Raw genomic sequence first — 57671 nt, 5'->3', positions numbered from 1 at the left:
ACAGCAATTAGGTGGCGGTGTTGTTCGTGGCATCGCACTAGGTACTACTGACGGACTAAAACGTGGTCTTACAGTAGAGAACACCGGAAACCCAATCATGGTTCCAGTTGGTACGAAGACACTAGGTCGTATCATGGACGTATTGGGTAACCCAATCGACGAAGCGGGCCCAATTGGTGAAGAAGAGCGTATGTCTATTCACCGTGAAGCGCCTAGCTACGAAGATCAGTCTAGCTCGGTAGAACTACTAGAAACTGGTATCAAAGTAATCGACTTGGTTTGTCCATTCGCTAAGGGTGGTAAAGTTGGTCTATTCGGTGGTGCGGGTGTAGGTAAAACCGTAAACATGATGGAACTTATCCGTAACATCGCAATCGAGCACAGCGGTTTCTCAGTATTCGCTGGTGTTGGTGAGCGTACTCGTGAGGGTAACGATTTCTACCATGAAATGAACGAATCAAACGTACTTGATAAAGTATCGCTTGTATACGGTCAGATGAACGAGCCACCAGGCAACCGTCTACGTGTTGCACTTACTGGTCTAACAATGGCTGAGAAGTTCCGTGACGAAGGTCGTGACGTACTATTCTTCGTAGATAACATCTATCGTTATACCCTAGCAGGTACTGAGGTATCAGCACTTCTAGGTCGTATGCCATCTGCGGTAGGTTATCAGCCTACTCTTGCAGAAGAGATGGGTGTACTTCAGGAACGTATTACGTCAACGAAGACAGGTTCAATCACTTCAATCCAAGCGGTATACGTACCTGCGGATGACTTGACTGACCCATCTCCAGCGACAACCTTTGCTCACTTGGATGCAACGGTAGTACTTTCTCGTGATATCGCGTCTCTTGGTATCTACCCTGCGGTAGACCCACTAGATTCAACGTCTCGTCAGCTAGACCCACTAGTAATTGGTCAAGAGCACTATGACGTAGCACGTGGCGTACAGACTGTTCTTCAGCGCTATAAAGAGCTGAAAGACATCATCGCGATCCTAGGTATGGACGAACTATCTGAAGAAGACAAGCAAGTGGTATCACGTGCTCGTAAGATTCAGCGTTTCCTATCTCAGCCGTTCTTCGTAGCAGAAGTATTTACTGGTGCACCTGGTAAATATGTATCGCTTAAAGACACAATCAGTGGCTTTAAAGGCATCCTAGACGGTGAGTACGATCACCTTCCAGAGCAAGCCTTCTACATGGTTGGTTCTATCGAAGAAGCGTTAGAGAAAGCCAAGAAAGCATAATGAGACAGGGCTAGCAGTTGCTAGCCTAGCATCATGCTAACGTACCTAATCAGGAGGTTCACATGGCAATGACAGTACATTTGGACGTAGTAAGCGCGGAGAAAGCGATTTTCTCAGGTCGCGTTGAAGCGATTCAAGTGACAGGTAGCGAAGGTGAGCTGGGTATTCACCCAGGGCACGCGCCACTTATCTCTGCTATTAAACCTGGTATGGTGCGTTTGGTTAAACAGCACGGTGAAGAAGAAGTAATCTATGTTGCTGGTGGTGTACTAGAAGTACAACCTGGCAATGTTACCGTACTGGCTGATACCGCGGTTCGAGCTGAAGATCTTGACGAGCAGGCAGCACAAGAAGCCAAACGACGTGCAGAAGAGCACATCGCCAACCCAGGCGCTGACTTTAACTACGCTGAAGCAGCTCATGAGCTTGCTGAAGCTATTGCGCAACTTCGTCTTATTCAGAAGTTACGCAAGTAAAAAGCACAGCTTTGAAAAAACCCGCCAAATGGCGGGTTTTTTATTGCCAGCGTGATAAGTAGGCATTCACATTGTTTTACACTTATTTCTATTGCTATCAACAATGCTAATGACTTAAGGTGGGTGGGCTTAAGTTCTAGTGACGTTAAATGGTTTTGTGTAGTAGCCCATCAAGCTAGTACAGAAAAATAAAAATAATGAAGTTAAACCCCTACTCCAACACGCACAAAGGTGCCTCTATTGGATTTTTCCCGCTACTGGCAACGTTGTTGTTGCTAACTTTACATTACTTCTCTGGTGCCTTAGATTGGCCACAGCACGGCGATATACGCGCTCAACGTGACTTTAACTCTGCCATTGGTATGTCGGTTATAACAGGGTACTTTTGGTTTGCACTGCGCTTGATGCATCAAAACGTAGCAAGCACGCTAATTTCTCTTCTTGTTAAAACAAACCAATTAAGTCAGTTTTCATTTCATCGAAGCGCCCTATTCTTGCGCCTTAAGCATCAAAGTATGAACTGTATTATCGTGGCGCTAATGCTCACATTAGTATACGTGTTTGTAGAAGGGCTGCTGTTTAATAGCCCCGCCTTTCATCAGTACCTTTTGTCCGTTAATGGCACTATGTTTTGGTTCTTTTTTTGTTTGTTCTTGGCGCAAATATCATCAAATATCAATTATTTAAGAAACGAGATATTAGTAGAAACAGAGCATAAGCTGGATTTGTTAAATTCAATCTCAGCATTAATAAAATTAGGCTTTGTAAATGCCACAACAGCACTAGGTGCGTTTGCACTGTTCCCAATATTCTGGTTTGAGAAAGTGGTACCAATTATTGATATTATTGGTGCGAGTATTTTTGCACTCATTATTACCAGTTATCTTTTTTTGCCTATTGTGAAGTTAAGAAAGCAATGGTTTTTTGTGAAAAATGAAATGCAAGAAGAGTTATATACAAATCAAGAAAAGCTTTTTTGCGAGCAAAATGAAGATCTAATGAAACTTGATTACTTACAAAGCGAGCGCGAATTGCTTATCAAGATGGCAATGCTTAAAATAACCACGCAAGATAAAGTAAGACTCGGCGCGTGTATAACAACCGTATTGCTGTCTTGGTTTACCTTCGGGTTTTTCTCGTACGTTTAATTGTGGCAGTGATAAGAGGGTCTACATTGCTATCTCGTTTGCCGTTTCTTTCATATAGAATGATTGTGTACCCGTTTTGTCTTTCTATTGCGCTTATTCTTATCAATGTGATGGGCGGTTCTATTGATCTTCCGATTACTAACAACGATGCGCAAAGAGACTTTAATACTGCCTTAGGAACCTCCCTAATTAGCGGGTATTTTCTGCTAACCATCCGATTTGTACACCGTAATCTGGCCTCAAGCTTATACGCTATTTTGGTGATTAAAAATCAACAAGCGTTGTTTACGCACTACAACAATGAAATAGCACAATCATTTAAACGTCACGTTGTGTGGTGTGTTTCTATTGGCTTTATAATGCCCGTTGTATACATGGTTTCAGAGGGCGTGATTGAGAGAATTAACGAACCTGAGGTTATTGTTGTAGCCATTACAGCGATACCTTTTTGGTTCTTGATGTCGCTCTTCTTTATTGAAGTGTATGCCAGTAACAAGCTGCTTCGTAAGTTAACTAGCAGTTACGGGCTTAGCGCTTCAAGTCAGATAGAGTTAATCCGAAAGGTGTTAAACGTTGGCTTAACGTCGGCTACCATTATTCTATCTGGTACAGCTTTAATGCCCATTTTTTGGATTAACCAACCCATTCACTTTTTTGATCTATTGTTTATTTCTTGCCTTCTAGGCTTTGTTGCATTGTTTCTAATGTGGCCTTTATTTACGCTTATATTTAAATTGAATTCGCTATCTGAAAAAGTATTTGAAGAGAACGAAAACCTTATTAGAAACTACATTAAAAGTAACAACGCAAAAGTTGAGTCGAGCTTTATAGAGAAAAAAATCACAGAGCAAGAGCTCTATGCTCACGCTTTAACACCAAGTCACTATAAAAAACTCGTAACCTGCATTATTCCTTTGCCGTTTTCATGGTTGCTTTTTTTAGTAATTGAAAGCATCTTGATGGTTTAAGCGCTAAACAACTCGGCTAGGCCTTTAGGATTAACGTGAAAATATACGGTGATAAACGCTCTGGTAATTGCTACAAACTGGAATTACTGACGTCCATTCTTGAACTGCAATACGAATGGATTGATGTTGATATTTTAAAAGGTGAGACACGTTCTGCTTGGTTTTTAGAAAAATCACCTAACGGCAAAATTCCAATATTAGAGCTTGATGACGGACGCGTGTTGTCTGAATCAAATGCTATTATGCATTACCTAGCCGCTAACAGTTCGCTAATTCCTACCTCTCAATTTTCGTTTGCTTCGCTTTTGCAATGGCAATTCTTCGAGCAATACAGTCACGAGCCATATATTGCAGTAGCACGTTATATCAATATTTATCTTGGTATGCCCGAAGCGCGGCGTGCAGAGTTCGAGTCGAAGCAAGCGGGTGGGTATCGTGCTTTAGCTGTAATGGAAGCCCAGCTTAAAAATACACCTTTCTTATTGGGCGATACGTTGAGTCTTGCCGATATCTCACTTTTCGCTTACACCCATGTTGCTCATGAAGGCGGGTTCGATTTATCAGCGTACCCTGCTGTTCGAAACTGGATTAGTTTAATACAGTCGCAAAAGGGCTTTGTGAATATGCTTGCGTAGCGCGCTGTCTGCTATTTTCGCTGTTATTTTCTGTGATGCTGCGCTGGGCTTTTAAAATGTCGCTGCATCGCCACTTGCGCGCTGTATAAATTAGACACATCGGTATGGCAAAGGCATTCTACGCTGTAGGCAACGGCCTCGAGTGTTGATAACGCGTTGTTTACCGATGTATGACGAATTCTATAGCTAGACCTTGGCGCACTTTCGATGTGAAACATCGGTAATGCTTCCAGCCATGGGAAGCTTTTCACAATGCCATAGGCTTGCTTCCAACTACCGTCTATAAATAGTAGCGCTTGTAAGCGTGTTCTATCATCTTTTGAGGTCGATTCTAATGGAGTACTGTTGCTGTGCGGATAAATAAGCGCTGCGTTACTTTCGGTATAGCGCTGTGCCAACGCAGTCATTGCCTCTTCATCATCGGTAAAAGTAGTCACTGCGTTTTTTAGAACGAGAGATACCAAGCGAGCGGTATTTTTTGCGTGAGAGTGCTCTTTTCTATGCTGAATAACGACAATGTCTATGGGGCTTGTGCTAACGGTAATATCATCGCAAATACACGTTACTTCAGGATATTGGCATTGATTGCAGTATGGGCGCATTGATAGTGTTCGTTGTGTAGCTAAAACGTGGGTAATAGAACTAAAGAGTAACACAAAGCATGGTTAATGATGCAGTGCTGACACGTGTAGAGAATACCTTAGCAGTGATACCTGAAGGTGTTGTGGTTAGTTATGGACAGCTTGCCGACCTTAGCGGCTTGCCGGGGCGCGCTAGGCTGATGGGTAGGGCGTTGCGCGCACTTGATGGCGAGCACAACTGGCACAGAGTGGTACGTGCAGACGGGAAAATTGCCTTCCCAGATGGGTCGTCGCATGCCCACGAGCAAAGGCAGCGGTTAATTGAAGAGGGTGTGACAATAAAAAACAATCGTATTAATTTAAAAAAATACGGATGGAAACCCGATTTACACACTATACTTTCATCATTGCAGTACTAGCGTTTTGAAAAAGTTTTTACCGCTTGAAAGCAACATTTTCATTCGCGCAGTCACGCGCCTAAGTGCGTGTATCCTAAAAGAGTAAGCCACACCTAGTATGTTAAAAAAAATCACAATAGATCAGCTTGAGCCGGGTATGTTTGTTCATCAAATTGTTGAGCAAAAAGGAACGCTTTCAGTAAAGAGCCAAGGGCGCGTGACTTCTACTGCTATTGTGGCAACATTAAAAAAGCGCGGTGTAAAAGCGCTCACTATCGATACCAAAAAGGCGTTTAATCCAAATAGTGTATCTGATGCAGAATGTACAGCGCTTCAAGATCCGCAACTTGAAGCAGTAGATAATAAAAAAATTAAAAGAGTGGCGCTGGGGGCCGAGCTCTCGCGTGCTGCAAAGCTTCACGAACAAGGTAAAGCAATACAGCAATTATTGTTGCAGAGCGTGCAGAAAGAAACGCCTTTTGATGCCAGTATTCCCAAAGCGTTTTCTAACAAGCTGGTTGAGTCAGTTGACAGAAACCCTGACGCGTTACTCTGCTTAACAAAGATTCGAGAAAAAGATGATTATCTTCTTGAGCATTCATTGAATGTCGCGATTTTATTAGCGAACTTTGGCCAGTTTCTTGGAATGTCTGATGAAGAGGTACAAGATTTATCGTATGCCGGTTTCCTTCATGATTTGGGTAAAATAAAGATACCCGACGAAATTTTGCATAAGCCTGGTCGATTGACTGACAGCGAAATGGACATCATGAAAGAACACGTTCAACACGGTGTCGATTATTTGAAAGGTACTGATATTTCAGCGCCGCTTATTCAAGCCATTGGCGAGCACCACGAAAGACTGGATGGGCTTGGTTACCCAAAGGGTAAAAAAGATGCCGAAATTAGCCTTGCAGGGCGTATGCTAGCAATTGCTGATATGTACGATGCGTTGACCGCTAATCGCGTCTATAAAGCTGGTATGTCTAGTCAGAAAGCGTTTTCTATACTAATGAACGAAGCGCCCACAAGACTCGACATTTCGCTCGTACAGCAATTTATAAAATGTTTAGGTGTTTATCCTGTAGGTAGTCTAGTACTGCTCTCAAATGAGCGCCTTGCGATGGTAATAGAACAAAATGACTCACCATTAACTCCAGTGGTAAAAGTATTTTATTCGGTACGAAATAGTCATTACCTAACGCCCAAAGACATAGACTTATCTAGCGATAAAACAGTGAAGGTATCAAAGGCTGCCATTCCATCAGATTACAACATCGACATTAATGCCTTCTTTGAAAGATCAGTTGTGCTTGGGTAAATGTGTCGCAATTTACTAACACCTTGTAGCTTTTACACAGTGCCGTATTTTCAGGCGACAGTTCGTTAACCTTGTGTTCAGTTAAGCAGTACTACTATTTGACCCCGTGGTTAGCGTTAAATACAGAAGTAACTGTTGCGCAGCTATATAATTGTTCAAAGGGGAATTTACGTTAATTTTAGCGCAGCGAATTTATAAAAAAGCGGTTTATATTATTAGTTGTAAAACACAACGTTATGGCAGTGGAATGCATTTTGCTCGCATTGTTACTAGTAGCATATAAAACAGTTTTTTATTTTTTGATGTAACGGGCAAACGACAGATTAAGTGTAAAACATTTACTGGCGCCTTAATGCGTTACTAATATGGCTCGAAATTCGAGATAAGAGGATGACATGAAAAAGATCTTAACAGTAGGCTTAATTACCGCTTCACTTGCTGTAGCAGGCTGTGCAAACGATCCCAACAATACGCAAAAAGGAGCGGCCATTGGTGCAGTTGTAGGTGCACTTCTAGGTAAAGCTACCGGTGATAACGACAAAAGCCGTTATGCGTGGGGGGCAGCGGTAGGCGCAATTGCAGGTGGTGCTATTGGTAACTACATGGATAAGCAAGAAGAAGAACTACGTAATGAGTTATCTGATACAGGCGTTCAGGTAGTGCGTGAAGGTGATAATTTACGTTTAATCATGCCGGGCGACATTACGTTTGCAACAGACAGCTCAAGCATCAGCCCTAATTTTAACCCGGTATTGCAAGATGTTGCGAAGGTAGTGAATAACTACGAAAAAACCGTGCTAATGATTAAAGGGCATACCGATGACACAGGTGCCGAACAGTACAATCAAGCGCTGTCAGAACGTCGTGCAGGAGCGGTTAAAAACCTCTTAATTAATTATTCGGTAAATCCTACGCGTATTACTACTGTAGGCATGGGCGAGTACGCACCCAAAGTGCCTAACAGCAGTGCGGCAAACCGCTCGATGAACCGTCGTGTGGAAATGGAAATTCAGCCGCTTACCTAACAACGAAAGCTAGCTGTAAAAGTTTGCATAGAAGCCACCTTACGGTGGCTTTTTCTTTATTTATTGGCCTTTTAACGCTTTTATCTGAGCAGCAACGTCACTTGCAATGCTATTGGGTATGGGAATAGTGAGGTGATATTGCGATACCTTCCATGTATTATCTTTTTTTATTAATACGCCTGTACCACGCGTTTCTCCAAGCTTTTTGTTATCAAGTAATTCATCAAACCAAGCCACATCATTGTTTGACGATAAATAAATGTTTCGGTCTCTAGGGTAATATGTCCACCCAGTGCCTTTATCAAAATGCGGCTTCGCATACGCTTTAAACTCGTCTATCTGCCATACTTCGGAAGCGTCGGTACCAATAAATACTGCATCATTACTATAAAGGGCAAAATAACCGTGGAAGTCTGCATTAGATGCATTTTCGTGCAATGCATCTAATACATTATTTATATGGTCGATATCGCTTTTTGCATACGCGGTATTCATTGCGGTTGCTAGCATCATTAATAAGCTTAGAAGTGGGTATCTCATCTATTGTTCCTTTGTTTTAGTAAGTTGATACCGTGCCATAGTCATGTACCACCGGTGATAATGGGCCAGTGTCTTTGTTTTCTATGTCGTAAAAGTTCTGAAGGGCGTTCTTAACGAGATGATTTGCTATGTCATAGGTTGAAAACTCTAGCGTGGTTATATTAATTGGCTTTTGATTATTGACCTTATTCTCTACCTCGCCTGGCAGGCAAGCTGCTACTACGGAAACATCTTGAGGTACTCTAAAGCCCAATTCGTCTAATAATGCATGAGCCGATATTGCAAGCGCCTGACTAGTGCATATGAGTGCTGAAAAGGGTTTCTCGCTAGAGACGAGTTCAAGCACAGCATCATTGGCACATGGTGCTTGGCTAGCGAATGTGTAATCAGATGAAAGAGTGCTGGCTTGCATTGCATCTACATTGAATTGTCGATGAGTGATAAGGGCTATATCGCGATGATTGTGCTGTTTAAGGTAATCATACGCTGACAAGACAACCGTCTCTGCATTTGCCTTTATGGCTAACGGGTTATTTTCCTCTGCCGCCATATTAAAAATAAGACTGTTACGTGTTTTGTAGGGGGCCTTATCCAGCGTGGTTTGCTGAATAGAAAATACAATGATGCCATCACAGCCTTGAAGGTGAAGGTAATTAATAGTGTCTTCTTCACTTTTGTTTGAGTCGCTGGAAAAAGCAATTAAGCAACGCTTTTGATGTTTTCTAAAAAGTTGTTCGATTGAAAACAACAAATGTGCGTAAAACTGCATGTGTTGATTCGGAAGCACTATGCCTACCGTATTTGCATGCTTTGCAGCTAGAGAGCGCGCATTTTGATTGGGTTTATAGGCTAAAGCTTCCGCAGCTGCTTTTACTTTTTCAGTCATTTTTGCATTTACGGTGCCTTTGCCGTTTAACACTCTTGATACAGTAGAAAGCGAGACACCAGCTTTTTCTGCTACTTGATATATGGTTGCCATAGTTTGTAAGCACTTACTTTTGTAGATTTTATTTTAGCGTTAACGCACGTTTGCAATTCCCTTAGTATTTATCCAATTCAATTTTCAATAAATTTTTTATGCATTTACTGGACGAAATGGCAAACACCAACAACACTTTCACTACGAAACAGGGATACGTTAAAGGTATTCTAATAAGAGTCAACACATGGAGGTAAACAAGCCACGTAACACATGCAACAGAAGAGAGAATTCAATGCTTAAGCGAACACTTGCGTCCATTTTGCTTACATCCGCGGTTAGTGTTTCTGCATTTGCAGAAGTAGCCGTTATCGTTCACCCTGGTAATAGTGCAGCCATAGATGCTGACGCTGTTGAACGTATTTTCCTAGGCAAGAAAAGTCAGTTTCCAGACGGCGCAGAAGCATTGCCTATCAATATCGAGAGCGGCGGTGCGGTAGATGAATTTAACAACAAAGTACTCGGACGCAGTACTGCTCAGGTGAAAAGCTTTTGGTCTAAGCAAATTTTCACTGGAAAAGGCACGCCGCCAAAAGAGGTGGCGAGTGACGCTAGCGTCATTGACCTTATCAAAAACAACAAAAATGCCATTGGCTATGTTGACGCTGCCAACGTGACTGGCGACGTTAAAGTTGTATTTACTAAGTAGGAGCCAACATAGTGAAAGCGAATAAATTTAGCTTAGCAGTGCTATTAACTGCCTCGATCACCGCGTCTCAAGCATATGCTGTTGATAATGTTCGTATAAATGGTTTTGGCAATGTAGTAATGGGCGTGACGTCTTCGGACGACACCTTTTTGGGGTACGACGATAACCCCGATTTCAGCAACGAAAGCTTATTTGCCCTTCAGGTTTCAAGCGATATCTCTGACAAACTGTCGGCCACGGCGCAGGTGCTTGGGCGTGGTAGTGAAGACTTTGATGTGAACTTTGAGTGGGCATATTTAAGCTACAAAATCTCAGACTCGCTAACCTTAGTTGCAGGGCGTTCGCGTTTACCGTTATTCACTTATTCATCATCGCTTGATGTAGGCTATACCTATCACTGGATTACAGCACCTAGCGTGGTTTACAACGTACCATTTAATAACCTTGATGGGGTGAAACTATCTAAAACGGGTTATGCAGGTGGTTGGGACTACATGGTAGATGTAGCATTTGGTCAGTTTAAAGGTACAACCCTTGGTGCTGAAAACCGAGGTGAAAATACCGCACTGATATCAGGGCAAATCAGCAACGAAACGTTCACTTTTAGAAGTGTATATGGACGTACAACAAACACTATCGATTTGGCAAACTCTGAAGATGCGACAGCACAAGCGCTAGGTAATGGCTTTGACAGTCTCGAGGCTGCCGGTTTTGTTGATTTGGCAGACTCCCTTCGTATTGAACAAGACACCGGTGAATTCGTTGGTTTCAGTGTGATGTACGATAACTTTGACTATTTCATTGGTGCAGAACACACTGAGATTAAAACAACGAACACGTTTGCTAACGACGACGAAGCATATTATGTGACGGTTGGTGCCCGCTTTGGTAAATGGACTCCTGCTCTTACTTATGAAAATTTTGAGTCATCTGGTGATGTGAAATACACCGCCCAGATTGCGCAAATTGCCTCCTCTGGTCTTCCACCTGAGGCCGTAGCAGCATTGTCGGGTTTGGCTATCGGTAGTCAGCAGTCACAACTGTCTGACTATTCTATAGTAACCGCCTCACTTCGCTACGACGTTACGTCAGGAATGGCAATAAAGGCTGATATTTCGAAACGGTCAGATGACGTGGATGATAACCAAGATGCAACGCTCGCGCGTTTGGCAGTGAACTTTGTGTTCTAGGTAGAAAAGAAAAGCTCCGCTTACGGGCGGAGCTTTTTGGTGTTACTCAATATTCTGAATTTGTTCGCGCATTTGCTCAATAAGCACTTTAAGCTCTACGGCTGACTGCGTGATATCGGTGCTGATGGATTTAGAGCCCAGCGTATTAGACTCACGATTAAACTCTTGCATCATAAAGTCTAAACGACGGCCTACAGCGCCACCTTTTTTCAAAATGTTGCGGGTTTCTGCAACGTGCGCATTAAGGCGATCGAGTTCTTCGGCTACATCAACTTTCTGAGCAAGCATTATCATTTCTTGTTCGAAGCGTCCTGCGTCTAGTTCTACTTTCGCCTCTTCAAAACGTGCCTGCACTTTTTCGCGCTGCCACACCATAATTTCAGGCATACGCTCTGTTACTTTGCCTACTTCAACATCAATGGCATCAAGGCGTTGCGTAATCATGCCTTTAAGTGCCTCACCTTCGGTTGCACGTGCACCAATGAAGTCAGACAACGCTTGATCGAACGCTGCCATTACATCGGCATGAATGGTATCCATATCCGCTTCTTCGGCTGCTATTACACCAGGCCAGCGCAATACGTCTAATGGATTTACGCCCGTTGACTGTCCATGAGATTGAACCCAGTCGGCAGCGTTTAGTACTTGCTTGGCAAGTTCTTCGTTAAGGCTAAGCTTAGTGACCGCCGCGTCATTTGCCGTAAACCGCAGTGCACATTCTACTTTGCCTCGGGCTAGCTTTTTGCGAAAACGCTCGCGAAGCACAGGCTCTAGTGAACGAAATTGTTCAGGAAGGCGAAAGTAAGTTTCAAGAAAACGTTGGTTAACTGAACGAATTTCCCAAACCGCAGAGCCCCACTCTTTCTTGGTCTCTACGCGTGCAAACGCGGTCATGCTGTAAATCATAAATATCCCTTACACTAAAATGTGAAAGCCTGCAAAAACAACGCGACGTTTTTCGTGTTGTATAAGGTTCGTTTAAGGGCAGGTTTTCTTGTAACGTTAATAATAACCCACAAAAGCATATTTCTATACAAAGTTCGTTTTTAACGCTTGCGTGTATTGCGTTATACTTACGCTAATTCAACTTGCGCCACAGCGCCATTGGTTTTTGTACCATGCGCAAAACGGTCAAGTTTCTCATTTTTGCATTTACGTTGTGGAGAACACTATGCGTCCAAGCGGCAGAACCGCCAGTCAAATTCGCCCTGTTACAATTACTCGTCAATATACCTGCCATGCAGAAGGCTCTGTGCTTGTAGAGTTTGGTAACACCAAGGTGCTGTGTAATGCGACTGTGGAAGAAGGTGTACCACGCTTTATGAAGGGGCAAGGAAAAGGCTGGATTACAGCAGAATACAGCATGCTTCCACGTGCTACCCACACACGCAGTGGCCGAGAGGCAGCGCGAGGCAAGCAAGGTGGTCGTACGTTAGAAATTCAGCGTCTTATTGCTCGTTCTTTACGCGCCGCAGTTGACTTAAAACTGCTTGGTGAAAACACCATTACGTTAGACTGTGATGTTATTCAAGCCGACGGCGGCACCCGTACAGCCTCAATCACAGGCGCTTGCGTAGCATTGGTTGATGCGCTGACATACATGCGTAGCAAAGGCATCATTAAAACTAACCCACTTAAGCACATGATTGCAGCGCTGTCGGTTGGCATTTATGAAGGCACACCTATTGCTGATTTGGAGTATACAGAAGACTCTGAAGCGGAAACCGACATGAACATCGTTATGACTGAAACTGGTAAGCTTATTGAAGTTCAAGGCACCGCAGAAGGCGAACCGTTCTCGTTCGAAGAGCTTGATGAAATGCTGAACATTGCGAAACACGGCTTACGAGAGCTATTCGATATTCAAAAAGCAGCATTAGCGTAATAAGAGGTTGTCATGAAAGCGTTTCAGCGTGATTTTATTGAATTTGCCATAGAACGTGGCGTACTAAAATTTGGCGAGTTTACGTTAAAGTCGGGTCGTGCAAGCCCCTATTTCTTTAATGCTGGGCTGTTTAATAGTGGTGGCGATCTTGCCAAACTAGGCCGCTTTTACGCTGATGCGCTTACTGATGCTGGCGTCGACTTCGATGTGCTGTTTGGCCCTGCCTACAAAGGTATTCCCATCGCTACGACCACTGCAGTAGCACTGTTTGACAGCCACAACGTAGACGTGCCTTACTGTTTTAACCGCAAAGAAGCCAAAACCCACGGCGAAGGCGGCAACTTAGTAGGTAGCCCTCTTGAAGGCAAAGTGATGCTGGTGGATGACGTTATTACCGCAGGTACCGCAATTCGCGAGTCAATGATGTTAATCGAGCAGCAAAATGCTAGTTTATCTGGGGTGCTTATTGCGCTTGATAGACAAGAGCGTGGTAAAGGTGAGCTATCTGCCATTCAAGAGGTAGAGCGCGATTTTAACACCACCGTTATTTCAATAGTGTCGTTAGCCAATGTGGTGGAATACCTTACAGAAAAAGGTGGTCATGAAGACCAGATTGGCGCTATCAACGCATACCGTGAAAGCTATGGCATCTGATTTCGACACGGCATTTAACAGTGCGAATACGCATTTAGATGCGCTGGGTTTGCGTTGTCCTGAGCCCGTTATGATGGTGCGCCTTAATATTAGAAAATTGGCAGACGGAGAAACGCTTTCGGTTACCGCCGACGACCCGTCGACTGCCCGTGATATTCCCAGTTTCTGTCGGTTTATGGATCACACCCTTGTAGCATCTCAAACCGACGTTATGCCTTATCAATATGTTATTAAAAAGGGCGTGTAGCATTACCTGCACGTCTTTTTAACACCATTTGCGGCCAATACTTCAACACGCCGTTACACTTTTTCAATCGCCGCCTGCAACAACAGTTGCTGAATAATCTGTTTGCTTTGCGTGCAGTGGCAGTGAATATCAGTCATGTGTACGCTTTCTTTACTTAGCATTTGTTGTAGTACAGACGCTTTTAAACTGAGTGTGATGAATCCATCGTCATGAATAGTGTGATTAGTAGGCATGGTTTTTCTCCATCTACGATAATATTTTTACATTAATGTAAATGAGAATTATTATCAAATGTAAAATTGCAATTTATGATGGGTTTATCGCAATATATTGATTAACCCAATAAATTAGATAGCCACCACAACAGCAAAACCAGTAGCGTTATTGCGGCGACGGCTTTCATTCTATATCGCTTTATCAGTTTTTCGGCGTGATTTCCCGCAACGTAAACCACCATTGCTAAACCGAAATAGCGTACAGAACGGGCAATGACCGTTGCCAGCAAAAATAAGGGTAAAGAGAATTTTGTTGCGCCTGCAGCAAGCATGGCAACTTGAAAGGGAATGGGCGCAATCCCTAAAGTCATAACAAACCAAAAACCTTGCGCCTGCATTTTTTGTTGTACATCGTTAAATTGTTGTTCGTCGAAGAATGTGGTGATTAGCCAGTCACCAAACACATCGAACAAGTAATAACCCAAGGCGTACCCAAACAAAGCGCCAATTACACACCCAATGGTTGCCATTAGCGCTATTTTCCAAAGCAACTCACGCTTTGCCTGCATCAACGGTATTAACACCGTTTCAAGGGGAATAGGCACTATAGTTGACTCAAGAAAAGACGCTAATGTAATGCTTTTCAGCATATGTTTTGAGTCGATTAATTCTCTCGTCTTTCTCTGAACCTTTTTACTCAGTGCCATGTAATCCTAACTACTGCTGTTTGTATACTACGCCGTCTTTCATCACAAAAGAGATGCTTTCCATTAGCGAAATATCTTCTAATGGGTTGCCTGGTACTGCCACCATATCAGCAAGTTTTCCTTGCTCTAGCGTGCCAAGAATATCGCTAATTCCCAGTAAATTCGCGCTATTTACGGTTGCGCTAAGTAGTGCGTCCTCCGGTGTCATTCCTGCTTCCACCATCAGTGAAAACTCTTGCGCATTATCGCCATGCGCTGAAACACCACTGTCTGTACCAAAAGCAATTTTCACGCCCGCTTCATAGGCTTGTGCAAAGGTATTTTGAATAAGTGGGCCTATGGCCGCGGCTTTAGGGCGCACTAAAGCAGGAAAGTAGCCATCAATTTTTGCTTTGTCGGCAACAAACTTCCCGGCTAATATAGTAGGTACGTAATAGGTGCCGTTTTTCTTCATAAGGTCGCGAATTTCATCGTCCATGTACGTGCCGTGCTCAATAGAATCTACGCCCGCTTCAATAGCGCGTTTCATACCTTCACGGCCATGGGCATGAACCGCTACGGTCATACCATAGTCTTTTGCTGTATCAACAATCGCTTCAAGTTCATCGGTCATAAACTGCGGGTTTTGACCGCTTTTCGCTACACTTAGTACTCCACCTGTAGCGGTGATTTTTATTAAATCAGCGCCATCTTGATAACGAGAACGTACCGCCTCTCGGGCTTCCACTTCGCCGTTAACAACACCTTGTTCGGGGCCTACATTAGGGCGAAGCTGGTGAGAAATCCCGTTACTAGGGTCGGCATGTCCGCCTGTTGTGGCAATAGATTTTCCTACTGTATAAATACGTGGTCCTGTAGCATAACCATTAGAGATAGCATTTCGAAGCGCTACGGTTTCGTAAAAACCGTCACCCAAATTTCTAACGGTTGTAAAACCAGCATCTAGCGTTATACGCGCATAGTTAGCGGCACGCAGCGCATAGTCAGCTTCATTTAACGAAAATCGCTCTAGATAGGTCTGAGGGCCGCCGTGCTGCATAGACAAGTGCACGTGCATGTCCATTAACCCAGGCATTACCGTGGCATGTTTTAAATCAATAACGGTGTCGCCCTGCCCTGGCACTTTATAACCACGTTGAACCGATGAGATCTTGTTTCCATCAACAACAATGGTCACTTCTTGCTGTAAGGTTTTTGATGTGCCAGTAAAAACGTTGCCTGCGTGAATGAGTGTAGCGGCTTGTATGGCTGCTGATACTGTCATTAATGCGGCAGAAATGCTGATAGCGGTGAGGGCTTTTTTCATAGTAGGCTGCTTCTTGTTGATATTATCGACACAATTGAATGTAAAACAGCCGTGAGAGGAACGCAAAAAAAAGTGATGAGTAGTAATAAATTAGGGGAGTTATGTTGGCAGTGTCGTCACTGGGTTTTCTTCTACCATTACAACTGCCAATACTGAAATAAGAACTCGCAGCTAAATGCTTACTTCGCCAATAACAAACCTTGCGTTGTTAGAGCGGATAGTAAACTGTGTGCTAACTGCTCGCTGTTCTTCTGATGCTTGCTCTAACAGCTGGTAATACACATTTTGGTGCAGTCGCGCCCATAGGTTTCTTCGCACATTAATGTAAGGGATTTCAGTTGCATCGGCGTCTTTAAGTGCATCGGGCGGCGTGCGAAGTTGTAACTGTTCAGCGTTTGACAGTTCGATGTCATCACCTGTTTGCGTGGTAAATACAAAAACGTTGTTGCCAGTGTCTTTGTTAGTTGTTTTGCGCCATTGAGTAATTAAGAAAGGGGTGTCCTCAACGGTAATACCTACCTTTTCTACTGGCGTAACGAGAAAATAGCGGTCGTTTTCTTTCTTTAAAACAGAGGCAAACAATTGAACTAAGCTGGCGCGCCCTATTGGACTACCTTCGTAAAACCAGCGACCATCAAGTGCAATAGTCAGGTTTATGTCACCGCAAAAATCAGGGTCCCACTTTTCTACAGGAGGAATGGGACGCGACGTTGAAGTCGCGCCCTTGAGCTGGTTTTGGAATCTAGTTAGATCCACGCTCTTCTACCAGCGTTTTAATTTCACGCAGTTTTGCTTTTATACGACGCATGTTGTCAGGCCCTGTTCGAAGCAACTGCTTTTGCGGCTCGTTCAAGTTTTCTAGGCGTTCATCAGCATATTTATACGCTACTGAGTCGGTATACACTTCAACTGGAACCGGTACTTCTGGCGTATCAAGTAGTTGGTCGATGGCTTGTAACAATACTTGATTGAAATCTTTGTCAGGATCGCCAATTTCATCATATTTAGTCTGTATATCACCTTTGTATGTCGCATACACATTTAGCAAGGCTTCATTGTTGAAAGACTCAAGCATATCTACATACGGTGTATAGCGTTTATAACTTGCAGCATCAATCCATTGTTTACCAGCTTGAGAGTACACGCGGAAATTCTGCTCTGGTGGCGTTAATAGCTGATGGTTGGGCGCCATTTCATCGTTTGCTAAGTTAGTTACCGAAACCACAAAGCGCTGCAGTAAACCTTCATTTACCAACATGTGATTTACCGTGTCGTCGCTGGCGGTTGAGCTATCTAATAGTGATGATTTAACCGCAGGGTCACTTATATCTAATGGCTCTGGTTCAGTTTCTTCTACTTCAGGAAGTGGCTCTACTTCTTCTTTTTCTTCAAGCTCAACGGTAGGTGCTGCTGGCTTGGGTTCAAAAATGTCAGGCTCTATCGGAGCAGGTTCGTTTGGCTCAGTAATCGCAGGTTCTGGTTCTGTAACCTCTTCAGGCGCTTTTTCGCTTGGCCAAAATACTACGGCTAGTACAACAATTAGTAGAATGCCGATAATAATAAATATTGGACCTAACGACTTCTTTTCTGACAACTCGCTCATACTGACTCCGCTTTAAAAATATCCTTTTAGTAATACTATCAAACATATTACTTATATTCAGACTTTCAATAATAAGAAACGTTCAAACTGCAAAAATACGCCTTAGCTATCTTTTCATACACCATTTATAGAGAAATAGCGCAATTCTCATCGTTGAGTAGGGGGATTTACCTATTATGTGCAACGCTTGTTACATTTAATATGTAAAAGTTGTTGATGAATTTAAACAATTGTTTAACATCTGGAGAAGTATCATTCTTCGAATTCATTATGACTGTAATTTTATTTGCGCTACCTGCGTTTTTTATCTTAATTGCATTGGAGCTTTTTTGGGATTGGAAAAAGCGTACAGGCCACTATCGTGTAAACGATGCCGTAACTAGCTTAAGTGCTGGGGTTTTGTCGCGTGTGGTGGCGATTGGCCATCAGCTTATCCCATTTACGGCATATGTGATTGCCTACGAATATATTGCTCTTTTTGAGTTGAGTAATGCATGGTGGGTGTGGGTAGTTGCCTTTGTTGCCTACGATTTTTTCTATTATTGGAATCATCGTATGGGCCACGAAATGAGCATTTTGTGGGCGGCGCATGTTGTGCACCACTCTAGTGAAGATTACAACCTTACAACAGCGCTGCGACAAACCAGTGGTGCGTTGTTTAGCTGGGTATTTTATCTGCCGCTTGCAGTAGTAGGGTTTTCACCAGAGATGATTATAACCGTTGGCGCGTTGAACCTTGTTTATCAGTTTTGGGTGCACACTCAACACATTGATAAGCTAGGTTGGATGGAAAAGGTGTTTGTAACACCGTCAAACCATCGTGTTCACCATGCACAGAATCGCGTATACATAGATAAAAATTACGGTGGTGTTTTTATTCTTTGGGACCGTCTATTCGGTACTTTCATTCCAGAGCTCAGCAACGAAAAACCGGTATTTGGTATCCGTGGGGCGCTGAAAAGCTTTAATCCTCTCATGGCCAATATCCAGGTTTATAGCCGTCTTGCCAGGGACAGTTACTACACAAGCCGATGGATTGATAAGTTTAAAGTTTGGTTTGGTCGCACGGGTTGGCGCCCTGCTGATGTAGCCGAGCGATTTCCAGAGGAGAAACTTCCCTTGAATGTATTCGAGAAATACGATCCCAAATTATCAGATTCGGTGAAGAAATATTGCGTATTTCAACACGCAGTTATGCTAGCAATTACCGTCTTTTTATTACTGAACATAAGCGTATTAGGTGCTTCGCAGGTATTGGTGCTTTCTGCAACCGTAATAATGTGCAGTATTCAAATTGGCACTGTCCTGTCGGGTTCAAAGTTTGCTTTGGCTCTGGAGGGACCAAGGTTGCTTGTTTTCCCTTTAATGTGGTTCGCGTCGGGGCTTGGTGATGTTGCTATAGTTTTCGGCGCACTGTCTGCTGTAAGTTTGACGCTTCTTGTGTATGTGATAAGAAAGGGGTACATCCGCCGAACTTACACTGCCGCAGATAGACGAAGCAACACAAGCCAGATTACTACTGAACTATAAATCAATTCTCAGCGTATTAGTTTCAAGTAAAAAAGCCGCAAAAGCGGTTTTTTTGCTTTCTTTATTCGTGCGTTTCGCTGAGGTTTTTATGCACAAGTTTTATTTCCGCGATATTGAAGACACCCCAACAGTTATTGATTACCTTGAAGTACAGTCTTATGAGATGAACGTGTACCTTGTTTATCTTTCAATTGGTGACAAAAGCGGCATGGTGTACGACAAAAAAGAAAAGCCTATGCGCTTTTATTCGTCTGGTCATATTCGAGAAGCGTTCGCACACTGCAGCGTGGAAAAAGCGGTAATGAAGCACGATACACCGTACGATGAAATGATAGGAAACCCACCGAAGAGTGCAGAACAAATGGCGTTGCCTTTCAGCATGGACTTGCCCTACTAGTCCCAGTAAGAAGTTGCCTTTTTAATTATGTTTTATTGCTTGTCGTCAAGCCATGGCGCGGCGGCAGCACGCATATTTACACGTGCGCCAAGACGCTTCGCCAGCAAAAACAATCCACCCAATTTTCGATGAATAAACAACGCATCAACAGGCGGCGTATGCCAAAAATCGTGCTGCATGGTTAATGCCATGCCTTTATCGTGCAAGCGCGCTATTAAGTCACTGTTGCCAAAGTCGTAAGGCACTTCACTTCTTATTGATTCACAGGCTTCCATGCCAATATCAAGAACTGCGCTTATTTGCGTCTGAGAATGTGATTCATCGACTAACCCTATAGCGAGCGCCGCTGCTAGCATGCCCTCTTTATCGTTAGAAGCTGCGCTATTCAGTAATGCTTTATATTGCTCTGATAAGTGCTTTGGTACTTCTCGAGTTGCGCCAAAATCTAAAAGCACTAATTGTTTGGTGTCGGCCTTGTACTTGTAGTTGGCTAAGTTGGGGTCGCTTTGAATAAGCGTAAACTCAAAAACTTCTTTAAAGAACAGGGTCATTAGCGAAGTCATTATGCGGTCGCGCGTTTCTTGAGGTTCGTTTAACAATGTGTCTAAGCTGTCTGCCTCAATAAAGTCCATGGCAAGCACAGTCGGTGTTGTTAACGCTGAAAAACGTTCTGGTATTACAAAGTCGTTATTATTGCCTAAATGCTCACGGTATCGCGTTAGCATAGCGGCTTCTCTATGATAATCGGCTTCTTGGTGCAGCTGCTGCTTGGCTTCTTCAAGTAAAGGGGCAATGTCTAACGACTTAGGTACCAAGCCGGTAAGTTTAATAAGCGTTGCAACATTATCTACATCGCTGTTGATACTTTTCTTTACGCCAGGATATTGCACTTTTATCGCTAGCATTTTTCCGTCCATGGTAATGGCTTTGTGCACTTGTCCGATAGACGCTGCAGCGATAGGTGCAAAAGAAAAGTAAAGCAGCGAGTCTTGCCAGCTATCTCCCCAGGCGAGGTTTAAGGTATCAACAAGTTGTGATTTTGGCATCGGATCGGCGTCTTCACGTAAACGCCCCATAATGGCGGCCAATTCTGGGGGAAGAAAATCACCCGTATCCATGGATATTAACTGCCCTAGCTTCATTGCTGCGCCGCGCATGCTTGCCAGTTGATTAGCAATGTTGCTGACGTTTTTTGGGGTAAGTAATAACGACGATAGTGCTGGTTTCTCGCCTTTGAGTAATTGCCCAGCCCCCTGCGTTACCACACTTCCTGCAATTTTGCCGGCCAATGCGCCTAAACGGCTTACTCGGGACAGTCGTGAGGAGGGAATGGCCTTGCTTTTACGTGGTGCAGGTTTATCAGACATGTATATACGGCTCTTTGTGGGTAAATTTGTTTTACCTATCAACATACGTTTGGCTTTGCGTATGCGATTAGTTCAAAGCGCCGTTGTGCGTGCTATTGTGCAAGCTGCTGTGCTTGCCGTTGCATAATGTCTGCTAAATAAGTTGAGAAACAAACTGTAAGGTAAAGCCAATTACACTGCCATAGGCAAAACCTGTCCAGCCATTACTGCTGCGATAGCGCCATAAAGATGCGCCGAAAAAGCCGCACCATAGCATGGCTGAGTACGTTGCAATCATGCCATTGCCCATACCAGTATTAGGTAAAAACAGCATAACAATAAACGTAAGCGCCATAGCACCACTTAACAGCACCCACATTACGTTCTTTTTGTTGGCAAAAGCGTTGTCTTTACTTTGTTTGCTATTACTTTCAGCGTCGGCATCTTGCGCATTTTGTACTTCGGCTTCTTTTGTTTTGGCAGATATTCGTTTTCTTTCGCTTCTTGACTGCATACGCTTCGCGCCTACGGATGTTGCTGCACTTGTGCTCATCAAAAGCCCTTACTGTGTTTTTTGCCCACACTAACGGTAGTGAAGTTACAGACAAAACACTATAAGACTTCAGTCTCACATGTGCTTATTCAACATGCTCGAATTATCAAATTCAAAAACAAAAAAGCCCGCTTTATAAAACGGGCTTTCTACAACATTTAGGCTACTCAATGCTTTAGTGGTCGTGGCCTTTAAAGCTTACTTCAAGCAAGTTCACCGTATCGGCAAAGGTCAATGTTTTAATATCACCTTTACCTTCAACGTTTATGGTATTCACTTGTTTAGGCCATAAGTCGCGCAATGCGTCATGACGAATTTGTAAGCCTTCTAGTGCAGGTGGCTCAGCGGTTTCTTGATAAACCCAAAAGTGCTTACCTTCCACTTCATAGCCCACTTCAGCTAAAGGCAGTGGTTTTCCTTCACTGTTCAATATTGCAAAGTGCTTTGCTACATAGTCGGCAAACGCATGTTGTGTCGTCACGTCGTCCATAATGTCGGCGTGCTTGTCGAACAACGCTTTAACCGCATGTTCGGCGTCATGTAAATTAAAGCGGTGCATTACTTCTATGTTCTCGGTGCGTTGATTAAACAACACGGTAGTAATGGCCGCTTTAATTTGATGCGCTTTAACCTGTGCACTAAACACAATGGCACACATCAAACTAAATGTAACAAGACTAGCAAGCAGAGCAGATTTGCCCTGCTTGAAGATCAAAGACAACTTATTCGTCATCTTTGTCCTCTTCTTTGTCCTCGTCTTTATCTAGCTCGGTTTTTGAATCGTGCATAAGGTCGCGATACTCGTAGGTATTACGCGGCTTGTTCTTATACGCTTCAATGCGTGATGGAATAATGCGACGTGGGTAGTGGTTATTTTCTACATCAACGTCAGCCGTTTCCCAATGCGGGTCAACCGTTACGCTAACAAGGTTCTTGTCTTTCTCAGTAACAATTAGCTTGCTAACCGCTTTCGGTGTACGACGCCAAATTTCAGCAGGAATGCGCATCTCTTCTTTGCTGCCGTCTTCAAACGTTAGCTCAAGAATAATAGGCATTACCAAACCACCTTTGTTGCTAAAATCTAGCACATAGTAGTTTTTGTCTTCTTTAACCGCACGCTCAAGCGCTTTGCGCTCCCAAGGCTTAAGGCCTTTAAGGAATTTCTTGTATTTGTTGCGCTCTTTGTTAGTTACCGTGTAGCGGTCGTTTTCGTCGTAGAAGTCGCGAATATCTTCAAAACGGTCAACCCACAGTTTTTTACCTTCTTCTTTGTTGCGAATGTCGGTAAGTGACTTTGGTTTTTCCATTTCTGCTTCACGCTCGCGCGCAAAGTCGATATCTGGATCTTCAGTATCTAAACGAAGCTTGTAAACGCTGTCTAGGCTAATGTCTACGTGGTCTGTCGTATAGAACCACCCGCGCCAGAACCAATCAAGGTCAACACCCGATGCTTCTTCCATAGTGCGGAAGAAATCTGAAGGCGTAGGACGTTTAAACATCCAGCGTTGTGCATATTCTTTAAAGGCGAAGTCGAATAACTCACGACCAAGAATGGTTTCACGAAGAATGTTTAGTGCAACCGCTGGCTTAGTGTAAGCATTTGGACCAAGGCGAAGTACCGAGTCAGACTGGGTCATAATTGGCACTTGAGTTTGAGACTTCATGTAGCCTGTAATATCGCGTGGCTCAACACCCCATGGAATAGTTGGATCCCACTCGCGACCAGCAACACCGTCTAGGAAGCTGTTAAGGCCTTCATCCATCCAAGTCCACTGGCGCTCGTCAGAGTTAACCGTCATTGGGAAATAAATGTGACCTACTTCGTGAATAACCACGCCAATAAGGAAGCGCTTTTCAGCCAATGAATAAGTACGTGAGCCGTCATCGCGAAGCTCGGTACGAGGGCCGTTGAAGGTAATCATTGGGTATTCCATACCACCTACTGGGCCATTTACCGACTGCGCTACCGGATACGGGTAGTCAAAGCTAAAGCGGCTGTATACATCCATCGTGTGAATGATAGATTCCGTAGAGTATTTCTCCCAAAGCTCACCGCCCTCTTTCGGGTAAAAAGACATCGCCATCACAAGCGGTTGCGTGTCGCCACCTTGCTGATAGCCACGTGCATCCCAAGCAAACTTACGTGAAGACGCCCATGCGAAGTCACGAACGTTGTCTGCTTTAAATGTCCACGTTTTAAGCTTCGACGTACCTTCTTTTTCGTTCTCAAGCGCTTCTTCTGGCGTTACGATGAAAACAATACGGTCAGCTTTTTCTGCTTTTTTCAAACGGTCGCGCTGGGTTTTTGTTAGCACGTCTTTCGGGTTTTGAAGCACACCTGTTGATGAAACGATATGATCGGCTGGTACCGTAATATCTACTTCATAGTTACCAAACTCTAGCGTGAATTCACCGCGTCCAATGAACTCTTTGTTTGTCCATGCTTCGTAATCGGTATAAGCCGCAAGACGCGGGAACCACTGAGCCAGCAAGAAGATATCGTTGCCGCCTTCGCGCTCATCATCTGGGAAGTGTTCGTAACCGGCACGCGCCGACACAGCATCTTCTTCAACAATGTTAAAAGCAAAATCGATATCAAACGTTACTTTCTTACCAGGCGCTAGCGGCTTAGCAAGGTCAACACGCATCAAGGTGCCAACGATAGTGTGACGTAAATCGTTACCCGACTTATCTTCAACGCGAGAAATCGTATAGCCAAGCTCATTATCTTCAACGAACTGCTGACGGCGCAGTGCACCCATGCTTAGTTTTGCAGGCTTGTCACCACTTGCTGCTTGCGTACCCGGTCCACGATTGCCAATACCACCAAAGGTAGTGGTAAGCGCCGACATTGAATCGTCGCGGAATTTATTTTGATCTAACTGCACCCATAAGTACTTAAGCGTATCTGGTGAGTTATTGTGATAAGTAATGGTTTCTTTGGCTTCAATACGGCGCTTGTCTTCAAGTAGCTTTACGTCGATGTCGTAGTCTACTTGTTGCTGCCAATACTGGTGGCCAGGCTCACCCGCTGCGTTTCGGTATACGTTTGGTGTGGGTAGTACTTCGTCTAGCTGACGGAATTTGTCTTCAAAGTCGCCTTTAGTTTGTTTAATAGCGGCGTTTGCACTTGGAAGAGAAATCAGCATAGACAACACTGGCGCAAGCCAGAATAAGTGTCGTTTTGCGGTGCTCATGCAGGATCCTTGCAACTTGTAAGTTGGAGTTGTTATAAGATAACAAATGCTAGTATATCGACCTTCCCGAATGAATCCAGTTTTTGACCGTAAACTAATTATGTTTTAACGCAAAAATTGTGTAACAGAACGTTTGCTTACCTGCTCAACTGTCGTATTCTTGAGCTCTTGTTTCCTTTTTATCTCCCATTATGAATCGTTTCACTTGGCAGCGTGCTGTCATAAAAGTCGGTAGTGCTCTTATAGCGCCAGAGGGCAATGAGTGCAGTGGTCGTTTTCTATTGGCATTAGCCCGCTTTATTACCGCAAGCCGAGAAGCTGGCAAAGAAGTCATTTTAGTATCTTCTGGCAGCGTTGCAGCAGGTCGCAGCAAAGTTAAAATACGCCACAATGCTTCAATAGCAGAAAAACAAGCCATGGCGGCCATTGGTCAAACACTTATGATGGCAAATTGGCAGCGCTTTTTTGATTTTCCCTGCGCACAGGTGTTGTTAACCGCCGATGATTTACGCGACAGAACCCGTTACGTAAATATCAAAAACACATTGCGCGAAATACTTATTCATCAGGCGTTACCTGTGGTTAACGAAAACGACACTGTTGCGGTAAACGAGCTAAAAGTGGGAGATAACGATAATCTTGGCGCCTACACGGCCCTGGTAGCACAGGCCGATACCTTAATAATATGTTCAGATATTGACGGTCTTTACACCGCCGACCCGCGCAAAGACCCAACCGCTACACTTATTCCAACGGTTGAAAAAATTGACGCTACCATATACGGCCTAGCAGGCGGTGCTGGTACGTCTGTAGGTACCGGAGGTATGCGCACTAAAATAGAAGCTGCTGAAAAGTGCACCAAGAGCGGTATTCAAACGCTTATCGTTAATGGGCGAAAAGGTGAAACCTTTGATAGTTTGCTGGAAGGCAGCGTGCCAGGCACCTTGTTTAAAGCAAACAGCACGCCGTCGAACGCTAGACGATTATGGCTTACGCATACACTTAAAACCGCCGGCACTATTGAAATAGACGATGGCGCAAAAGAAGCGTTAGTGAAAAAAGGGGCTTCGTTACTGCCATCGGGTATTACGCATATACACGGGCATTTTGAACAAGGTGATGCCGTTGACGTGGTGTGTAATGGTAACACCATAGCGAAAGGCCTTAGCTTGTATAACGCAAAAGACTTATTACTTATAAAAGGGAAAAAGTCGAAAGACATTGCCAGTGTGCTAGGTTATGAAACAGCTGATGTCGCCATACACCGAGACGATATGGTGCTGTTTTAACACGCTTTAATCACTGCCGCCATTTAAAAAGGACAAGCATGACCGATATAACGCCTACCCTTGCCGACTATCCTTATAACGTTGTTATTGCCACTCGCTGGCAGGACAATGATGCCTATGGTCATATCAATAACGTAGTGTATTACGGCTTTTTCGACACGGCGGTAAACCGCTTTCTTATTGAAGTAGGCGGCTTAGATATCCATAAAAGTCAGTCGGTGGCATATGTGGTTAGTAGCCAGTGTCAATATATCGCCCCCGCAGCGTATCCAGAAGATATTTACGTAGGGCTGCGAGTGATTAAGATAGGTAGAAGCTCGGTAACGTATGGTTTGTCGGTGTTTGCTGGAGAGTCGAAAAGGCGCGTTGCTCATGGCCAGTTTGTTCATGTTTTTGTAGATAGAAAATCAGATAAAGCCATACCTATTCCGGTAAAAATTAAATCGGCCCTTGAGTCGATATGTGATGTGCTATGAGTCAACATCGTATTGTTTTTCTTGATGCCGAAACGCTGGGCTTAGCGTCTCTTGATTCAAAAGGCTTAACCGAAAATTTCGCCGACGGACTAAAAGACGATTTACCCGAAGGGCTATCAGATGCGCATGCAAACAGCATTGATGCTGATGTAACCATTTTTGATAACACTGCACCTTCAGAGGTTAAGGAGCGTATTAGGCATGCTAGTGTAATTTTAGTGAACAAGGTGGTGCTGAATGCCGACATGCTTAGCGCTGCTAACAGTTTGAAGTACATTGGCGTAACTGCTACTGGCATGAATAATATCGACCTAGACTACTGCAACGCTAACGGTATTGAAGTGCGTAACGTCACAGCCTATGGCACCGACAGCGTGGCCCAACATACCCTTACACTATTACTTAATGTCGCTACACGGTTTGTGCAGTATCAGCACGACGTGCATGCGGGAAAGTGGTCGGCGTCGCCTCACTTTTGTTTGTCATCTCACCCAGTAGTAGAACTAGCCGGAAAGCATGCGGTTATTGTTGGTCATGGAGAACTTGGCAAGCGCGTTGAAGTATTGTTAAAAGCGCTAGGTATGCAGGTAAGTGTTGCAGCAAGGCCCGGTAAAAAAGATGATACGCGTCCATCGTTGTCTTCACTGTTACCCCATGCCGATGTGGTAACGCTGCATTGCCCGTTAACTGACGACACCAATCAATTAATTGATGAAAACGCGCTTTCATTAATGAAACCAAGCTGTTTTCTTATTAATACTGCGCGCGGCGGGCTAGTGGATGAACACGCGCTGCTAAACGCATTGATGAGCAAACAACTAGGTGGCGCAGGTTTAGACGTATTGTCGGTAGAGCCACCACCAGAAGATCATATTCTGCTAAAGGCAAACTTACCTAATTTAATCATTTCACCCCACAACGCGTGGATAGGTGTGAACGCAAGACAAACACTGTTAGATAAAACAGTAGCGCAGTTAAAGGCATTTATCGCAGACAGGGGTAATGCGTAATGAATAACGCAACATTATTTGCCCTATGCTGTCTTATTTGGGGTTCAACATGGATTGCCATTACCTATCAAATAGGCCACACATCTGAAACCTTTGCCATTGCTTTACGTTATTTATTAGCATCGGCCTGTTTAGGTGCGTATTGTTTGGTTAGAAAACTTCCGCTAGCGCTTCCCGTCAATGTGCATCTGAAAATGGCGGGTGTAGGGCTGTTTCTTTACAGTTTGAATTACACCCTGCTGTACATGGCTCAAGCGCATATTATTAGTGCCCTGTTAGCCTTAATGAGTTCATGCATTATTTACATAAATGTAGTGCTAAGACGCTGGTGGTTAAAAGAGCCCATACGAAAAGAGGTAGTGATAGGTGCTACCTTTGGCTTAATTGGTATTGTGTGTTTGTTTGTGCCTGAATTTTCTAAAGTATCAATGGATGCTGCACTAGCAATTGGGTTAGGGATAGCTTTTGTCAGTTTCTTTTGCGCATCAGTAGGTAACGTTATTTCTGAGAGAATACTCACATCGGGCACACCTGTAATTCAAATGAACTTTTATGCCATGTCATACGCCATGGTGCTGTTATTCATTACCTCACTCTTAGCGCCAGGCGATATTGTTATTCCCGCAAGCACTAGCTTTTATTTGTCGTTAGTGTATTTGGCATTATTTGGGTCTGTATTCGCGTTTGGCGCATACATGAAGTTGCTAAAGCAGATGGGAGCAGATAAGGCTGCCTATGTGGTTCTTGTATACCCTATGGTCGCACTTGTTATATCCACATTTTTTGAAGGTTACCAGTGGACCATGCTTTCTGTTGTAGGGGTTGTTGTGGTGTTGGTGGGCAACGCTATTGCGATGGGCAAGGTGCCCTATTTTATGCGTCGCCCTTCAATATCTAGTTAAACCGCGCTGCTTATACACACTACTTCACGCCTCGCCGCACATGCATTGCTTAATACTGTGGTTGAACTCCTATTTAACGCAGTGCGTTTATTTTCTTGTTTAGCTCGTAAGCAGGCTCGGTAACAATGGCCTCAAGCGTTTCAACACGTTCCATTAAGGTTTTAATTTGCTCGTCTTTTTGCTTTAACTGCTGTGCTTGTACCGATGCTTTACTGGCAATAAACGGGTTGCTGCATTTACCGTTCATCCAGTCATTTAATCGCCACTGGAACTTGGCATCCAGGTAACACGCTAAGAGCGCAATAGACGTAATACCGCTGAGTAGTAAAACAAGGCTTAACGTTGACATTATGCTCTCCTTAAAAAGTGGTGATGGCTGTCAAAATTGGTCTGTATCAAAAATCGTCTTTATTTTCTTCCTTCATAATCACTAGTCAGTTGTTACCGGAAAAAATTACAGAAATTTTTGGTATGGCATAAAAAATACGTAAAAAAAGCTGTAATAAAACTCAAAGCATGCAGACTGTATGAATATGAAACGGGGTAACACCCTAATAATTAGGCATTAATATCAATAAAGGGCTGGAAGCTTGGGGCAAGGGTTCGAAGAGGTTTTTACGCAATACGGCGCATTGCTTAGCCGTGTGGCCAGCAGTTACGAAGCGAACGAGGCTATGCAACAAGAATTGTTGCAGGAAATTGCTATTGCCGTTTGGCAGGGGCTATCGAGGTTTAAAGGCGATAGCAGCGTAAAAACTTACATTCTTAAAATTGCCCACAACCGTGCGGTTACCCATGTAGCTAGTCAGGTGAAACGAGTAGATACACATCGTTATGAAAATGAAGAGCTTGGTAGCGATGGCTATGCAAGTAATCAACACTCTCCAGAAGCCGCTTCAAGCCAGCAGCAGTCTTTAGCCCGATTACTCAAAGCGGTTCGTGCACTTCCTTTGCAGCAAAGGCAAGTATTAACGCTTTCTCTTGAGGGGCTAAGTTACGATGAAATTGCAGATGTTTGCGGCCTTACTAAGAATCATGTGGGCGTAATTTTAAAACGTGCGAAACACGCCGTTATGCAGGAGGAACACCATGCACAGTGATAACGACAATCAGCAAGGTGACAATGCGTTAACTGAACTTTGGCAAGCACAGCCTACAAACACAATAGATGTGTCAGAGGTAAAGAAAAGCTTTAACAGCGAGCGTGTTAAACAGCGCCTCTATATACTGATTGACATCATTCTGTTGCTTCCGCCTCTCTATTTGTTGTATCTGGCTTGGGGAGAAATGACATTTGCGGCCAGGGCATTATGTTTGTTTATGGTGGTAACAGCTGTGCCGTTAGTGATGTATCAGTTATGGCTCCGACGCGTTGCAGCGTTCACAAAAGATTCGCAAACGTTAGATCATCTACAGCAGTTCACGCATCAAATAAAAAACAATATTCGCATTGCGTTTATTACCAAACACTCAGCATGGCCTGCGTTTATTGTTTTGCCATTATTTGTAGTGGAACGGCATTTTGCAGGTGCGCTTAGCCCTGAAAAATGGGACAAGTTAATCATAGCCCTGCCAATAGCCAGTATCATTGTTATTGTGTGGGGCGTGTGGGCGCATAAACGACAACAGCGTTTTGAAGCACAGCTGGCAGTGTTGCAAAGTATGGCCGACAAACGCGGCCATTAGCGAGGTTAGTCTTTTGACGAGTCTGCGTCGACGCCCTTGTTGGCGCTACTATCGTCGTCTTGTGAGGGCGTTCTGTTGTCGCCAAGGAAAAACTCGTAGTACAAGTCTAGGGCAAACTCAGACTGATCTTCTAACGTGGTTTGGATGGCCTCAAGATATAGACTAGGAAGCAGCTTGTACTTTAATGCAAGGTCAGGCGGCAACTGTCTTCGTCTTAACGTAGCGTTGGCATCATTGTTACTTAAACCCACATCTACATTGTACTCTACTGATAAGCGGTCATTTATCTGCCCTGTTACAGACAAGCGGTTTTCATTAGTACTTAAACTGAAGTCGTCTATCCCCAGTGCACTGCCTACTTGTCCGGTGAGGGTTTTCGTATTCGACAAACCAAAACCTAACAATAATGCTGCATAGTTAGGGTCTTGGGTTCCAGAGTTTGGCCCACTGCCAGTTAATAAGTACGACAGTACGCCCTGCTGATCCATTGCTGGCTCAGAAAACAGGTTAATGCTTGGTGCATCGGCAGCGCCGTCTATTCGAATCCCTGCAATAACGTTATCGTCGGTCTTTGCAGGGTCTCGAATTGCCTCTACAAGTAATAGAGGTTGGTCAATAGGCCCGTTAAACTGTACTTCACCGGTTTGAATGATTAGCTGCTGACCGTATGCGTTATAGCGACCATTAAGTATTTGTAGGTCGCCAAAGCCTACTAATGCTGGCTGCGTGTTTACACGAATTCCGCCGTGTAAGCTTGCTGTAAGCCCAAAGGCCTCAAGCTTCACTTCTTGTGTTTTCGCTTTATCGATGTTCACCATTACAGAGGCATGTACAATATCAAGGGGCTCTTCTCTGTCGGGCTCACCACGAAGGTGTACATCTTTAGATGGCGAAACGGCGCTTTCGGGCAAGCTTTCGATTTCGATGCGTGCCCAGGGAATATTTACATCCCCTTTCACATATACGCGCTCTCTGGTTGCTGCAATATCGATATTTGGTGACACCTTTAAGCGCACGTTGGGCTGACGTACTTCAAACGCATTACCTTTTAATGAGAAGTTGGCGCTAGGCGTTGAAGACCAGTCAATATCACCGGTTAGCTCACCTTTTCCCCCACCCAATACAAACGTGCCATTAAGCTTTGCTGTTTGTTGATTTAACACTATCGACTGGTTCCAGTCAGCAAGTGTAACCGGCGTATCTTGTATATCTATGGCGCCGTTAGAAATAGTCATCTCGCCGGTAAGCGCAGGTTGTCTTACCGTTCCTGCTAAAACAATTTCGCCATTTAGCACACCTGTTAGCGTTCGTATTGCGGGCGAAAGTGGCTTTAAAGGGGCGACATCTAGCTGCTGCAAAGTAAGTGTACCTTCAAGAGGCTTTTCATCTTCAAACGGGCGAGTGGCAATGGTTAATGTGGCATCACCTATTTCTTTACTGGAAATAAGCGACGTTGCTTCAAGCTTCCCCTGTTTGATTTTGCCAGAGGTTTGAACAGAATTGATAGTAAGCGTTAGCGGTCGTTCCTCGCCAAGCTGCCATGGGGCTGGGCTAAGTGAGGCGGTAAACGTAGCATCGATAGGGTCGTTGGGCGCATATTGCCCTTGGGTTTTTATCGTTAAAGTTGCATCTGATGGTGCAGATACAATATGCGGCACTAGTTCATTGGCCCAGAGTCCAACGGGCAGTACGTTGGCACTGATATCCCATGTCGCGCGATTGTCTTGGTAGTTAACATTGGAAACGCAAAGTTCGCCTTCTTTTCGCGATGTCCAACAGTGCTGGCCTATTTTTGCTGTTACAGGTTCAGTACCAATATCCACCGAAAATGTATTAGAGAGCGTCCAATACATATTAGAAAGTTTTAGCGTGGTATTACTTATTTGCCCGTTCCAATGGCTGTTAGCCCATGCTCCCTTTAGATCTGTTTTTAAGGTGTGCTCGGGTACGCGTAAATCCAATGAAGCCGTATGATCGGTATATTCACCTTCGAAATTAACACTGCCGTTTATTGCGCCTTGTTGTGCGGCCTCAGGCGAAAGCGCAGCGCTTATTAAAACATTCTTTAAATCTACTTCGCCGTTTGCTGAAGGGTTCTGCCATGGCCCAACGGCTTTTATATTGCCTTTTATCTTTCCTGAAACGTCAGGAAATAGGCTTTCAATTTGGGCTACATCAATGTTGATGTCGGCGTTTAGATGGCGTTTGTTCAGCACTTGTGCAATGGCTTTTATGGCATTTTTGTCTTGCTTTATGCTGATGTTGGTTACAATTAAGTCGCTTGGGCCAGAATATACAGCGTTGCCCTTCACATCTACGCGCTTATTTTGAAGGTCGCCCGATACATTTAAGTCTCGCAAGCTTATATGTAGTCCATTTTGCCGCGAGTATTGCAATATGCTTTCTACATCACCGTTTACATTAGATGGCGCGTATTTACTAAAGCGTTTCGCTGATACATTAGTAAGCGTTGTTTTTCCTTCCCATGCTATGGCGTCGTTAAGATAAAGAGTGCCTCTGTTTTTTAGGCTTCCTTCTAACGCTTGTACATTGGCTTCATTCACAAAAATATTGTTCTTTTTTAGTACCACATCTAAAGACACAGGCACTTTGCCAATGTCAGCAAGTGTGGCCGCACCGTTACCTTTAAGAACGTAGTCGCCCATAACGCCATCAAGCGTAAGCGCGCCTTCATGTAGTGTTGCGTCTGTCATTAAAGGAATAGCCTGCTCGTTCCAGCTGGCTGAAAATTCAATAGGTAATGTGTTGTCTAAGATATTTGTTGATAGATACGAGTTAGCAGTAACCGCACCTTCTGCGACAATGTTTACTGCAAGATCATCTAATGCACCCTTTGCATTCACACTTAGCTTTTGAGGCTGCGTGTCTAAGCGAGTTTGTGCAATTAACTTGGCCGTTAGCGGATAGTTGTTGCTTAAGTTCGCCGAAAAACGCCCCTGAACTGAACCTTGTTCATGAACGATTTTGATATCATCAACGCCAACATCTGTTTCATTGAAGTGCGCATCGGTTAAAGCAATAACGTCCAGCTGCTCTTTCGTACTGCCTTGGCTAAACGAAAAACCTTCTATTAAGAATGTACCGACAGAAAGCGGAATTGGCGTAGCGATACTGGGCAACGTTGGTGCAGTGTATTGAAGTGAGTATGATGCGGGAAGCCTGGTATTAGGTGTTTTCGGCGAAGGCGCTGGTGAAGCAGGTTCTTCGCTGTCTTGTGGCAAAGTAACTGCTATGTTCTGTGCCGCGAAGGTTTCTAGTTCAATGGCGTCATCTGCTTCAAAGTCGTATAGCTCAAGTGCTTTTACGCTGATGTTCACAGCAAATAGGCTGACGTCAATATTATTCAGTGTCAGCGCTTCTACCTCTAGAGGTAAAGGCATTGTAAATGTGGCATCTGTGGTGTCTTCTTGTATGGCTTCTGGTGCCTCGGCAAGTTGTTTAATTGATGCATCGTCCACCGCCAACTCGTTTATACAAACCCGTGGTTCGAAAAAACAGCGCCAGGTTAAATCGGCATAAATAGTGCTCACTGAAACCTGCCATTGGGCGTCTTCCCAAGAAAGCCCAGTAATTTCAAGTGCATCAGCAAAACTGCCGTCTATGCGCTCTATATGTAAAGGTTTGACAAACGTATTCGCCATTACTTTTACAGTAGGGCCGCCTAGCGGGCTAATGAGCAGTGCGTAAAGGGCAACCACAATGAAAATAGGCGATAACAGAAGTGCTGAAATAGTACGTTTTTTCATAGCTCAGGCCCCAACATAATATGCAGTTGCCACGTTTTTTCCTCTGGTGCAAAACCTCTAGCAATATAAAATCGAACCGGTCCTATTGGCGAAATCCAATGAATGCCGGGGCCAATACTGTAGGTAAACTTAGAGCTTATATCGTTAGTGGCAGTACCTACATCCACAAAAGCGGCTGCACGCCAGCTATCAGCGAAACGGTAGGCATACTCCACGCTTGAGGTTGCCAAATATTTACCACCGATAGAGTCAATAATTGGCTCGCCTGTTTCTGGGTCAATCACTTCTGCAGTGGGGGAAATTTCCCTAAAATCGAAGCCTCTCACACTTCTATCACCACCCGCATAAAAACGCAGTGATGTAGGTACTTCGTCGAATCGATTGGTATCTATAGCGCCTAATTCACCGCGAATCGAAATTCGATGAACGTTATTAAAGGTTCGAATGATCATTGCCTCAGCCACTATTTTGGCAAAGTCGATATCTGATCCCACACCTTCGCGACCAATTTGTGATAAAAGCTGTAAATAACTGCCGTTGTCGATGTTCAGTTCGCTGTCTTTTTTGCGATATGAAATGGAATAACCCGGTAAAACAAGCGATGTGGTATTGGTACTTAAATCGCCTTGGTCGTAGGTTTCGCGCAAGTAGGTAATGGAGCCATCGTGTTGCCACGGCGAGTTATTGTCTTGCCAGTAACGGTGTACCGCAAGCGATAGCGTTTCACTTTCAAAAGAGGTGTTACTGTATTCAATAAATTGGTAACCCGCTTCAATACTGGCATAGTCGTTAGTGATATTTTTCATTGGAATACGGTAGTCTGCCGTCACCGATTGCTCGGGAGATGATATGAAAATATCAGACGAAATAGAGTGACCTCGACTATTTACCCAAGGGCGTTCCCAGCCAAGCCTAATACGCGGTCCAGTGTCGGTTGCCGCACCAATGGCGGTGTTAAACGAATCTGTGGGACGGTGGAGCAAGGATACTTCAATAGGCACCAGTAAGCCGTCTGCTTCACTCACAACAGGGCGCGCAATCACACGAGTAAAGTAGCCCGACTGGTTAAGGCTTCGGTTAAAATCGGCGAGCGCGGCAGAAGAGTATGCATCACCGGTTTTAAAGGGCTTTAATCGTTCAATAATGGCGCGGGCTTTGTCTTCCCCCACAAACGTTAATTCACCAAACTGATATTGAGGGCCGCTTTGTGCAATAAGCAATATGTTCGCTTGCTTTTCTTCTCTAACTAAATCTAGTCGTGTTGCTTGCCAAAAATAGTCAAAGTAACCGTTTGAGAGCGCGTAATTAAACATGGAAGACTTAAACGCTTCATAAACGCGCTGATTAAGCACGTCGCCTTGCTTTAGCTTAAAAGCGTTAAACCGTTCTCGAAATGCCTTGTCTTCTCGGCCTGCACCGATAATTTCTCGCGTTACTTTGTTTACGGTTAGCGGTGCATTTAAAACCACGTTTACTATCACTTTGCCGTCGGTGACGTTAACCGTAGTGTCGCTATTGTAATAGCCGAACGGTTGCACAGCGGTGGCTACGGTAGCGCCCACTTCATCTTGCCAATAAGGGTCGGTTAATAAAGACGTTTCAACGTTTAGGCTTGCCAAGTGAATACGAATATTGTTGCGCAATACGTCTTGTTCAACGCCTTCAATTTGGTAGGTAATGTCACTTTCAGCAAAACTTGGTGAAACTGCGAAACCGCATCCCAAAAGCATGAAAAAAAGATACACGCCCCCCTTCAATATAAATCTCAGTGCGAAGCGATACGCTCGTATCATAAACGACAATAGAAAATTAAAGGGGCGAACGGCAATGCCATTGCAGTCTGACGGCATGAAAAGACTAAATCCTTAAGGTAACGCGAGTAGGTGAAACACACTATTTCACTGGTGAAATCCATGTTGTGACTATGGTTAATCATACCACAACCGCTATTTGTAATTACGTCGTTCGATGAGAGATCAGTTTTTTGCGCTCATTCTACTGCGTTAGGGATGAAACGTTCAAATTTTGGACTTTAACCGCTTCGCTTGTATACTGTGCGCAGATGTACGAGGCGTAACCTTGCCCTAAGTTCCCTCGATAAATAAAAAATGACAAGAAACAAGGATTGTTATGCATTTTAGACTCTCTCTCGCCACTTTACTGTTGGCTGTCTTCACGTTAGTGCTATCTAGCGATGCCATAGGAAATCAAGCAAAAACCACCCCAGACTATGAAGCGTTTAGTGCGCTACCTACTTATTGGACTCCAGCGCTATCGCCGAATGGCGACAAAATTGCATTTGTACAAAATACCACGGGCGATAACGCTATTGCTATGCTGGCCACCTACGATCTTATTGAAGGTAAAAAGCACTTTCTTTTACAGTCTGACAACGAGCGCGTGAAAATTCGCTGGTATAAGTGGGTGAATAACGAGCGTTTAGTAGTCAGTGCACGCTATGAGACTCGAAGAGGCACAACTAAAGTGCACGACACCCGTTTGTTAAGTATTAAATACGACGGCAGTGATAAAGGTGCGTTCAACCTTGTTAATTGGGAGCGCATAAAACAACGCGCAGGAAATCCCCGACATATTCCTCAGTTTCATGACGACGTGATTGATTGGCTACCAAACGATCCTGATCACATTTTAATAGCACTAGATGCTGAAGTGTTGGGCTTGCCATCGGTGTACAAACTTAACGTAAATACCGGTAGCGTGTCGCGAATTGAGCGCGGCAAAAAGAAAATTAGAGACTGGATTACGGACAGACAACACAATGTTCGCGTTGGTGTATCGCTAGATTTTGAAAGTGGTGAACGCAAAGTGTTTCTTAAAGAGGGTGACGACTGGCGAACGCTGTTTGAATACAACGCCATGACTGAAAAAGGCGCCTATCCACTTGGGTTCGCAAAAGATCCTAATATCTTGTATTACCGTGGCTATAAGGGCGACTACAAGGCGCTGTTTACGCTTAATGTGGCGACAAATGAACATACCGAAGTGTTCTCTGATGAGGGCTATGACGTAGATGGAAGCCTTATTTATTCCCCAGTAACTAACGATGCAATAGGTATTAGACACGACGGCCGTCACTATTGGGACGAGCGCTATGTTGGGTTGCAAAATGGTATTAATAAAGGTTTACCTGATTATCAGAACACCTTGGTAAGCTTTAGTGATGATGAGCAAACCTATTTGGTGTATTCAGAGTCAGATGTGTTGCCAGGCATTTACCTAATTGGTAATCGCGAGAAAGGCTCGCTTGATTTTCTGTTTCAACAATATCCGCTAATAGATTCCGCTTCGCTGTCTGAACATGAACTTATTGAGTTTGAAGCAAGAGACGGTATGAAGATTGAAGCCTACCTCACACTACCAAAAGGCGACGGCCCATTCCCTACCATTATCCATCCTCATGGCGGCCCTGGAGCACGAGACTTCAGTGGTTTTGACTATTGGACTGCTTATTTTACTTATAAAGGTTATGCCGTTTTACGCCCAAATTTTAGAGGTTCACGCGGTTATGGATACAGCTTTGCACAAAGCCAAATGAAAGGCTGGGGCCTTGCTATGCAGGATGATATTACCGATGCGGCGAAGTACATGGTTGAGAAAGGCCACGCAGAGCAAGGCAACATGTGCATCGTGGGTGCAAGCTATGGCGGATACGCAGCGTTAATGGCAACGGTAAAAACACCGGACTTGTTTCAGTGTGCGGTAAGCTTTGCCGGTGTCAGCTCGTTAAAACATATCGTTATGCATTCACGTAAGTTCTTGAATAATGAATTTGTTGAAAATCAAATAGGTGACGACTTCGACGATCTTGAAGCTCGCTCGCCTTATTATAACGTTGAAGGTATTAAGACCCCTATTTTGCTTGTTCATGGTGAAGAAGATCGCGTTGTAAGGCCGCTACACAGCAGATATATGGCTGACGAATTAGAAGATTATGATAAAACCTTCACGTATGTAGAGCTGGAAAGTGGCGACCACTCACTGTCGATTCAGCGAAACAGACACCGATTTTTTGCCGAAATGGATGCCTTTTTAAGTAAGTACTTGAAGCGTAAACATGCAGAGCATGAAGTTGCAAACAGCAACGACAAGCTTGAAGCACAAAGCGAATAAGTAAACCGTTAAAGCCGCCATTTTTCACGACAGTTACGGTGATTGTTGGCGGCTTTTTAATCACAGCTAGGTTATACTTGTCACTCTTAAAGCGCGAGGTATCGCGCTTTTTTATTACCTAACTTTTATTCACATTCGAGATTTTATGCCGCAGTCACCCTCCCGCGTATCTGAAGATACTGCTGTTGTAACTAAGCCCGTGCTAGGGTTATTTGAATTTGTTGCGTTAATGGCGACTATGACATCCCTTGTTGCGTTAAGTATCGATGCTATGCTGCCGGCACTTATTCAAATAGGTGATGCGCTAAATGTGGCTAACCCCAGTGAAACTCACTTAATCGTTACGGTGTTTTTTGTTGGAATGGCCTTTGGACAGATGTTCTTTGGACCGTTTAGTGATAGTCGCGGTCGCAGATTAACCATTCTTGTTGGCTTGTGTATCTTTGCCCTTGGTACGTTCGTGTGCATGATGGCCACAAATTTAGAAACCATGCTGATAGGTCGCATCATTCAGGCTTTTGGTGTTTCAGGGCCCCGTATAGCGTCTATGGCTATCATTCGTGATCTATACGTTGGTGACGCTATGGCACGAGTGATGTCGTTTATTATGATGGTATTTATTCTAGTGCCTATGCTTGCGCCTATTATTGGGCAAACAGTGATGGATTTATTCTCGTGGTTCCATATCTTCACGTTGTTTTTAGTGGTAGCCACTATGTCAGGAATTTGGTTTTTCTCTCGTCAAGCTGAAACCTTACCAAGAGCTAAGCGACGCGCCTTTTCGTGGGATGCGTTTTTCACTTCTTCAAAGTTTATTCTTACGCACCCCGCAGTAATGGGCTACACCTTTGCAATGGGTTGTATTTTCGGTGCTTTCCTTGCCTACTTAAGTGCTTCGCAAACCATTTTTTCGGTGTACTACGACATGGCAGAATGGTTCCCCTACATTTTTGCCATACTAGCGTTCTCCATCGGTTTGGCGTCTTATTTTAATGGCAAAATGGTAATGCGCTTTGGCATGCGAAAACTGTGTCGCTTTGCATTAAAAGGCGTGAACATCTTTGCATTGGTATATGTAGGCTTACTTTACGCTTATGACGGTTTGCCACCCATCGCGCTTACCGTGTCGGTAATGTTTATCGGCTTTTTCTTTGTGGGCATTCTGTTTGGTAACCTAAATGCTATGGCCATGCAGCCACTTGGTGATATGGCGGGTCTTGGTGCCGCTATTATCGGGTCTTTTTCGAGCTTGTTTTCTGTGCCTATAGCGCTTTTTGTAGATAGCTTTTTGTCAGGTACGTTAATGCCAATTGGGTTGGGCTTTTTAATATTCTTTGCGCTTGCTTATGTGTCTGTGCGTAACGCTGAGCGTACACGTGAGTGTGGGGAGTAAATTTTTAATACAGGGCGGGATTGCTTAGATCTCTTATGAGAAAAGTGATCCAATTGGAATGTGTTTTAATTCCAAAGCTTACTTCTCGCTTGATTGGCTAGGCTTCTGAAATAAACCCAATACCGCAATAGTGTGGTTAAAACCTAGGCGCTCTCTCGTTTTTTCTTTCGCCCAACAGTCTCTGTTTATTAATCGTTGCGAAATCGAAAGTAATAATATTTAAGCAGTGAGTAACTACCCTCTTGTATTGATATACATTTGGCTCTTAACGAAATTGTCTAAAGTAAAGTTCGGAAGGTTGATTTTTTTAAATCATAATTTAATCGCGAGAATTCCAAATCATAACTAGACTAAAGTAGTATTGATGGTGAGTGCTTAAAATTTAGAATAGCGGCGGTTTAGTTTTGGGAGAACGACAAAAAGTAACGTCTAATTATCTTACACTCAAGGATTTTAATAGCCAATGGGAAGGCAGTGCGACATTCGCTACCATAAATATGTTGCATAATTTATGTTTAAAAAAATTCAATCGTCTGACTTAAATGTCGGAGACATTGTTTTTGTATTAAAGAACTGGTTTCACACTCCATACATAACAAATTTTACAAAAGTAAGATCAAGTAAGGACATTAGAAACCTATCTGCTTACAAAAACCTTTACACCATAAGCTCAAATAGAAAATCAAAATTAACTAAAAAAAATATCAAATTATTAAAACTAATTTTTGATGAAATAGTTAGTTCTAGATTAATCAATGAAGCGTCAGTAGTTTCACGTATCAACGCAATTGTTTCTCAAGTAATAGCAGGAAAATTTTGTCATACTACGTGCGTCGACTTAATTCGATCTGAAAACGAGCTTTTCAGACGAACATTAAAGCTCGTTTGCTTGACTGCTAGCTTTTGTAATCACATCACGCTCACTAGAAGCAAGACGCTCGAATATTGCAATGCTGCATTTTTGAGTGACATTTCTATGGCAATGTATCCATTGTTATTGGGTTCTAGGAAGTTAGTCTCGGACTCCCAAAAACAGCTTATTCAAATACATCCTATTGAATCAGCAAAAATTGTTAATGAATCCAACTTATCTAACTCGTTGACAACACTTATCGTCCAACATCATGAAAACTTTAATGGTACTGGTTATCCTAAAGGCTTAATGGGGCGCCAAATCAAGCTTGGTGCAAGAATTTTAAGAGTTCTAAATACCTACGAAGCAATGACTTCTGGCAGGGGGTATCAGGTCAAAAAGTCACCTTATGAAAGCATTAATGAAATGCAAAATATGGCGATTGCTGAAGTGATCGATCCCGTTATTTTTAAAAAGTTTTGTTTATTTTTGAGGCTTTTTCCGAAAGGCGCATGTGTGACTGACTTAGATGGAGCGTCATATTTAGTAAAAGATATGCATGTTGAGAGTGGAAACATAATTGCCTTATCACAGCGAAATAAAAAGATAAACATTATCCAAGAATTCAGAATTAAAACTCTAAATTTATAATTTTTATAATTTTTATAAACGTTTTATTCAAGACCAATACCGCTATTCTACACTGCGTTATACCTCAATTGGAGTGTGAGTTCATGGCTGAACAAAGTTCAAATATCATTTTTTTCAATCGTGATAATCAATTAAATGATACGGGAAACATGGAAAACATAATGTCAGAAGATATCTCTTGCAACAAACATTGTTTGAAGTGTTCTTTGTATCCTAATCGCAAGTTTTCTATAAATTCTTCAGTTAAATTTGAGTCTGGATTTCTATACACAAATAAGGGTACTTTCAAGCTCTCTTACTCTGCTGGTAGAGCACTGTGCCTCTTACACAGAAACATTGACGAATTTGTAAGCAAAGAACACATTATGAAGTACGTTTGGGGCAGTCACCCTAGAGTCGAAAATAATGTAAACGTTGTAGTTTCTGAACTCAGAACTGCATTGATGAGCACTAGCCTACATATCTTAAATCAACGAAAAGTCGGTTATATGTTGACTCGGGTGGATTTTTAAATGGAAATAGTACTGCCGTATAGAAGTTTCACTATTGCCAACTCAGAGTACAACTTAGTACCTAGACTAGAGTCTGTCACTAGATCAATCGGCGCTGAAAATAACTATTATGAAATCCTTACTTCTGTATTTCTATCGGAGAGCCAGTTAGATAGCGGGCAGTTTTTTTGTAGTTTTCCGAAAGTGAATTACTTCAGTTATCTCAGAGATGTACTCTCTGAAATGTCTCAGAGAGGTTTAAAGAAAGCCTCATTCAATGTAAATGAGGAATTTCTTAAGTCAGCATATCTAGCCATGTTAATTGAGGACTTTAGAGGTTTACAAATTGCACTAGAAATTTCAGAAACAATCGATAGTTCAGAAGAAAATACAAAAGCGATCAGGGCCCTAACAGCTCATCCTAATATATCAATTTGGTTAGACGATTTCGGCTGCGGCTTTTCTAATTTCGATACAATAGAGAAGTGTAACTTTGATGCAATAAAGATATCAAAAGAATTGTTTTGGCGCCTTTTCAAGCAAGACAAAAAGTTACTAAGTTGCCTACTTATCAATCTACGTAAGAAGGCTGGAAGCGTTATTGTCGAAGGAGTGGATTGTTTTGAGAAATATGTATTTTGCAAGGAACTAAACTTGTTAATGCAAGGCTATTTCTTTAGAGAGCTAAAGCAGAAAAAACTTGTTAAGTGAGGCTTTAACAAATGCGATGTGCGAATGAAATTAGAGAGTATGTAGAGGGCAACAAGTACCTTACTGATCAAGAATTGCGTAAGCTTCTTTCTAGATTCTTAGACGAGCAATGTATGGTTTCAACTAATGTATTATCAACGGCAGAGATCGAGTTTATTCAAAGCATGTATCTAGATAGCGGGTCTGATGAGCGTTAAACATATATTTCTTACAATATAGTATTTGTTAAACCCCCTGTTGCGTTGGTAGCATCAATAGATGCAAGAATATTCGCAACATTGATAGCTTTGACTACCCAGCAGCTTCCCTAAACCTCGGTACAAAAAAGCCCGACCAAAATGGTCGGGCAAAAGGGCTTAGTTAAGCACCTAACGACAGAAACTGTCCTGACTACACTACTATTGCCTTCATGTCAGTCATATAGCCACGCAAGGTTTGACCTACCGATTCCACACCGTGTGAGCGAATAGCGTTATTTACTTCAACAAGGCGTTTGTTTTCTACTTGGTTAGAAGTAGCAGGTAAACCTTTACCAATAACACTGGTGTCGATGGTAGGCATAAATTTCTCACGCAAAATCGGAATTGCTGCATTAGCAAATAAGTAGTTTCCGTATTCTGCAGTATCAGAAATTACAACGTTCATTTCATATAAACGCTTACGTGCAATTGTATTAGAAATAAGCGGTGTTTCGTGTAGCGATTCGTAATAGGCAGACTCTGGAAGAATTCCCGCTTCAACCATTACGTCGAAGGCTACTTCTACACCGCACTTGATCATGGCAACTAACAAGATGCCGTGGTCAAAGAATTCTTGTTCGCTAATCTCACCTTCATAAGCAGGTGCATTTTCAAACGCGGTTTCACCGGTTTCTTCACGCCACTTAAGTAGGTTTGCATCGCCGTTGGCCCAGTCTTCCATCATAGTGCGAGAAAACTCACCGCTGATGATGTCGTCTTGGTGCTTTTCAAATAGCGGACGCAATAAATCAGTTAACTGTTCAGAAAGCTCGAAGGCTTTTAGCTTTGCAGGGTTAGACAGACGATCCATCATATTGGTTACGCCACCAATTTTAAGTGCTTCGGTAATAGCTTCTAAGCCGTACTGAATAAGTGCACCGGCATAGCCCGGGTCAATGCCGTCATCTACCATTTTTTCAAAGGCAAGTACCGCCGCAACCTGTTGCATACCACAAAGAATGGTTTGCTCACCCATTAGGTCAGATTTAACTTCAGCAACAAACGAAGATTCCAATACGCCTGCACGGTCGCCACCTGTAGCACTAGCTAGCGCTTTAGCCTGATCCCAACCTTTGCCTTCTGGGTCGTTTTCTGGATGCACAGCAATAAGTGTTGGAACACCAAAGCCACGCTTATATTCTTCACGTACTTCAGAGCCTGGGCTCTTTGGTGCGCACATAATAACCGTGATATCGCTACGGATTTGTTGACCTTCTTCAACAATATTGAAACCGTGTGAATAGCTAAGCGTTGCGCCCTCTTTCATAAGTGGCATTACCGCTTCTACTACGCTTGCGTGCTGCTTATCAGGTGTAAGGTTGTAAACAACATCTGCATCAGGAATAAGCTCCTGGTAAGTACCCACGGTAAAACCATTACTGCTAGCGCGTTTAAAAGAGTCCCGTTGTTCATCGATGGCGGCCTGACGCAGCGCATAAGAAACATCTAACCCTGAGTCACGCATATTTAAGCCTTGATTAAGGCCTTGCGCACCGCAGCCAACAACGACAATTTTTTTGCCTTTTAAGCTCTGACAACCGTCAGCAAATTCTTCGCGTGCCATAAAACGGCAGCGGCCTAGCTGATCTAACTGCTGGCGAAGTGATAGGGTGTTGAAATAATTAGCCATAAAAATTTCCGAACAACATTCATTTTTGTCGATATCAAACGCCACGTTTAGCGTTGATAGACCTCGTCTATGACGACTTGGTAATGAGATTAAAAGATTTCTTTTGTTTTGGAAAATGATATATTTGCAAGATAATATTTCAAAAAGTGAAACGTTATGGACTTTCGAAGCCTTCAGCTGTTTAACCACTTAGCCACTAGCTTGCACTTTGGCGTTACCGCTGAGGCCATGTATGTATCGCCCTCTACGCTAAGCCGTGTTATTCAGCGCCTTGAAGACGAGTTAGGCTGTACGTTGTTTAAGCGTGACAATCGCAAGGTTGCGTTAACCCACAGCGGGCACAAGCTGCTGGCTTTTTCTAAGCAAGCATTGAAAGACTGGCAGCAGCTTAAAATTGACCTTAAAGAAGACAACGACGCGCTTCAGGGGGAACTTAGCGTGTTTTGCTCTGTAACCGCGAGCCAAAGCCATTTACCCGCCATGCTTCGCCAATTTAGGCAACACCACCCCGGTGTTGATATTCGTCTAATTACCGGCGACCCTGCTTTAGCAATTGAAAAAGTGAAGGGTAAACAGTGCGACTTATCTATTGCTATTTACACACCGGATATGCCAACCGATTTGCACTTTACTGCGCTTGATAACGTGCCGTTGGTACTTATTGCCCCTAAAGCGTGGCGCCTTACCCAGTTGAGCCAGCTAGATTGGACAAAGCACCAAGTTATTATGCCTGAAACCGGCCCTACACGACGTACCGCATATCATTGGTTTGCTGAACACGGTATTCGCCCTAACGTGTATGCCTATGTGGGAGGGAACGAAGCTATTGTTAGCATGGTAGCTCTAGAATGTGGGGTAGGTTTTGTGCCTAAGGTGGTGCTTGATCACTCCAGTATGGCCAATGCGGTTACGCAAATTCAGGTAGACGACATTGAGCCTTATGCACTTGGGCTATGTTGTTTACAAGAAAAGCAAAACGAGCCTCTTATCAATGCGTTTATGGAGCTTAATGCTATTTAGCGTTCACGCACTAGCTTCGTTGTAGCGGCTTAGCTGCCTAGTTGTCCAATTACTTAAGTACCTCAAATTACTCAGCTACCTATCTAGCTACCGAGGTACTTAGCTACTTAACTGCTTTATAAGATTGTCCAGCGCTCTATAGCCTAAGGCTTCGGCAAGATGTGCGCGGCTCACTGCATTCTGGTGTTGTAAATCAGCAATGGTACGAGCCACTTTTAACGTGCGATGAAATACGCGCATAGAAAGGTTTAGCTGTTTTGCCGCCGCTTGCAAGAACTGCAAATCAGCCGCTGAAAGCTTGCAAATATCGGCCAGTTCACCCGCGTGCAATGCGCCGTTCGGTTTACCCTGACGCATTAGTTGTGTGTGTCGAGCCGCTGCAATGGCTTTTTTCGTTTCAAACAGCGTGTCGTCAGGTTTATTGGCGCGTTCTGGTAAATCATAATCGGGTAAACGTGGCACCTCTACTTGAATATCAATTCTGTCGAGAAGCGGCCCTGATAGCCGGTTTAAATAGTTGAGCTGCTGCTGAGGTGTTAGCCTGTTATCGTCTATGTCGCCGGTTGGACTTGGGTTCATAGCAGCCACCAACTGAAAGTTGGCAGGATAAGTGGCGCTACCCGATGCTCGAGATAAATGTACATCGCCAGTTTCTAGTGGCTCTCTTAATACGTCTAAGGCTTTACGGCCAAATTCCGGCAATTCATCTAAAAACAAAATGCCGTTATGTGCCAGAGATATTTCACCGGGCACAGGGTGTGAGCCGCCGCCAGTTAAAGCCACTGCCGAGCTTGTATGATGCGGCGAGCGCAAATGACGTTTTAAAAATCGTTCTGCGAAAAGGCGCTCGCCTTTTACTGAATGAATGGCGGCTACTTCAAGTGCTTCTTCTTCAGTCATGTCTGGTAATAGTGAAAGCATTCGGCTTGCTAACAGGCTTTTACCCGTGCCCGGCGGGCCTACCATTAACAGATTATGCGACCCCGTGGCTGCAATCATAAGCGCGCGTTTGGCCTGCTCTTGGCCAATAATATCGTCCCAGCCGGAAGGTGTATCGGTATTTCCAACAGAAGAAAAGGGCTGACCTTTCGCTAATTTCTTATTGCCCGCCAAGTGTTCGTAAACTGAGAGTAAGTCAAAGGCGGGATAGCGGGTGGCGTGAGAGACTAGCGCGGCCTCTATGTCATTGTCGCCAGGATATACAAGCGGCATATCTTCATTCGCTGCGGCCATCACAACAGGTATTAGCCCGTTAACCGGCTTTATTTCCCCATTAAGGCCAAGTTCGCCCACCAACGCGATATTAAGTAGGCTGGTATCGTTAATGTAGCCCGATGCGGCCAATATTCCCACGGCGATAGGAAGGTCGAATCGCCCGCCGAATTTGGGGATGTCGGCAGGTGCCAAATTTACAGTAATGCGCTTAGCCGGAAAATCAAAACCGCTGTTTATAAGCGCACTGCGTACGCGCTCTCTGGCTTCTTTTACGCTGGTTTCTGCCATACCTACCAACTGAAACGCCGGTAGGCCATTGGCAAGATGAATTTCTACCCGTATTTCTGGTGCAGATACACCTTGGCCCGCAAAGGTTTTAACCACCGCCATGCCCATAATATTCGTCGCCTTGTTTATGTAACTCTGCAGTGAAATTGCAGTTTAAAAACAGGCACTATAAACACAAAAGTAGACCATTTTTACTGTACAAGAGACGAGATTTTCTCAATAAAACGGTTTATCTTTGATACGCTTGGACTGGTTTCTCTAGTGATTGTCGTTGTAAAAAACGGGCAGCTGCCAATGCCAACGCATTGCACCTAAGCGCAGCAATACCGTGGTTGCCAATGCCGCAATACCGCACCATTGGGTTGCAAGCTCTAACTGCAGGCCTACGCCGTACACCACACCCCCGGCAATACACGTCATAGCGTACAGTTCACCATTTAATACCAAAGGTACTTCACGGCAAATCACATCGCGCAGTAAACCGCCAAATACCCCTGTTATCGTACCCATAGCGACAGCTACCGCCATTCCCGTATCGTATGACAATGCTTTTTCTATCCCTACTACATTAAACAATGCAAGCCCAAAAGCATCGGCAATCAGTAAGTAGTGGTAAGGGAAACGGGGGCTTACACGTAGCCATATAATGGGGATAAAAGCAGCAATCAACGTGGTGTATAAGTAATCGGTGTCCGCTATCCAAAATACCGGTACGTCAAGCATCACATCGCGTAAGGTTCCTCCACCAATAGCCGTTGCACTAGCAAGTACCACTACGCCGAACCCGTCCATGCGTTTTTGGTACGCCATTAAGGTGCCCGATATTGCACATACCGCTACACCCGCAAGGTTAAGCCAGTGAAACCAATCAAACATATCTACAACCTTTGTTTTTTAATTGAGTGGGTGCTGTTAAACAACCTGTATTTAATTCATAAAAAAGCACATTAAATAAGTGCACTAAAGCGTGATTAAAGCCAATACTCGCCGTGCAAAATACTTGATCATACGCCGCGTTTCATGCTATTTCTTTGCCCATCGTCAACCCGTAGCCATTATGAATAATCACTACGAGTTGAAAGTAGAGGTTAAGCCATAGCCTTATACGTACAACATTTCATTTTTTCCGAAGGGCATCTATTGTGTGCTTTGGACGTCAATATGTATCTTAAAAACAAGGTGCTAGCGTAAAGCTACGCAATTTGTTGCCTTTATTCTAGACGACTGAAGATGCTTTGCTATACCAAAATAAAACGCACTCAATGTTAAGCGTTTATTTTTTCACTCGGTTATGCAAGGTAGTGCAAATAAACATTTAGTTTCAAAATAGCGCCTAAAGCGCCAATTAAAACGGGAAGGATTTATGCCCAAGTTACGTTCTGCAACTACCACGCAAGGTAGAAATATGGCGGGAGCTCGCGCGTTGTGGCGAGCAACTGGAATGAAAGACACTGACTTTGGAAAGCCGATTATTGCTATTGCGAACTCATTTACGCAGTTCGTACCGGGGCACGTTCACCTTAAAGATCTCGGACAACTAGTGGCGCGAAGTGTAGAAGCCGCTGGTGGTGTTGCAAAAGAGTTTAACACCATTGCGGTGGATGATGGCATTGCTATGGGACACAGCGGCATGCTGTACAGCCTACCTTCTCGAGAAATCATAGCTGATGCTGTGGAATATATGGTGAATGCCCACTGTGCCGACGCCATTGTATGTATTTCTAACTGCGACAAAATAACGCCGGGGATGTTGATGGCGTCTATGCGCTTAAACGTACCCGTTATTTTTGTTTCAGGTGGCCCAATGGAAGCAGGTAAAACCAAGCTTTCAGATCAGTTGATTAAGCTTGATTTGGTGGATGCCATGGTAGCGGCTGCCGACGATAAAGTGAGCGACGCCGACAGCGACGAAATTGAACGCTCTGCCTGCCCAACTTGTGGCTCATGCTCTGGCATGTTTACGGCAAACTCGATGAACTGCTTAACCGAAGCATTGGGATTATCGTTACCCGGCAATGGCTCAATGCTAGCGACCCATGCCGACCGTGAGGGATTGTTTAAAAAGGCAGGTGCGCAAATTGTAGAGCTGTGTAAACGCTACTACGGCGACGATGATGAAAGTGTGTTGCCGCGTAATATTGCTAACTTCAAAGCGTTTGAGAATGCAATGAGCTTAGATATCGCCATGGGCGGGTCTACTAACACTATTTTGCATTTGTTAGCCGCTGCGATGGAAGGCGAAGTGCCTTTCACAATGGATGATATCGATCGTCTTTCTAGAAAAGTGCCGCACTTGTGCAAAGTGGCACCATCTACACCCAAATACCATATGGAAGATGTTCACCGAGCAGGTGGCGTGTTGGGTATTTTGAACGAGCTTAATAAAGCTGGTTTGCTAAATACTGACGTGAATCATGTGTTGGGCAAACCGCTTACCGACGTTATTAGCGATTGGGATATTACCAATCCAGAAAATAAAGATGCTATTACCTTCTATCGTGCAGGGCCTGCAGGTATTCGTACCACCCAAGCTTTCAGTCAGGACTGCCGCTGGGATGAAGCCGATGATGACCGTGAAAACGGCTGCATTCGCACGGTAGAACATGCATACAGTCAAGAAGGCGGATTGGCAGTGCTATACGGTAATCTTGCTGAAGATGGCTGTATTGTTAAAACAGCCGGTGTTGATGAGTCGATTTTAACATTCAATGGTACGGCCCGTATATACGAAAGTCAGGACGACGCTGTAGCAGGAATTCTAGGTAACGAAGTGCAAGCTGGCGATGTGGTATTTATTCGCTATGAAGGTCCTCGTGGAGGGCCGGGTATGCAAGAGATGCTATACCCTACGTCATACTTAAAATCGAAAGGGCTTGGTAAGTCGTGCGCCCTTGTAACCGACGGTCGTTTTAGTGGTGGTACATCGGGCTTATCTATTGGGCACTGCTCGCCAGAAGCGGCAAGCGGCGGTGGTATTGGCCTTGTAGAAGATGGCGATAAAATAGCAATCGATATTCCAAATCGCAGTATTAACATCGTAATAAGCGATGAAGAGCTTGCCGCGCGTCGCGCCAAAATGGAAGCTAGCGACAAACCATGGCGCCCTAAAAACCGCGTTCGTGAGGTTTCTACATCACTGAAGACCTTCGCTGCATTGGCTACCAGCGCCGATAAAGGCGCTGTGCGCGATGTGAGTAAACTGGAAAATTTATGATGGTAAGTGAGCACGTTAGCGACCACGATTATCTTAAAAAGATCTTACTAGCCCCAGTCTACGATGTGGCGGTGGCCAGTGAGCTGTCTTACATGTCGTTACTGTCGGCAGAACTTGGTAACGAGGTTTACTTAAAGCGAGAAGACCAGCAGCCAGTTAAGAGCTTCAAATTACGGGGCGCATACAACCGCATATGCTCGTTAACACAAGCGCAATTAAAAGCGGGTGTTATTGGCGCATCTGCAGGAAATCACGCTCAGGGTCTTGCTTACAGTGCCAAGATGAAAGGCATTCAGGCTACTATCGTTATGCCTGAAACGACACCTGACATTAAGGTTGATGCGGTGCGTCGTTTTGGTGGCGACAATGTCAATGTGGTGCTGTACGGCACCAGCTTCGACCAAGCAAGTAATCATGCAAAGGCATTATGCGAAACACATGGCTACACCTTTGTTCCACCCTTCGACGACCCCGATGTTATTGCTGGGCAAGGCACCGTTGCTCGAGAATTATTAGAGCAAAATCCTAACCTTGATACATTGTTTGTTGCCGTTGGTGGCGGCGGCCTTGCCGCTGGCATCGCTGTGTATCTAAAACAGTTAAAACCAAGCATTAAAATAGTTGCGGTAGAGTCTGAAGAGTCAGCGTGCTTTATTAAAGCGCGCGAAAAAGGTGCGCCGACAGAGCTTGAAAGCGTAGGTATTTTTGCCGACGGCGTTGCCGTTAAGGTAATGGGGCAAGAAACTTTTAGATTATGTAATCGACTGATAGATGAAACTATTACGGTTACCAACGACGAAATTTGCGGTGCCATTAAAGATATATTCGATGACACGCGGGTTATTGCGGAGCCCGCTGGGGCGCTTTCTGTTGCTGCTATTCGCAAATATGCTAAGCAGCATGATCTGCAAGGAAAGAAACTTGGCGGCATCTTATGTGGAGCCAATATAAACTTCCACACGCTTCGTTATGTGTCGGAGCGCTGTGAGCTTGGTGAGCAAAAAGAAGCCGTTTTTGCAGTGAAGATCCCTGAGACAAAGGGGGCATTCAAACAGTTCTGTGAATGCGTAGGTGCAAAAGCAATTACCGAGTTTAACTATCGTTACGCAAGTAGCACCGAAGCGCATATCTTTGTTGGCGTAAAACTTAAAGGCGGACAGCAAGAATTTTTAGCATTGCAAAGTTCGCTTGAAAGTAAAGGCTATGATTGCTTTAACCTTACGGATAACGAACTAGCGAAGCTGCATGTACGGCATATGGTAGGAGGTAGGCTTCCCACGTCGTTAAACGAACAAGTGTTTAGCTTTGAATTTCCAGAGCGACCAGGAGCACTATTGAACTTCCTCAATACACTTGGTGAGCAATGGAACATTACGCTGTTTCACTATCGCAATCACGGTGCCGCTGAAGGCCTTGTCTTGGCTGGCTTTGATATTGCCCCAGAAAGCCGAGCTGACTTCAATCAGCACGTTGCCGAACTAGGCTATAAAGTAGAAGAAGTGACCGACAACCCGGCTTATCGTTTCTTCTTATCTCAACCAGAATAGTTTAAGCAATAAAGCACCGCTTACCGTTTTTGCTTTTTTCTTGCTTTTCGCCGTTTCACATTAAGCGCATGCTTACTGTGAAGCGGTGCAAAGCTGCCTTCTTACGTCACCAATACAAAAAAAGCCCAAACGGTGTTTTCATAACCGTTTAGGCTTTTAACGCTACAAAATACTGTTTAAAGCATTAACTCTCTGCGTGTAGCGCTACATTTTCAAGATGTTGCATCATCTCAGGCCAAATCAAGGCCATAACATCTTGGCGAAGCGCTTCGCATTCTTCTGAGTATCTAAGGCTGCCGTCTTTTTCAGTATCTAGCCAGTGATTATCTTTCAGAGCACTGATAAAGCTTGAAAGCACGTTCTTATCATAGAATTCTGGTGAGCTTAATCCGTACAATGTCGACAAGCGTTCTGCCACTTTTTTGCTTTCACGTTCTAGTGCACTTCGACTAATCACTTTTTCTTTATCTAAAATAGTAAGCACCACAGCGTAGCGCTGCAACGTTTCTTGCATGCAGCGACTTAGCAACCATGCTGAATGGAACTGCTTACAGTGTGCATCAGGTGGCAGCAACTCATCACCTTCTTGACGAAGTAGACCGTTGCTTAGCAATGCGTTAATAAGCGAGTCGGTATGCGCTAGTGCTTCATCTTGCGTTAAGTGCAAAAACAGCTCTTTTTGCAACAATGGATAAAGTGCGGCAATTAATTGCAAAATAGCGCTACGGCGAGTCCCTTTTCTTGCAAATACCGACGCCATAATAAGTCCAGGTAGCGCAAACAGATGCAAAATATTATTGCGGTAGTAGGTTAGATATACCGCTGATTTTGGCTGCGGGCCTATTAGTCGGCCATAGTCGTCCTCTTTTACATCAAAACGACCTAGCTTCAAGGTATCGTGCAGTAGTTCTTCTGCCGTCGAATCGGGAATAGTGGCGTCGTCACTAAAGGGCACAGCTTTAAACAGTTCTATGAAGTCACCTAACGCCTGTTTTAGTTCTGCTTCACTCATGGTTTGTGTTTTTGAAGACAACAGGCAAAGCGAAGTAAGTGCCATTCCGTTAAGCGCTGCAGCGCGGTTTATACGCGTCATCACATTGTTGGCTAGCTCGTTAACCGCAGGTGTAAGCCAAGCCGGTTTCTTGTCTGGATCGGCGTCTCTACAGTCACGCCAATCTGGCACTTGGCTTTCTAGGAATTGGTTAAGTTGAATGGGCTCGCCAAAGTTCACATAACCATGGCCATAGTTTTTTAACTTCTTAATGGCAGAAAATACCTGAAGGTTAGACTCTTTCTTTTTCTTCGAGCCTTTAAGCTCGTTTAAGTAGCTCTTCACTTCCATGACATTTTCATAGCCAATATACACAGGCACAATGCTCACGGGGCGATTAACACCTTTTAGCATGGCTTGAATAGTCATAGCCAGCATACCTGTTTTAGGCGGGATAAGTCTTCCGGTACGGCTTCTACCCCCTTCTGGATAATACTTTACTGAATAACCTTTGTTGAAAAGCAGCTCTAGATATTCTCTAAACACCGCTGTGTAAAGCTTGTTGCCAGCAAAACTGCGACGAAGGAAAAACGCACCACCACGGCGGAACATTTTGCCTACCGGCCAAAAGTTAAGGTTAATACCTGCAGCAATGTGAGGTGTTACCATACCCTCGTGATATATCACGTAGGTAAGCAATAGGTAGTCCATGTGGCTTCGGTGGCACGGTACATAAATAATTTCATGTCCATTAGCAGCAAGCTCACGAATTCTATCGGCATGGCCTACGCTGATACCGTTATAGATTTTATTCCAAATACGGGTAAGCAGCCTGTCACCAAAGCGTATTAAGCCTTCGCGATAGTCGGCAGCAATTTCGGTTACGTAAGACTGTGCCGTTTCTTTTGCTTTTTCGTGGCTTATCTTTTTACTGCGTGATTCTTCTGCTATCGCACGGCGAACGGCATCTGAACCCAATACACTGTTATTCAGTTCTTGGCGTTCAAGTAACATTGGGCCAGTCATGCTCTGGCGTTTGCGTTGAAAGTGAGTGCTTGCTACACGCACTAGCTTGTGTGCAATACTTTGATCGCTCCCGTGCTGATTCGACATTACGCGGGCAGACACTGCTTTAGAATAATTAATAAAGTTGTCTCGGCCTAAGAACAATACGATAAACAATTTTCTTAGCCAGCTTGGTGCGGCTTTATCAGCAATAAGATCGCTTAAACCTGGGTTTCCTTTACCTGGCGCTCGTCCCCACGTTACGAAAACGGGCACGACTTGAAGGTCAAGGTTTTCATGATCTCTGTGCAAATGAAAAAGTTCGGTAAATACTTCTTCAATATCAGTATCCTTTGCCGATGAGCGGAAAATCGGCTGCGTTTTTCTTAAAAACAGCGTAGAAGAATACTCTCTTCCGGCAAGCGCAAGAGTTTCAGTGGGGCTAGGTAAGCCCAGCGCCTCGGTCGACATTTTTAGCGCCAATTGATCGGTCACTGAGTTTGTTGGAAGCAGATAAACAATAGGTTTGTTCTTATCTATTCCTAATTCGGTTTCAACGTTTACTGGAATGCTATGCGCTTTAACCAGCAACTTAACAGGATAATGAAATACCGACAGAAGGGCTTTTCGCATCCACGACATGAATTATGTAATCCTATGAAATAAAATCTGGCGAAGTGTATCACAGTTGGCGATATATCTCGCTATTCGCACTGTGATACCTGAATTGTCACACCTGTTAAGTTATGGCTACAAATAGCCTTGAACAAGACGTTTCATGTAGGGTGTTATACAAACGCTTTTTTAAGCCGAATAACTACGTTATAACGCATGGGTGATGTTCCAATCAGCAGCATAGCGCATTGCTACATTGCAGCGCTTATAGGCTTTACCGTAGGTTTTCATTATTTCTTCACAATGCACAAAACCGTTTTTTTCATACAAATGGATGGCTGCTTCACAACTGCTATTAGTAAGCAAAAACAATAGCTTTGTAGCAATGTTTTCAGCTTCCTTAACGACATGTTGAAGTAACGCTTCACCCACTTTCAACCCTCGTGCCGTTGAGACTACCCCCATTTTGGTAAGTTCAAACGTGCCTTCATCTTTTTTCATCAGTGCGCAGGTTCCTACCACACCCAACTCAGGGTGCAGTGCAAACCAAATATGACCGCCTTTTTCGATAATTTCACGCTGAGGGTTTGATATGACACGCTCATCAATGGCTTCTAGCTTGAACATCTCATTTATCCATTCTCGATTGATTGAATCAAAATAAGGAGCAAGCTCTAATGAAAAAGGCGCAAAAGTTAGCATGAAAATTAAACCTTTATGGGTGTGGATATAGGTAAAAATATTATCAGTGCCAAACGCTTATCACAAAACAATTACGAATTGGCATTTATCAATGAGCGATTCAGGCTAGGCGCCTAATTATTACATAAAGTTCATACTCTTAAATAAATAAGAAAAGGCCTATAAAAAAGGGGGGTAAAAATTGCGAAATCACTGCTTGTTTACTACTTTTGTGTAATATTAACGCAGTATGAGAGCAAGCAATGAACGAGAAGTCTCGGCTTAAAGTCATCGATGAATTTATGCTAGATCAAGATTTGCCGTTAGACCTAGACGATTTAATGATGGTTTTGGCTGAAGCGTTTAGGGTACCTATCGCATTGATAGGCATTATGGGCGAATATGAGGAAAAATTTAAAGCCAGTTATGGACTTGACACTACCAGTGTTTGCCGTGAACACACGCTTTGCAGCATCGTTGTTAAAACGCGAGACCAGCTTGTGGTTAGCGACGCCACACAAGACCCGAGATTTAAAGATAGCCCGCTTGTTACCGGCGCTCCCAATATTTGTTTTTATGCAGGTACACCGCTTGTTGTAAATGGTGAGGCCGTTGGTGCGCTGTGCCTTATCGATACAAAACCTCGAGAAATAGACGCAAAACATGTCAAGGCGCTAGAGCGCATAGCAACGCTTGTAAGTCAGCACATTACGTTATCCAATGAACATGAGATTCTAAAGCGAGAGCACGGCCTTATTGATAAATCACCCATTGTACTTGCTACATGGCGTTTTGATACCTCACTTAACTTGATACATATATCGCAAAATTGCGAATACGTGTTGGGCGTAGCACCGCAAGACCTGTTAAGCGGCGCTGTTCAACTAAACGATATTTTATCTAACGCGGCAGAGCAGGATTTTACGTTTACTATGCAGGCACATCTTGAGGGCGTAGAAACGCACACCTGTCGTTTGCAAATTATTTCACCTACTCGCACCATCTGGGTAAGCATGATCTCAACAGCAAGTTTTCGTGAAGATGGAACGCTGCTGTCGGTACAGGCATTTTTGTTTGATACCAGCGATCAGAAGTTTGTTGAAGATAAATTGAATAAAACCAACTCACGCATGCGCTTGCTTCTTGAAGCATCTGAGTTGGGTACGTGGGACTGGAACTTACAGGCAGATGTCAACCAAGTGAACAAACGGTGGTGCGATATTGTTGGTTTAGAATACGAGTACTACGATACAAGCTCTCGTTTTTTTAAGCAGCTTATTCATCCTGCCGATTTTATTAATGTAGAAAGAAAATTAAATGAGCATTTGAGCGGTGAAGCAAAAGTATTTAACACCACGTTTAGAATGCAGCATACCAGTGGGAAGTGGGTGTGGGTTGAAACTTACGGCAAGATTGTTGAAGTAGACGAAGGCGGCAACCCTGTGCGTGTTGCGGGTATTCACCGTGATATAACTCAGCGAATGGAGAATGACCTTCACGAGAGAAAGAAAACCCAGTTACTGCAGTTTATAAATAAAACCCGTGCCTCTTATTTGCAAAGTAACGACCTTACTACCGCATGCCAGTCAGTCTTATCAGAGCTAATTGACATATCAGACAGCCAAATTGCCTTTATTGGCCAGATGCGAGACGTGGAAACGCAGCCCAAACTCTTTATACATGCAATTTCTGAAATTGTATGGGACAGTAAAAGCTTCACCCAATATGCTGAATATAAAAAGCGTAATTTATATTTTTCGTCGTTTGACAACTTATTTGGGCAAGCCATTACGTCGGGCGAGGTGGTTATTAGTAATACCGCTGGAGCACATCCTGCTTCTAAAGGAACGCCACAAGGTCACCCCAGAATTAGTCGGTTCCTTGGTTTACCCATAAAAGTGAAAGACAGAGTAGTGGGTGTTATTGGACTTGCGAATAAATTCTCACCATACACCAACGAAGATGCGGAGTTTTTCCAGCCTTTATTAGATGCGCTTGCAGGGTTGTTCTACGCCGTAGACCTAGAGCAAGCTCGGGCCGAAGCAGAGGACAAACTACGTAAGTTAGCCATGACAGACCCGCTTACGGGGCTATTCAACCGGCGCGCGTTCATTGAGCAATGTGAGGACATGGCGAAAGATCATTGCAGTATTTTTGTTGTACTTATCGATATCGACCACTTTAAAAATGTAAACGATACCTATGGCCACGACGCTGGAGACTGTGCGCTTAAGCAAACCGCTGATATTATCAGCGATGCAATTAACGATGGAGACATCGTTGCACGTCTCGGCGGAGAGGAGTTTGCCATGGTAATTCGTGGTGAATGTGAACGTGAAGCGAAGAAGCGGTTAGACTCACTGCGGAAGCGTATAGCCGCTAAAAAAATGTTGTATAAGAAAGACACGCTGCAACTAACGGTAAGCATAGGCGTAACCTTTGTTGATGACGGTTTTAATATGGATTTTAGTGCGCTGCTGTCTTTAGCTGACCAAGCCTTGTATGACGCTAAAGCTAATGGGCGAGACAGAATTGAGTGGGCACCATTCACCAAAAAAGCCGTTTAAGAAAACGGCTTTTTTGGTGAGCGTTACTAAGTTCTTGTTATTTCGTATTAGGTGTATATAATTACAGGAACTGTATGAACAGACAGGTCTTTTATGCGCCCATTAACAGCTCGACAAACCGAAGTTTTAGAACTTATCAAAACCACTATGCAAGAAACGGGAATGCCTCCAACACGTGCGGAAATTGCCCGTCAGCTTGGTTTTCGTTCTGCTAATGCTGCTGAAGAGCATTTGAAAGCACTTGCTAGAAAAGGTGTTATTGACATTTTGCCGGGCACCTCTAGAGGTATCAAACTCAATATTCCGCTTGAAGATTCTGTAGAAGAAGATGGTTTGCCGCTAATTGGCCGAGTGGCCGCTGGTGAGCCTATTCTTGCGCAAGAACACGTGGAGTCTCATTACAAGGTAGATCCTGCTCTCTTCCAACCTCAAGCTGACTTTTTGCTTCGTGTTAACGGCATGAGTATGAAGGATATTGGTATTTTAGATGGTGACTT

Annotated in this window: 53 protein-coding genes (2 of these 53 cut by a window edge); 32 read left to right on the top strand and 21 right to left on the bottom strand. The window is 43.9% G+C overall.

Features of this window, described 5'->3' with window-relative positions; translation table 11 throughout:
* The 5 genes from atpD to ACGHAV_RS04195 all read left to right on the top strand — a co-directional run.
* Window positions 1-1252, top strand: partial view of a F0F1 ATP synthase subunit beta gene (gene atpD, locus ACGHAV_RS04215; protein WP_334014106.1) — the 3' portion only. Its footprint begins 134 nt before the window's first position; 1252 of the gene's 1386 nt are visible here — the last part of the coding sequence; its start codon lies off the left edge, out of view; its stop codon occupies window positions 1250-1252.
* 62 nt (window positions 1253-1314) lie between these two features.
* A complete protein-coding gene (locus tag ACGHAV_RS04210) occupies window positions 1315-1728 on the top strand; it encodes a F0F1 ATP synthase subunit epsilon (protein WP_039221270.1) in 414 nt (137 codons plus the stop codon).
* Window positions 1729-1925: 197 nt separating this feature from the next.
* Window positions 1926-2876, top strand: a complete 951-nt coding sequence (locus tag ACGHAV_RS04205; protein ID WP_390376835.1) for a hypothetical protein — start codon at window positions 1926-1928, stop codon at window positions 2874-2876.
* A gap of 2 nt (window positions 2877-2878) precedes the next feature.
* Window positions 2879-3844 (top strand): hypothetical protein, encoded by a 966-nt coding sequence (locus ACGHAV_RS04200; protein WP_390376832.1) that lies wholly within the window; start codon window positions 2879-2881, stop codon window positions 3842-3844.
* A 35-nt stretch (window positions 3845-3879) separates the two neighbouring features.
* Window positions 3880-4479, top strand: coding sequence for a glutathione S-transferase family protein (locus ACGHAV_RS04195; protein WP_390376829.1), 600 nt, complete (start codon window positions 3880-3882; stop codon window positions 4477-4479).
* A gap of 23 nt (window positions 4480-4502) precedes the next feature.
* Here the strand turns inward: ACGHAV_RS04195 and ACGHAV_RS04190 are convergent, their stop codons facing one another.
* Window positions 4503-5081: a tRNA-uridine aminocarboxypropyltransferase gene (locus tag ACGHAV_RS04190; protein ID WP_390376826.1), complete on the bottom strand. Its 579-nt coding sequence runs from the start codon at window positions 5079-5081 to the stop codon at window positions 4503-4505.
* Window positions 5082-5140: 59 nt separating this feature from the next.
* Here ACGHAV_RS04190 and ACGHAV_RS04185 point away from each other — a divergent pair, with 59 nt between their 5' ends.
* From ACGHAV_RS04185 to ACGHAV_RS04175, 3 genes are all read left to right on the top strand, one after another.
* A complete protein-coding gene (locus tag ACGHAV_RS04185) occupies window positions 5141-5479 on the top strand; it encodes an MGMT family protein (protein ID WP_390376823.1) in 339 nt (112 codons plus the stop codon).
* A gap of 97 nt (window positions 5480-5576) precedes the next feature.
* The gene (locus ACGHAV_RS04180; RefSeq protein ID WP_390376820.1) at window positions 5577-6779 is read left to right on the top strand and encodes an HD-GYP domain-containing protein; all 1203 of its coding nucleotides are present in this window, start codon (window positions 5577-5579) and stop codon (window positions 6777-6779) included.
* A gap of 395 nt (window positions 6780-7174) precedes the next feature.
* Window positions 7175-7804: an OmpA family protein gene (locus ACGHAV_RS04175; protein WP_390376817.1), complete on the top strand. Its 630-nt coding sequence runs from the start codon at window positions 7175-7177 to the stop codon at window positions 7802-7804.
* A gap of 60 nt (window positions 7805-7864) precedes the next feature.
* Here the strand turns inward: ACGHAV_RS04175 and ACGHAV_RS04170 are convergent, their stop codons facing one another.
* Window positions 7865-8344 (bottom strand): nuclear transport factor 2 family protein, encoded by a 480-nt coding sequence (locus ACGHAV_RS04170; RefSeq protein ID WP_390376814.1) that lies wholly within the window; start codon window positions 8342-8344, stop codon window positions 7865-7867.
* 16 nt (window positions 8345-8360) lie between these two features.
* Complete coding sequence (locus ACGHAV_RS04165) at window positions 8361-9323, bottom strand: LacI family DNA-binding transcriptional regulator (RefSeq protein ID WP_390376811.1); 963 nt, start codon at window positions 9321-9323, stop codon at window positions 8361-8363.
* A gap of 235 nt (window positions 9324-9558) precedes the next feature.
* Here ACGHAV_RS04165 and ACGHAV_RS04160 point away from each other — a divergent pair, with 235 nt between their 5' ends.
* Window positions 9559-9972: a phosphate ABC transporter substrate-binding protein gene (locus ACGHAV_RS04160; RefSeq protein ID WP_390376808.1), complete on the top strand. Its 414-nt coding sequence runs from the start codon at window positions 9559-9561 to the stop codon at window positions 9970-9972.
* An 11-nt stretch (window positions 9973-9983) separates the two neighbouring features.
* Entirely contained in the window at window positions 9984-11162 is a 1179-nt protein-coding gene (locus tag ACGHAV_RS04155; protein ID WP_390376805.1) for a topoisomerase IV, read from the top strand.
* Window positions 11163-11204: 42 nt separating this feature from the next.
* Here the strand turns inward: ACGHAV_RS04155 and ACGHAV_RS04150 are convergent, their stop codons facing one another.
* Window positions 11205-12068 (bottom strand): YicC/YloC family endoribonuclease, encoded by an 864-nt coding sequence (locus tag ACGHAV_RS04150; protein ID WP_334014094.1) that lies wholly within the window; start codon window positions 12066-12068, stop codon window positions 11205-11207.
* 265 nt (window positions 12069-12333) lie between these two features.
* On the opposite strand from ACGHAV_RS04150, the gene rph reads away from it, so the two are divergent.
* From rph to tusA, 3 genes are read left to right on the top strand one after another with little or no spacing between them, the layout of a single operon-like run.
* Window positions 12334-13047, top strand: coding sequence for a ribonuclease PH (gene rph / locus ACGHAV_RS04145; protein ID WP_334014093.1), 714 nt, complete (start codon window positions 12334-12336; stop codon window positions 13045-13047).
* Window positions 13048-13059: 12 nt separating this feature from the next.
* Window positions 13060-13701 (top strand): orotate phosphoribosyltransferase, encoded by a 642-nt coding sequence (gene pyrE, locus ACGHAV_RS04140; protein ID WP_390376802.1) that lies wholly within the window; start codon window positions 13060-13062, stop codon window positions 13699-13701.
* Window positions 13691-13948, top strand: a complete 258-nt coding sequence (gene tusA / locus ACGHAV_RS04135; RefSeq protein ID WP_334014091.1) for a sulfurtransferase TusA — start codon at window positions 13691-13693, stop codon at window positions 13946-13948. The genes pyrE and tusA overlap by 11 nt, the downstream gene beginning before the upstream one ends.
* 53 nt (window positions 13949-14001) lie before the next feature.
* Here the strand turns inward: tusA and ACGHAV_RS04130 are convergent, their stop codons facing one another.
* The 5 genes from ACGHAV_RS04130 to ACGHAV_RS04110 form a co-directional block, all read right to left on the bottom strand.
* Window positions 14002-14181 carry a hypothetical protein gene (locus tag ACGHAV_RS04130; protein WP_390376799.1) on the bottom strand — a complete coding sequence of 60 codons (180 nt, stop codon included), beginning with the start codon at window positions 14179-14181 and terminating at the stop codon, window positions 14002-14004.
* 101 nt (window positions 14182-14282) lie between these two features.
* Window positions 14283-14870, bottom strand: a complete 588-nt coding sequence (locus ACGHAV_RS04125) for a YqaA family protein (protein WP_390376797.1) — start codon at window positions 14868-14870, stop codon at window positions 14283-14285.
* Between the two features lie 10 nt (window positions 14871-14880).
* Entirely contained in the window at window positions 14881-16134 is a 1254-nt protein-coding gene (locus ACGHAV_RS04120; protein WP_390377012.1) for an amidohydrolase family protein, read from the bottom strand.
* Between the two features lie 213 nt (window positions 16135-16347).
* Entirely contained in the window at window positions 16348-16932 is a 585-nt protein-coding gene (locus tag ACGHAV_RS04115) for a DUF1285 domain-containing protein (protein ID WP_390376794.1), read from the bottom strand.
* Complete coding sequence (locus ACGHAV_RS04110; protein WP_390376791.1) at window positions 16919-17779, bottom strand: DUF3014 domain-containing protein; 861 nt, start codon at window positions 17777-17779, stop codon at window positions 16919-16921. The genes ACGHAV_RS04115 and ACGHAV_RS04110 overlap by 14 nt, the downstream gene beginning before the upstream one ends.
* Window positions 17780-18049: 270 nt before the next feature.
* On the opposite strand from ACGHAV_RS04110, the gene ACGHAV_RS04105 reads away from it, so the two are divergent.
* Both ACGHAV_RS04105 and ACGHAV_RS04100 read left to right on the top strand, forming a co-directional pair.
* Window positions 18050-19309, top strand: a complete 1260-nt coding sequence (locus ACGHAV_RS04105) for a sterol desaturase family protein (protein ID WP_390376788.1) — start codon at window positions 18050-18052, stop codon at window positions 19307-19309.
* Window positions 19310-19397: 88 nt separating this feature from the next.
* Window positions 19398-19706 carry a DUF6482 family protein gene (locus tag ACGHAV_RS04100; protein ID WP_390376785.1) on the top strand — a complete coding sequence of 103 codons (309 nt, stop codon included), beginning with the start codon at window positions 19398-19400 and terminating at the stop codon, window positions 19704-19706.
* A gap of 32 nt (window positions 19707-19738) precedes the next feature.
* Here ACGHAV_RS04100 and ACGHAV_RS04095 read toward each other — a convergent pair whose 3' ends face one another.
* The 4 genes from ACGHAV_RS04095 to ACGHAV_RS04080 all read right to left on the bottom strand — a co-directional run bounded on the left by ACGHAV_RS04095 (window position 19739) and on the right by ACGHAV_RS04080 (window position 24802).
* The gene (locus ACGHAV_RS04095; protein WP_390376782.1) at window positions 19739-21073 is read right to left on the bottom strand and encodes an ABC1 kinase family protein; all 1335 of its coding nucleotides are present in this window, start codon (window positions 21071-21073) and stop codon (window positions 19739-19741) included.
* Window positions 21074-21206: 133 nt separating this feature from the next.
* Window positions 21207-21566: a hypothetical protein gene (locus ACGHAV_RS04090; protein ID WP_390376780.1), complete on the bottom strand. Its 360-nt coding sequence runs from the start codon at window positions 21564-21566 to the stop codon at window positions 21207-21209.
* A gap of 214 nt (window positions 21567-21780) precedes the next feature.
* On the bottom strand, window positions 21781-22338 hold the full coding sequence (locus ACGHAV_RS04085) for a DUF6702 family protein (protein ID WP_390376777.1): 558 nt from the start codon (window positions 22336-22338) through the stop codon (window positions 21781-21783).
* The gene (locus tag ACGHAV_RS04080; RefSeq protein WP_390376774.1) at window positions 22328-24802 is read right to left on the bottom strand and encodes a M1 family metallopeptidase; all 2475 of its coding nucleotides are present in this window, start codon (window positions 24800-24802) and stop codon (window positions 22328-22330) included. Before ACGHAV_RS04080 ends, ACGHAV_RS04085 begins: the two co-directional genes overlap by 11 nt.
* Window positions 24803-24993: 191 nt before the next feature.
* On the opposite strand from ACGHAV_RS04080, the gene proB reads away from it, so the two are divergent.
* Genes proB through ACGHAV_RS04060 form a run of 4 tightly spaced genes read left to right on the top strand, consistent with a single transcriptional unit; the run spans window position 24994 to window position 28479 of the window.
* Window positions 24994-26091 carry a glutamate 5-kinase gene (proB, locus tag ACGHAV_RS04075; RefSeq protein WP_390376772.1) on the top strand — a complete coding sequence of 366 codons (1098 nt, stop codon included), beginning with the start codon at window positions 24994-24996 and terminating at the stop codon, window positions 26089-26091.
* 38 nt (window positions 26092-26129) lie between these two features.
* Window positions 26130-26567, top strand: coding sequence for an acyl-CoA thioesterase (locus ACGHAV_RS04070; RefSeq protein WP_390376769.1), 438 nt, complete (start codon window positions 26130-26132; stop codon window positions 26565-26567).
* Complete coding sequence (locus tag ACGHAV_RS04065) at window positions 26564-27577, top strand: D-2-hydroxyacid dehydrogenase (protein WP_390376766.1); 1014 nt, start codon at window positions 26564-26566, stop codon at window positions 27575-27577. Before ACGHAV_RS04070 ends, ACGHAV_RS04065 begins: the two co-directional genes overlap by 4 nt.
* Entirely contained in the window at window positions 27577-28479 is a 903-nt protein-coding gene (locus ACGHAV_RS04060) for a DMT family transporter (protein ID WP_390376763.1), read from the top strand. Before ACGHAV_RS04065 ends, ACGHAV_RS04060 begins: the two co-directional genes overlap by 1 nt.
* A gap of 73 nt (window positions 28480-28552) precedes the next feature.
* On the opposite strand, the gene ACGHAV_RS04055 is transcribed toward ACGHAV_RS04060, so the two are convergent.
* Complete coding sequence (locus ACGHAV_RS04055) at window positions 28553-28828, bottom strand: hypothetical protein (RefSeq protein WP_390376760.1); 276 nt, start codon at window positions 28826-28828, stop codon at window positions 28553-28555.
* Between the two features lie 241 nt (window positions 28829-29069).
* Here ACGHAV_RS04055 and ACGHAV_RS04050 point away from each other — a divergent pair, with 241 nt between their 5' ends.
* On the top strand, window positions 29070-29579 hold the full coding sequence (locus tag ACGHAV_RS04050) for an RNA polymerase sigma factor (RefSeq protein ID WP_390376757.1): 510 nt from the start codon (window positions 29070-29072) through the stop codon (window positions 29577-29579).
* Window positions 29569-30165 (top strand): hypothetical protein, encoded by a 597-nt coding sequence (locus tag ACGHAV_RS04045; protein WP_390376755.1) that lies wholly within the window; start codon window positions 29569-29571, stop codon window positions 30163-30165. The genes ACGHAV_RS04050 and ACGHAV_RS04045 overlap by 11 nt, the downstream gene beginning before the upstream one ends.
* A gap of 5 nt (window positions 30166-30170) precedes the next feature.
* Here the strand turns inward: ACGHAV_RS04045 and ACGHAV_RS04040 are convergent, their stop codons facing one another.
* Together ACGHAV_RS04040 and ACGHAV_RS04035 are read right to left on the bottom strand one after the other, a co-directional pair.
* Window positions 30171-33932, bottom strand: coding sequence for a translocation/assembly module TamB domain-containing protein (locus ACGHAV_RS04040; protein WP_390376752.1), 3762 nt, complete (start codon window positions 33930-33932; stop codon window positions 30171-30173).
* Window positions 33929-35782, bottom strand: coding sequence for an autotransporter assembly complex family protein (locus ACGHAV_RS04035; RefSeq protein WP_390376749.1), 1854 nt, complete (start codon window positions 35780-35782; stop codon window positions 33929-33931). The genes ACGHAV_RS04040 and ACGHAV_RS04035 overlap by 4 nt, the downstream gene beginning before the upstream one ends.
* A 280-nt stretch (window positions 35783-36062) precedes the next feature.
* On the opposite strand from ACGHAV_RS04035, the gene ACGHAV_RS04030 reads away from it, so the two are divergent.
* From ACGHAV_RS04030 to ACGHAV_RS04005, 6 genes are all read left to right on the top strand, one after another.
* On the top strand, window positions 36063-38063 hold the full coding sequence (locus ACGHAV_RS04030) for an alpha/beta hydrolase family protein (protein WP_390376746.1): 2001 nt from the start codon (window positions 36063-36065) through the stop codon (window positions 38061-38063).
* A gap of 145 nt (window positions 38064-38208) precedes the next feature.
* Window positions 38209-39456 (top strand): multidrug effflux MFS transporter, encoded by a 1248-nt coding sequence (locus ACGHAV_RS04025; RefSeq protein WP_390376743.1) that lies wholly within the window; start codon window positions 38209-38211, stop codon window positions 39454-39456.
* Between the two features lie 511 nt (window positions 39457-39967).
* Window positions 39968-40960, top strand: coding sequence for an HD-GYP domain-containing protein (locus tag ACGHAV_RS04020; RefSeq protein WP_390376740.1), 993 nt, complete (start codon window positions 39968-39970; stop codon window positions 40958-40960).
* 83 nt (window positions 40961-41043) lie between these two features.
* Window positions 41044-41472: a winged helix-turn-helix domain-containing protein gene (locus tag ACGHAV_RS04015; RefSeq protein ID WP_390376737.1), complete on the top strand. Its 429-nt coding sequence runs from the start codon at window positions 41044-41046 to the stop codon at window positions 41470-41472.
* Window positions 41473-42162: an EAL domain-containing protein gene (locus tag ACGHAV_RS04010; protein ID WP_390376735.1), complete on the top strand. Its 690-nt coding sequence runs from the start codon at window positions 41473-41475 to the stop codon at window positions 42160-42162.
* Window positions 42163-42173: 11 nt separating this feature from the next.
* The gene (locus ACGHAV_RS04005; RefSeq protein ID WP_390376732.1) at window positions 42174-42359 is read left to right on the top strand and encodes a hypothetical protein; all 186 of its coding nucleotides are present in this window, start codon (window positions 42174-42176) and stop codon (window positions 42357-42359) included.
* A 193-nt stretch (window positions 42360-42552) separates the two neighbouring features.
* Here ACGHAV_RS04005 and ilvC read toward each other — a convergent pair whose 3' ends face one another.
* Window positions 42553-44031 carry a ketol-acid reductoisomerase gene (gene ilvC / locus ACGHAV_RS04000; protein WP_334014067.1) on the bottom strand — a complete coding sequence of 493 codons (1479 nt, stop codon included), beginning with the start codon at window positions 44029-44031 and terminating at the stop codon, window positions 42553-42555.
* A 156-nt stretch (window positions 44032-44187) separates the two neighbouring features.
* On the opposite strand from ilvC, the gene ilvY reads away from it, so the two are divergent.
* Window positions 44188-45051, top strand: a complete 864-nt coding sequence (gene ilvY, locus ACGHAV_RS03995) for an HTH-type transcriptional activator IlvY (RefSeq protein WP_390376729.1) — start codon at window positions 44188-44190, stop codon at window positions 45049-45051.
* A gap of 99 nt (window positions 45052-45150) precedes the next feature.
* On the opposite strand, the gene ACGHAV_RS03990 is transcribed toward ilvY, so the two are convergent.
* Both ACGHAV_RS03990 and ACGHAV_RS03985 read right to left on the bottom strand, forming a co-directional pair.
* Entirely contained in the window at window positions 45151-46662 is a 1512-nt protein-coding gene (locus tag ACGHAV_RS03990) for a YifB family Mg chelatase-like AAA ATPase (RefSeq protein WP_390376726.1), read from the bottom strand.
* A gap of 150 nt (window positions 46663-46812) precedes the next feature.
* Window positions 46813-47430 (bottom strand): trimeric intracellular cation channel family protein, encoded by a 618-nt coding sequence (locus ACGHAV_RS03985; protein WP_390376723.1) that lies wholly within the window; start codon window positions 47428-47430, stop codon window positions 46813-46815.
* A gap of 487 nt (window positions 47431-47917) precedes the next feature.
* Here ACGHAV_RS03985 and ilvD point away from each other — a divergent pair, with 487 nt between their 5' ends.
* Both ilvD and ilvA read left to right on the top strand, forming a co-directional pair.
* The gene (ilvD, locus tag ACGHAV_RS03980; RefSeq protein ID WP_390376720.1) at window positions 47918-49768 is read left to right on the top strand and encodes a dihydroxy-acid dehydratase; all 1851 of its coding nucleotides are present in this window, start codon (window positions 47918-47920) and stop codon (window positions 49766-49768) included.
* Window positions 49768-51315, top strand: a complete 1548-nt coding sequence (gene ilvA / locus ACGHAV_RS03975) for a threonine ammonia-lyase, biosynthetic (RefSeq protein ID WP_390377009.1) — start codon at window positions 49768-49770, stop codon at window positions 51313-51315. The genes ilvD and ilvA overlap by 1 nt, the downstream gene beginning before the upstream one ends.
* Before the next feature lie 184 nt (window positions 51316-51499).
* On the opposite strand, the gene plsB is transcribed toward ilvA, so the two are convergent.
* Both plsB and ACGHAV_RS03965 read right to left on the bottom strand, forming a co-directional pair.
* Window positions 51500-53953 (bottom strand): glycerol-3-phosphate 1-O-acyltransferase PlsB, encoded by a 2454-nt coding sequence (gene plsB, locus ACGHAV_RS03970; RefSeq protein ID WP_390376717.1) that lies wholly within the window; start codon window positions 53951-53953, stop codon window positions 51500-51502.
* A gap of 180 nt (window positions 53954-54133) precedes the next feature.
* Window positions 54134-54628, bottom strand: a complete 495-nt coding sequence (locus ACGHAV_RS03965; RefSeq protein WP_390376714.1) for a GNAT family N-acetyltransferase — start codon at window positions 54626-54628, stop codon at window positions 54134-54136.
* Window positions 54629-54870: 242 nt separating this feature from the next.
* Here ACGHAV_RS03965 and ACGHAV_RS03960 point away from each other — a divergent pair, with 242 nt between their 5' ends.
* Window positions 54871-57174 (top strand): diguanylate cyclase, encoded by a 2304-nt coding sequence (locus ACGHAV_RS03960; protein ID WP_390376711.1) that lies wholly within the window; start codon window positions 54871-54873, stop codon window positions 57172-57174.
* Between the two features lie 93 nt (window positions 57175-57267).
* A protein-coding gene (gene lexA, locus ACGHAV_RS03955; RefSeq protein ID WP_334014059.1) for a transcriptional repressor LexA crosses the window boundary here: on the top strand, window positions 57268-57671 show its 5' portion. Its footprint extends 220 nt past the window's final position; the window shows 404 of its 624 coding nt (coding positions 1-404); the start codon lies at window positions 57268-57270; its stop codon lies beyond the right edge, outside the window.

The organism is Alteromonas sp. MTD1 (assembly GCF_042848195.1).
Classification (GTDB): Bacteria; Pseudomonadota; Gammaproteobacteria; order Enterobacterales; family Alteromonadaceae; genus Alteromonas.
The sequence above is the reverse complement of the archived record's forward strand: the minus strand, read 5'-3'. Positions and strand labels throughout refer to the sequence as shown.

What these genes read in the sequence shown, in the direction of transcription:
- ACGHAV_RS03965 (WP_390376714.1), bottom strand. Translation starts at nt 54,628, where the DNA reads ATGCTAACTTTTGCGCCTTTTTCATTAGAGCTTGCTCCTTATTTTGAT.
- ACGHAV_RS04080 (WP_390376774.1), bottom strand. Translation starts at nt 24,802, where the DNA reads ATGAGCACCGCAAAACGACACTTATTCTGGCTTGCGCCAGTGTTGTCT.
- ACGHAV_RS04130 (WP_390376799.1), bottom strand. Translation starts at nt 14,181, where the DNA reads ATGCCTACTAATCACACTATTCATGACGATGGATTCATCACACTCAGT.
- ACGHAV_RS04110 (WP_390376791.1), bottom strand. Translation starts at nt 17,779, where the DNA reads ATGAGCGAGTTGTCAGAAAAGAAGTCGTTAGGTCCAATATTTATTATT.
- ACGHAV_RS04150 (WP_334014094.1), bottom strand. Translation starts at nt 12,068, where the DNA reads ATGATTTACAGCATGACCGCGTTTGCACGCGTAGAGACCAAGAAAGAG.
- ACGHAV_RS04025 (WP_390376743.1), top strand. Translation starts at nt 38,209, where the DNA reads ATGCCGCAGTCACCCTCCCGCGTATCTGAAGATACTGCTGTTGTAACT.
- ACGHAV_RS04040 (WP_390376752.1), bottom strand. Translation starts at nt 33,932, where the DNA reads ATGAAAAAACGTACTATTTCAGCACTTCTGTTATCGCCTATTTTCATT.
- ACGHAV_RS04095 (WP_390376782.1), bottom strand. Translation starts at nt 21,073, where the DNA reads ATGTCTGATAAACCTGCACCACGTAAAAGCAAGGCCATTCCCTCCTCA.
- proB (WP_390376772.1), top strand. Translation starts at nt 24,994, where the DNA reads ATGAATCGTTTCACTTGGCAGCGTGCTGTCATAAAAGTCGGTAGTGCT.
- ACGHAV_RS04160 (WP_390376808.1), top strand. Translation starts at nt 9,559, where the DNA reads ATGCTTAAGCGAACACTTGCGTCCATTTTGCTTACATCCGCGGTTAGT.
- tusA (WP_334014091.1), top strand. Translation starts at nt 13,691, where the DNA reads ATGGCATCTGATTTCGACACGGCATTTAACAGTGCGAATACGCATTTA.
- plsB (WP_390376717.1), bottom strand. Translation starts at nt 53,953, where the DNA reads ATGTCGTGGATGCGAAAAGCCCTTCTGTCGGTATTTCATTATCCTGTT.
- ACGHAV_RS03960 (WP_390376711.1), top strand. Translation starts at nt 54,871, where the DNA reads ATGAACGAGAAGTCTCGGCTTAAAGTCATCGATGAATTTATGCTAGAT.
- ACGHAV_RS04165 (WP_390376811.1), bottom strand. Translation starts at nt 9,323, where the DNA reads ATGGCAACCATATATCAAGTAGCAGAAAAAGCTGGTGTCTCGCTTTCT.
- ACGHAV_RS04015 (WP_390376737.1), top strand. Translation starts at nt 41,044, where the DNA reads ATGGCTGAACAAAGTTCAAATATCATTTTTTTCAATCGTGATAATCAA.
- ACGHAV_RS04045 (WP_390376755.1), top strand. Translation starts at nt 29,569, where the DNA reads ATGCACAGTGATAACGACAATCAGCAAGGTGACAATGCGTTAACTGAA.
- ilvC (WP_334014067.1), bottom strand. Translation starts at nt 44,031, where the DNA reads ATGGCTAATTATTTCAACACCCTATCACTTCGCCAGCAGTTAGATCAG.
- ilvD (WP_390376720.1), top strand. Translation starts at nt 47,918, where the DNA reads ATGCCCAAGTTACGTTCTGCAACTACCACGCAAGGTAGAAATATGGCG.
- ACGHAV_RS04070 (WP_390376769.1), top strand. Translation starts at nt 26,130, where the DNA reads ATGACCGATATAACGCCTACCCTTGCCGACTATCCTTATAACGTTGTT.
- ACGHAV_RS04125 (WP_390376797.1), bottom strand. Translation starts at nt 14,870, where the DNA reads ATGGCACTGAGTAAAAAGGTTCAGAGAAAGACGAGAGAATTAATCGAC.
- ACGHAV_RS04175 (WP_390376817.1), top strand. Translation starts at nt 7,175, where the DNA reads ATGAAAAAGATCTTAACAGTAGGCTTAATTACCGCTTCACTTGCTGTA.
- rph (WP_334014093.1), top strand. Translation starts at nt 12,334, where the DNA reads ATGCGTCCAAGCGGCAGAACCGCCAGTCAAATTCGCCCTGTTACAATT.
- pyrE (WP_390376802.1), top strand. Translation starts at nt 13,060, where the DNA reads ATGAAAGCGTTTCAGCGTGATTTTATTGAATTTGCCATAGAACGTGGC.
- ACGHAV_RS04055 (WP_390376760.1), bottom strand. Translation starts at nt 28,828, where the DNA reads ATGTCAACGTTAAGCCTTGTTTTACTACTCAGCGGTATTACGTCTATT.
- ilvA (WP_390377009.1), top strand. Translation starts at nt 49,768, where the DNA reads ATGGTAAGTGAGCACGTTAGCGACCACGATTATCTTAAAAAGATCTTA.
- ACGHAV_RS04205 (WP_390376835.1), top strand. Translation starts at nt 1,926, where the DNA reads ATGAAGTTAAACCCCTACTCCAACACGCACAAAGGTGCCTCTATTGGA.
- ACGHAV_RS04030 (WP_390376746.1), top strand. Translation starts at nt 36,063, where the DNA reads ATGCATTTTAGACTCTCTCTCGCCACTTTACTGTTGGCTGTCTTCACG.
- ACGHAV_RS04010 (WP_390376735.1), top strand. Translation starts at nt 41,473, where the DNA reads ATGGAAATAGTACTGCCGTATAGAAGTTTCACTATTGCCAACTCAGAG.
- ACGHAV_RS04020 (WP_390376740.1), top strand. Translation starts at nt 39,968, where the DNA reads ATGTTTAAAAAAATTCAATCGTCTGACTTAAATGTCGGAGACATTGTT.
- ACGHAV_RS04100 (WP_390376785.1), top strand. Translation starts at nt 19,398, where the DNA reads ATGCACAAGTTTTATTTCCGCGATATTGAAGACACCCCAACAGTTATT.
- ACGHAV_RS04190 (WP_390376826.1), bottom strand. Translation starts at nt 5,081, where the DNA reads ATGCGCCCATACTGCAATCAATGCCAATATCCTGAAGTAACGTGTATT.
- ACGHAV_RS04170 (WP_390376814.1), bottom strand. Translation starts at nt 8,344, where the DNA reads ATGAGATACCCACTTCTAAGCTTATTAATGATGCTAGCAACCGCAATG.
- ACGHAV_RS04185 (WP_390376823.1), top strand. Translation starts at nt 5,141, where the DNA reads ATGGTTAATGATGCAGTGCTGACACGTGTAGAGAATACCTTAGCAGTG.
- ACGHAV_RS04210 (WP_039221270.1), top strand. Translation starts at nt 1,315, where the DNA reads ATGGCAATGACAGTACATTTGGACGTAGTAAGCGCGGAGAAAGCGATT.
- ACGHAV_RS04005 (WP_390376732.1), top strand. Translation starts at nt 42,174, where the DNA reads ATGCGATGTGCGAATGAAATTAGAGAGTATGTAGAGGGCAACAAGTAC.
- ACGHAV_RS04120 (WP_390377012.1), bottom strand. Translation starts at nt 16,134, where the DNA reads ATGACAGTATCAGCAGCCATACAAGCCGCTACACTCATTCACGCAGGC.
- ACGHAV_RS03990 (WP_390376726.1), bottom strand. Translation starts at nt 46,662, where the DNA reads ATGGGCATGGCGGTGGTTAAAACCTTTGCGGGCCAAGGTGTATCTGCA.
- ACGHAV_RS04060 (WP_390376763.1), top strand. Translation starts at nt 27,577, where the DNA reads ATGAATAACGCAACATTATTTGCCCTATGCTGTCTTATTTGGGGTTCA.
- ACGHAV_RS04035 (WP_390376749.1), bottom strand. Translation starts at nt 35,782, where the DNA reads ATGCCGTCAGACTGCAATGGCATTGCCGTTCGCCCCTTTAATTTTCTA.
- ACGHAV_RS04085 (WP_390376777.1), bottom strand. Translation starts at nt 22,338, where the DNA reads ATGACGAATAAGTTGTCTTTGATCTTCAAGCAGGGCAAATCTGCTCTG.
- ACGHAV_RS04105 (WP_390376788.1), top strand. Translation starts at nt 18,050, where the DNA reads ATGACTGTAATTTTATTTGCGCTACCTGCGTTTTTTATCTTAATTGCA.
- ACGHAV_RS04090 (WP_390376780.1), bottom strand. Translation starts at nt 21,566, where the DNA reads ATGCAGTCAAGAAGCGAAAGAAAACGAATATCTGCCAAAACAAAAGAA.
- ACGHAV_RS03985 (WP_390376723.1), bottom strand. Translation starts at nt 47,430, where the DNA reads ATGTTTGATTGGTTTCACTGGCTTAACCTTGCGGGTGTAGCGGTATGT.
- ilvY (WP_390376729.1), top strand. Translation starts at nt 44,188, where the DNA reads ATGGACTTTCGAAGCCTTCAGCTGTTTAACCACTTAGCCACTAGCTTG.
- ACGHAV_RS04065 (WP_390376766.1), top strand. Translation starts at nt 26,564, where the DNA reads ATGAGTCAACATCGTATTGTTTTTCTTGATGCCGAAACGCTGGGCTTA.
- ACGHAV_RS04180 (WP_390376820.1), top strand. Translation starts at nt 5,577, where the DNA reads ATGTTAAAAAAAATCACAATAGATCAGCTTGAGCCGGGTATGTTTGTT.